Genomic DNA, 57,671 nt, shown 5'->3' on the forward strand with positions numbered 1-57,671 from the left:
CGCTATTTTTACCAACGGGGGATGAGGGCTATAAGTCAGATTCAGTCTAGCTCTTAGCCATCTTGTCACCCCCCCAGAAATTTCTCTCTTCTCTTCTCTTTCTCTGCGCCCTCTGCGCCCTCTGCGGTTAAAAAATCCAAATTAATTCCGCAACCCGTCGCAGAAATTGTTTTTTAGTTGGTTCACCATTCTTGTTGGGCTTCTGCTTCTGCTTGGATTAAATTTTGCCGTAGTTGCACCCAATTTATTTGATGAGATGGCAAATCTTCGATGAGATTTCCGCGCTGTAAATGCAGAATTCGCGTGCTAAATTGCTCGGCTAATTCTAATTGATGGTTTACCATTACAATTGTGGTTTGGCCGTTTGTTAGCTGTGTCAATACTTGCAAAAGGTGGGCGGCTTTTCCTGCGTCTAGGGCGGATGTTGGCTCGTCTAAAAGCAAGATTTTTGGTTGTAGGATGATGCCGCGGGCGATCGCCACGAGCTGTTTTTGGCCTGTGGAAAGCTGCAATTCGGTGCGATCGAGCCATTCTTGGGGTATGTGCAGTTGTTCGATCGCCCCGCTAATTCTCTCAGCAATGTTTGATGAAGTCACGCCCCGCAGCTTCAAAGGATAAGCCAATGCTTCTCGCACCGACATTCCCAAAAGCTTCGATTCTTGCAGGATGAGGGTGATTTGTTTGCGGAGTTCGATCGCAGGTATGTGGCGATATTCTGTATTTTCCAGATAAATCGAGCCGCTCGTGGGACTGCTGAGCCGGTTTAGCAACCGCAACAGCGTTGTTTTCCCCGCACCTGAAGGGCCAACAATTGCCACGCGAGATCCCTTGTGTACCTGAAACGATATATTTTCCAACAAGTAACTGGAGGCGATCGGTGTTTTCAAGCTTACACCGTCAATTCGCAGTTGAGGATTTGTTTCTGTATTATTTTCCGAATAATTAGGCATTGAATTCATTAAAAATCCCAAAAAGTTGCACATATTTCGATCCCCCTAAATCCCCCTTAAGAAGGGGGACTTTGATCGGAATCTTGTCCCCCCCTTATTAAGGGGGGTTAGGGGGGATCGGAATTCTATGCAACGACCTATAAAATTGGTATGAGTCGAGGACGATCGCAACTAAATTCATCCGTGTATCCCTGTCGTTATCCTTTTCCTTCTCAAACTTTTACAGCTTTTTCTAAAGGAAAACCCAGCTTTTCGCGCTGTTCCAAATAAAGCTGAGCAACTCGCCGCGCCAAGTTGCGAATTTTGGTAATATACCGAGTTCTTTCCGTTACCGAAATCACACCTCTAGCATCGAGTAAATTGAAAGTGTGAGAACATTTTAACACATAATCAAGACTAGGTAAAACCAATCCTTGTTTGGTCAATTGTTCGGCTTCTTGCTCGTACAATCCAAAGAGAGTAAACAGCAATTCGGGATTGGAAGCTTCAAAGTTATAAGTACACTGTTCTATTTCTCCTTGCAGGTGAACGTCGCCGTAACTTATGCCATCTTTCCACTGAATTTTCGTCATCGCATCGACTTCTTGGAGATACATTGCTAGGCGTTCCAGTCCGTAGGTAATTTCAATGGAGACGGGGCGACAGTCAATGCTACCGCACTGTTGAAAGTAGGTAAATTGGGTGATTTCCATGCCGTCGAGCCAGACTTCCCAGCCGACGCCCCAAGCTCCGAGGGTGGGCGATTCCCAGTTGTCTTCTACGAAGCGAATGTCGTGGTCTTCTGGGCTAATTCCTAATGCTCTGAGGGAGTCTAAATAGATATCTTGGATGTTGGGAGGAGAGGGTTTAATTAAAACTTGATATTGATAGTAATGTTGGAAGCGGTTGGGATTTTCGCCGTAGCGTCCGTCGGTGGGGCGGCGACAGGGTTCGATGTACGCGACTGACCAAGGTTCGGGGCCGATTGCTCTGAGAAAGGTGTGGGGATTCATGGTTCCTGCACCTTTTTCTGTGTCGTAGGATTGGGCGATCAGGCATCCTCGATCGCTCCAGAATTTGTTTAAGGTGGCAATGACTGATTGAAAGTTCACTGGTTTAAATATGGTTAGCGAGTGTCTAAGCTTATTTAAGCATACTCAAGGCACGGTTTATTCAAATAAACCCTGCCGAAATTAGATAAGAGATGCTGAACGTATCGCTGGATATTTAAGCTTTTTTTTCAGGTATATTGTATCGATCGAGTTATGGCGATCGATAATAGCAATGTTTTCTAGATCGATACTCGCATTGCGATCGGGCGCGTTGAGTCACTAACCGACGCAAAGTGGCGGATACATAACTCCTGCTGCTGTCTGTAAGCATGAGCTTTGGCTAAGCGCACCCAAGGTTCTAGGAGCAAGTATCGATCGAGTTCGACTCTGTGTTATCCTCAGAGGCAATAAAAGGAAAAGACCTGCAAATCAATCCGTGTTTACTTCGTCCCAATGGATCATCTATCTCAATTTTTATAGACTCCATATAATTACCCTGATACCCCAGAATTGCTAGAAATACCCGCACAACTAGGTTTGACAACTTGCGAAGTTCAAGAGCTACATCCACTCCACCAAATCCTTCATGAACAATCTTGTCTCTTATTGTTATGAACTCTAATTCTGGAAATAAGTCTTCATATGGCACACTATAAGTCTTAAACATTTCCTTGAGGCTAGTTCGTAAATTTCCTATCTGATTGTAGGAACCACTAGCAAAAGACTTTTCAACTTTAAGCGCAAAAATATTATATTTTTTAAGCTCATCTTGGTTATTAATACCTTGCGGGAAGTCCGATACAACCTTTAAAATCTGGTGTCTGATTTGTCGGTAAATATTCGTAGGAAGAAGGCTCTTACTAGCATTGCTCGAATGTTTTTTGTTTAAGGATTCTAAAACCGTACATAAAAGTAAGAAATTCACTGCAGCCATAGGGCTAACAAATGTATCAATGTACCAGCTTAAGGCTAAACCTACACCTTTATCGCTGAAGGTTTCCCATGTCAATTTTTTAGCACACTGCTGCATGAATTGATATAAATGAGGTGATTGTATAACAGCTATTCCCCTTGCTTCACTACGTAGTTTTCTCCCTGACCAGTATTCACTTTTTATCTGAAAATGCTCATACCTCACACCCTTGATGCTATATATTTTATCAACGCAATGCCCCGATGCAAGTGAAAGAAGTGATATGAGCCAAGCACAATAAGTCTCATAGGAATCTTGTTCATTTTCACGAATATTTCTGAGTGTCATCTCTGCGCTTAAGATACCACTTTTATTTGTGCTTTCTCTAGTTGAAACGGACTCAATACACATTTTAGCTTCAAGGTTTCCAATTTGAGCTGACAAATTCTGTATAACTTCTATATTTGCAAGACCATACACAATTTCTTGGGTTCCTCCCTCTTCTAAGGAATCTAAATTGTAATCAATGTCCAAGTCCCTAAGTCTAACTTGAGATTTACCCTCTTGGTCGATATTTTCAGAGTTGTCAAACCCAAGCGTGACTTGAAAGTTGACATCAGCAATAATCGCCTTTATTTTCCATCCCTCAAGTGTTGTGCCTTCAATCTCGTAATCACCCTCATATGGTTGTTGAACCATCTCTCTTTCAAGTCCATCTAGTTCCCAGAATTGCAGAATATCTAGTTGCTCTGTTGTCACATCTTTCAACTGATAAATGGGAGAAGATTCATAAAATCTTTTGTGACTAATATCTTGATTTACTTGCGAGTTCATTTCAAACAAAATATTGCCGTTTACATGGCAATATATATTAGCGTCATTAATTTGTATCGGCTGAGTATCTTCTTCGTGAAACTTCTTAAATATTCCTGAAAAAGTAAACTGCTTCTTAAGTTCCATACTGGGGTCTCTAGAGAGTAAATAATCCTGTTTAAATTATGAGGTTGATTCAGCAGGTTGTCTGCTTCAATACCACACAGCCTAACAATTCAAATGCAGCATAGCACAAATTAAGAAAAAGCGCTTCGATTGAGTGCTGCTGGATGCAATCATGCCATATCTAGATGGATATGAGGTGACGGCACAAGTGCGTCAGAATCAGAAGTTATCTTTTATGGCTATTGTGCTGATGATAGATTGCGATAGTCCCAGCTTAGTTTATAGGCTAGATTGTGGGGCAGATGATTTTATTTGCAAGCCAATTAAACGGAAATATCTGCTGGCGAAGATTCGGGCGTTGTTGCGGTTGAAGTCGGCGATTGAGGAACGCGATCGCCCTAGCCGCGCACGCTTGCGCGATCGCATTTACGAAGGTGCGGATACAATCACGAACGACATTACCATCCGCTTTCATCAACCCCTATAGCAATATCACAGTTTCAGCCGATTGATTTCCCCCATTACGATGGCGAAGATGCAAAGTAATTTCTGTATCGAGTCGCTTGAGGAAAAGCAGTAGTTTGCCCTCGCTAAACCGTTGAAACTCTCCGTTCATTAAATGAGATACTTCTGGCTGTGGAATGCCAAGAAGTTGACTAACTTCGCGTTGTTTTAAGTTCCGTTGTTTCAGGAGACGGATTACTTGAATCCCTATTTTGCCTCGCATAAAAAGTTCATCTGCATCCTTCAGACCGAGGTCAGCGAATACGTTGCCACTGCTTTCTTCAAAAATCGGTTCTTGTGTCATGGTTGTTCCTCTCTTGGCATGGTATAGTACCCATCTTCGATTCGCCTCGACAACTCATGAAAACAGACACCATTTTCTACAGCCTGTTTCAAGAATTTCCCAGCTTCTTCTTTGAACTGATCGATCGTTCCCCAGACGAAGCCGCCGCCTATGAATTCACCTCCCGCGAAATCAAACAACTCGCATTCCGCATCGACGGGTTATTTCTCCCCAAAACCGAAGAACCTGAAAAACCATTTTACTTGGCTGAAGTTCAGTTTCAACCCGATGCCGACTTGTACTACCGCATCTTTGGCGAACTCTTTCTCTACCTGCGACAATACAAACCCGTTAATCCTTGGCGCGTGGTTGTCATCTATCCCAATCGTCGGATCGAACACGAACAGATGCTGCAATTTCAGGAACTCTTAACCAGTCAGCGCGTCCAACGGATTTACCTTGATGAATTGCCAGAAGCCGCAGATCGATCGCTGGGAGTGAAAGTTGTTAAACTGGTAATCGAGCCAGCAGAGACAGCAGCAGAACAAGCACGGCAGTCGATCGCAATGGCCCGACAACAGATATCCGATCCTACCGTTCAACGCGATTTAATTAACCTCATCGAAACAATTATCGTCTACAAACTCCCCCTGAAAAGCCGCGAGGAAATTGCCGCCATGTTGAATTTAAGCGAACTCAGACAAACTCGATTTTACCAGGAAGTCAAGCAAGAAGGTTTAGAAGAAGGTTTAGAACAAGGACTCGAACAAGGACTCGAACAAGGTGAACGCCAAGCGAAGTTAGAAGCCATTCGTCGGATGATAGCGTTTGGAATGAATTTAGAGACGATCGCGCAATTATTAGATTTGTCTCTCGAATTTGTTCGCCAAACAATTAACAAAATCCAACGGGAATCGATGTCACTCCCCGAACAAAAGATCGACTCATTTATCGAACTATTAACTCAGCAGCGATCGCTCTTCGGGGCCGAACAATTAACCGAACTAGCCCAGTTAATTGAACCCTTATCCGATGAGATCGATGTCCTTTCAGAAGCGATTTCATCCTGGGCGGAAAATTACCCTTCAATTCAGGAAGCTCAAGCCAAACTGCTCGAACCACTACCGCCCGCTAAGGCATCAGAAAAAGCAGCAGTCAGCGGAGAAAGTAGCGAATCTCAACTCCGCGATCGCCTCAACAAACAAGCTCTCAAAAATGCCATTTTATTGTAGCGCGAGCTGCCATATTTCAACTGGTAAATAAACTGAGGCAGATATTGCTGTCTTGCGTCAGGTGTTGAGTGGAAGCGATCGCCAAATTGCCACTAAAAAACAGAATAGCCAGAACCCCGACTTCTTGAATAAGCCGGGGTTCTGACAGTGAAAAAGTTGAGATTACTTTCTAGTTTAGTCTGCAGGAGCCAGGGAAACTAACAGAGTGATGTTGTCAACGCCGATGACATAAACCGTGTCTCCCGGTGTGAGGGTGATTTGGCGATCGCAACGTGCGGGCCACCAGCTACCTTGGAAGCGGACGCGACCTGTTTGATTCGGGTAAATCGATTCATCGACGACTGCTTCTTCGTTGAAGTAGTTAAAATTGGTGTTGATGTAGTTATCCATTAAGAGATTGTTTTCTGTGCTGTAGGTGTGAGTAGAAAAAATAGAACCGAAAGCTTTTATTACGTTAAACATTTTGTTGACTCCTTTTGTGTTAAAATATATCGAAGTTTAATCGCCTATTTTGTGTTCTTTGAAAAGTAGCATTTCCTGGTTGGGATTGATTACCAGGTCGTTCATGCTCTGATTTAGTCTGCGGGAGCGAGGGAAACTAACAGAGTGATGTTGTCAACGCCGATGACATAAACCGTGTCTCCCGGTGTAAGTGTGATTTGGCGATCGCACCGTGCGGGCCACCAGCTACCTTGGAAGCGGACGCGACCTGTTTGATTCGGGTAAATCGATTCATCAACTACTGCTTCTTCGTTGAAGTAGTTAAAATTGGTGTTGACGTAATTTTTGATTAGCATATTGTTAGCTGTGCTGTATCCTTGGGTAGAGAAAATCGAGCCGAAAGCTTTTACTACGTTGAACATGATATTTACTCCTGTGGTGTTAAAATATATGGGGATGTGTAATTGTCTGTTTATGCTATTTGAGAGGCTGCATTTCCTCGGTTGAGATTGATTGATTGCCTTGATATTTCATTGTTCTTGCCTTCCGTGGTTTTATCAGGATAAAAGACAAAGAATTTTTGAAATGTTGAGGGGATTTGCGAAGCGGTTGCGGGAGTCTAAATCCAGTAATTCCGAGGTATTGAATTAAGGATTTCATGGTTGAGCAGTTGGTGGGATTTACCTTAAGGGTAGATGTGGTTAGCTACATTAGAGATTGGCTGATTCCGCATTACTACTGCTGTGAAGATGTTTTCTTTTTGGGTTTTATGTTTTGATTGGGTTGTGACTCACTTGCTTTACACTTACTAATTTGCCAGGAGTCGAATATCTTTGGGGCGATCGCCAGTCCACTTTCCGAGTCTGGTACTGGCACATGACACTGGCTAACCTGCAAACAACGATTTTGCAATGGTTTCTGCCTACATATCAGGCTGGTAGCTGTGCCAATTTAGCTAACTGGACTACCGCAAACAGTGAATTATGAACTTACGCAGTCTCGATCGCCCAATCCGGAATATCCATACATATCTAGTCCGTGACTTACGCACCAAACCCCTAAAAACCCAGTTTGTGACACCCTGTGCGCCATTAGGGGCCCGTAAGCGGATCTATGATATAAGCAAGTAAACTTGGCAACTCACCCACCCTCCCCATGCGATATTGATTTGTACCTACCTATTTAGGCATAGACCATAGGCGATCGAGACTGACGCAGATATCACGACGCGGTAGGAGTTTTTGATCGATGGAGGTCGATCGCACCCTGTTATCCAATTATTGAACAGGTCGAACTTAAAATCCATTCATAAATTCAGAATCTTAAATTCATAAAAGTCATAATTATAGACAACCTGCTTGATACTGCATAATTGTTACAGGAATTTTGAATAAAGTTTTAGCTAATTGAGACAAACCGAACTTGAATTTAAGCGACTGCGGCAATTCTTGTACGGAAACTTCTACGAAGCCAAAGCGAGTATAAAATGATGCGAGTCGCTTTCCCAAACATTCTAAATATAGCGGTTCTGTAGCTTGTTGAATTAAATATTTTGTGAGGTAGCTTCCCAAACCTCGATCGCGCCAATCTTTCGCCACCACCAAGCTGCCCAATTCTTGCGCGCCCGCAAAGTTCCGCAACTGTCCGCAAGCTGCCAATTTTTCCTCGCATTCGATGACCCAGAATTGCTCCCAGCGCAACTGAGTTGGATCGAGTCTTGCGCTCCACACTAACCTTCTAATTGATTTGATATCTTGAGCTGAGGCGGGGCGGATGGCGCATTCAGAGGGTAAGGAAAAAGAAGTTTCATTCATTATGATTCCATAAAATGATCTTTAGTAAATTTATTCTTATTTTCCGAGTCTAGTTCCAGAGGGTGTATTTAAGTATAACTGCTGTCACTGGAAATTATACCAGCTAGCCGCTTCAAAATGCGAAAAACTTCGTAAAGTTCATTTCCGGGATTCGCAATATCGAAAAGTTTAGAGACGGCATACTGCGGTGTGTCTCGTTTGGTCATTTTGATAAATCGAAAGCTGCTACCATTTGTCAGAAGCCCAAATGTTACTGGTTCTGGACTAGGGTCATTCAGCATATAAAATAGTAACTGAGGAAGCCCTGCTTCAACGGAATATTGAGAGCGTTTGGCTTCGATCGCAACTACCCAAAAAGATTTCAGCAATAGCAGGACATCGATGCTACCCCTGACAATTGTATCTTCATCTTCAATAGTCAGTTCTACTGATTTTTCTGCCTCTATGTGAAAGGGAGTCAAGTAGAAATCTGCTAAAAATAGCAAGGGAGCCAGTACCACCATTTTTACGGTATCTTCCAGCATCGCGTACTTGACACTGTTGATATAACCTGCTTTTACGTTGTCAAGCGCTCGCTTTTTGTCATCGCTAATTTCCGGTAAATCGTCAATCCACTCCCGGAAGAATTGCTCGTCTTCACAAAGTTGAAAATTAAATTTTGTTTCGACATCTAGCAGGGTCAGTGTTTTTGCTTGAATGCTTTGTGTCATAGTTTTATGTATTTATTTTTTAGTTGGTACGTATTGTAGCATATCAACTGTCGATCGCCTCCCACAAAACCTCCGCGCCAAACCTTACCGGATCGGTACAAGGCAATCCCGTTTCTGCTTGAACTTCTGCTATTGCTAACAGCGCATCTGCCTCATTTAAGTGATGAGTGTTGAGGGCGATCGCACTCACTTTTCCCCCTGCAAAAGCACCCGCAGCAGCAGCTAACATTTCGTACAAATCAACCACTTTTGATAACCGGGGAATCGATACGTGCGGGTGATTGCGAATGCTAGTTTGTCCGGCTCGGTGCGCTAACATTAAGTGAGTTGGCTGCGAACCCCGCAACAGTGGCAGAGTCGCCGTCGAACCCGGATGCAATAGCGAACCTTGCCCTTCTACGTGCAGAATATCGCATTCAGAACCCAATTTGATCGCCATTTGTTCGACAGCACCAGCGGCGAAATCAACTCGCACTGCATCCAAAGGAATGCCTTCATTTCCGATCATTAAACCAGTTTGTCCCGTTGCTAAAAATTTGGAACGCAAACCCCGCCGCAAGCAAGTGCGATTGAGTTCCAGACTGGTTGACATTTTGCCAACGCTCATATCTGTGCCGACGGTTAACACGCGGCGACAACTTAATTTAGCGGCGGCTGCAGAGGCGATGGCACCGACAGATTTCGGTTCCTGACGCACGTCCCAAATCCATTGATTTTCGGTTAAAGGAACTGTTATCAAAGGTGCAAGTTTCGCGTGCAAACCGTTGACAACTGACAAACCTGCTGCTACTGCTTGATTAATTTCTGGCACCCATTCCGCAGGCAAAACACCGCCGGAAGGAGCGATACCAATTAGCAGAATATTCGGCGCAAATTGCAGTGCTTCTGCAACGGAAGCAACTATCGGTACTTGTTGAGGAATGCCCGTTAATTCAGGTAAAGATTGTCCGGCACATTGGCTGTCTATTACTGCTACAATTTGTGCTTCGCTGTAGCGCAAAAATGCTAAACCTGTTTTGCCGGAAGAACCGAGAATACCCTCGTGCAGCAAGATTGCAACTTTGCCATTTTTGATCGGATAGTTTTTAGTCATTGGTTCACTTTTGATAGGCGGATTTTAGATTTTAGCTTCAATCTAAAATCTAAAATCTAAAATCGATTGGGTGTTAGCTGTGATTTGGGTTCAGGATAAGATCATTCGGATCTTCTCCCAATTCTCGCAATCTGGCCTCTAGTCGCGAGGCTCGCTGGCGTTCCTGTTCCGCTTGTTGTTGAGCGGCTTCGGCTTGTTGTTGAGCGGCTTCGGCTTGTTGTTGAGCGGCTTCGGCTTGTTGTTGAGCGGCTTCCTCCGGCAACAAAACTAAATTGCCAGATTCATCGAAAAAACGCACCCAAGTCGCTGTTTCTCGATCGACAATTCCTTCCCAAGTGCCCAACCAAAAACCTAACGTTTCGCACCACAGCCAACCCCGCTCGTTGGGCACTAACGGCTGATAGCGCAGGTTGGCATCTAAACGCCATCCTTGCAAAGAATTCGGCTCAAAAGGATCGAAAACAAAGTAATCAGGAGTTCTAAAAACCTGCTCGTAAATATCCTTTTTTTTCCCTGTATCCTGATTTGCCGTTGACGGTGACAGCAGTTCCACAATGACATCCGGGTAACGTCCGTTTTCTTCCCAAACTACCCAGCCTTGTCGAGAAGTATTGCTGTCTACACCCAACACAGCGAAAAAATCCGGGCCTCGGAAATCCTGATTCCGAATCTGTTTAGCGCTGTAATAAATAAACATATTGCCACCGACAAAAAAATCGTTCCGGTTAGCAAAACCTTGTTCTACGGAACGGATTAAAACGGTCATTGCTATACGGTGGCGGTTGCTTTCCATTTCTGCACCATCATCAAAAATTAAATCAGTCGGCGGTTTATGTTCTTCAAAAAAAAGTTTGGCTTCTCTATCAATTCCCTGTCCTATTGATTCTACTGGTATCATACTATCTCCAGATTTATCTTGAGCGATACTTCTATTCTACAATCTTCATTCGCTGCACTCCCAATCCCGATCGCCCGTTTGGCAACAAACACCCATTTTCGACGATCGCACCGGTGAAAGGATCGTCTAATAAATTTAAGTGACTGTCCAAATCCAAATAGTCAGCTAGCGGTGAAAGTTGTGCTGCTGCTGTATTTGCGATCGCGCTATCTGAATAGCAGCCGAACATTACTTGCAAATTGCAGGCTTTTGCGGTGTGAATCATCCGCATTGCTTCAGTCAATCCCCCTGACTTCATCATTTTGATATTAATGCCGTGGACGCAGTGCGCTAATTTGGGTATATCGGAACTATTAAAGCAACTTTCATCAGCAAAAATTGGCAGGGGCGATTTACGGTACAGTTCTGAGAATTCATCCATACCCGCGACGGGTGAAAGGGGCTGTTCTACATAATTTATCTGGTATTTTTCTAGCCAGTGACACATTTCGAGCGCACTGCTCAAACTCCAACCACCGTTAGCATCTACACTGATTTTAAGGTTAGCGGGTGCTTCCTTTAGCACTGCTATTAACATAACTTTGTCGGCTTCGATTCCTTCGGGATTGCCTAATTTGACCTTGACGGCGCGGTATTTGATGCTTGCTGGATCTGTCCCATCTTTACCAAACCAATCGCGCACTCTTTCTCTTGCACCAGACGGCGAATTAATGCCGATTGTGACCGAGGTGGGGACGATGCGCGATCGATCTAATCCCCACATTTTCCACAGCGGCAAGCCTGCTTTTTTCCCCAGCCAGTCGTGCATTGCCATGTCTATGCCGGCGCGGGCGGCTGAGGGTAAGTTGGCCTCTGTTAATACTTGTTCGATTTTTTGGCGATCGAACGGAGTAAACTTTTCTAGCAGCGGTGCGACTTCCTGCAATGCAGCTAGCAGAATTTCGGTACTTTGGGGCCGAGAACCTGTGGAAAACGGCGAAGCTTCTCCCCAGCCTTCGATGCCTTCGTGTGCTAATTTTACCCATAAATTCGTACTTTGGGCTGTTGTACCGCGGCTGATGGTAAGGGCAAACCGCTTGCGGACAGTGAAAGTTTCAATTTGAACGTGCATTGTCAGTGATTGGTAATTTTTTGTAGATAAAAATCCGAGGGGGCGGATTGCGCCGCTATTGCCATTTTTAACTTTTTACTTTATAGTTTGATTTTGCTTGTTCTAGTTTATCAAAAACTTGATGAAATTCATTATTTCTGTTTCGCCGAAGAGAGTTGCTTTCTCTCTCAGCATTTGGGTGCTCTTCTTTGCTGTTGCTGGTTGCATCGTACAAGTTCTGCGGTACGGTTTTAACTATAAAGAACGCTGGATTAGTTTGTTTAACTTAGACCAAGAAATAAATTATCCTTCGTGGTACTCGTCATTTACTTTGCTGTTTTGCGCGATTTTGCTAGGTATTATTGCTAGTGCTAAGAAGAAGCAGGGCGATCGGTATTTTGGACACTGGAAAGCGCTGGCGTTGATGTTTGTATTTTTTTCTTTAGATGAAATATTGAGTCTGCACGAAATATTAATTATTAACGACTTGCGAAAGGCACTGAATTTAGGGGGGATTTTTTACTTCATTTGGGTAATTCCTGGGGCGATTTTTGTTGGGGTTACTGCGCTGGCTTATCTCAAGTTTCTCCGGCACCTACCCCGGCAAACAAGGGACTTTTTCTTACTAGCAGGCAGTATATATGTGGGTGGAGCACTTGGCATGGAAATGGTTACTGGCTATTATGCAGATGCGGTAACTAAACGAAACTTGATATACGGTTTGATGGTTTGTGTTGAGGAAGTTTTGGAAATGGTAGGGGTAATCGTATTCATCTACGCCCTGCTGTCTTACATCGGTTCCCATCTTGAAGATATTGATGTGCGGTTGAAGATAGTGGATAATCCAGAGAGGTAAAACTGACGATTAACCAAGATTATTAACGAAATTGAAATCGCAGACTTTATGGCTATCTACTTCTACACCACTGCCAGCGAATACGGCTGTTTTTCTAATTTTTCCAGTCATGGATTCGAGTTAGACGGAGAATATTGGCCAACTACCGAGCATTATTTTCAAGCACAAAAGTTTCCCAAAACGGCTCATTGTGACCAAATTCGCCACGCAAAAACACCGAAAGATGCCGCAAAAATGGGACGTGATCGCTCTCGTCCCCTCCGTAAAGATTGGGAAAAAGTAAAAGATGATATCATGCGAAAAGCCGTACTCCGAAAATTTGAAACTCATGCCGAAATTAGAGAAATTTTACTCGCTACAGCGGATGAGGAAATAGTCGAAAATTCCCCTGTTGATTACTATTGGGGTTGCGGTAAAGATGGCAGCGGCAAAAATATGTTGGGCCAGATTTTAATGGAAGTAAGGGAAATATTGCGAAAACGCACGTCAGAGTAAAACAGAACTTAAATTTCCCAAACTAAAGCAGGACTTATTTAATCCTAAGTCCTGCAATGCTCGTCAGCGAGCATTTCCTCAATTTTCTTAAACACTGAACTCATAAATCGGCATGAGCAACTGTCAAAACTTGTGTCAATCTCGTCGGGCTGTTCTAGTAGAGGGTTTAGCCTCTCCTCAGAGACTGCGAAGCAGGGGAAACGGTAAAAACCCTGCACCACTTTTTTTGTTTTAACAACTACTCTTAACCGGAATTAACTTTTCTCGTCGCAAGTACAGCATTGTTAGCCCGTCGCCTCCCGGACACCGTTCCCCTAAGGTTGGCGATTCACAGGTAAAACAGCAAAACACCTGTTCTGGTTAAAGTTTGTTTTTTATTGATGCTGTATCTTTACTATTGTGTACGATTTGTGGAAAGTGTCAGCAGTGCTACAGAATTCTTTACATTTGTGATTTATTTGGATACAATAGCGCCACTCTGTCGCAGTTGGTGTTGAATTTTGTTAAATTCTTTCTGTTCTGCGCTTAGCAAACTATTGTCGATCGGCGATCGCATATCCCACTGCAATTCGGACAATAACAACAAACAGCCGGCCATAATTATTCCTGTGGTTAGATATTGCCAAGGTGCAACAAATGTTAATACAGGTATGCTAAATAAATGAGTTAGTCCAATCAGGAGAAAAGTGCGCGATCGCAAACCTAATCCCGTCAACAAATAGCCGATCGCGCTCAACCCCAACCACAAATCGCACAGATGCAGCAACAAACCTCCCCAACCGGCAAAAATACTGCAATCCGTCAGAACCAAACCAGTTATCATCAAAATCGCCCAAGAGTAAAGAATCCAGCTAACACGCTCGACTCTTACCCAAAACAAAGTCAAAACAGCCATTGCCGCAGTGCCAACTAAAGTCAAACTTGACCACAGAATCGCCTGAAAGCTCCAACTGATAGGGACAAACTGAGCCGTAAAAAAAATCCCCCCTGTCACCAAACCCCAAAGCAGAAAAGTTTGGTCGATGCGGGTATAAAATCCTGAGAAAAGAGTAATATTTCCAATTTGCCAGCGGAGTTGCAACAGGCCTTCGAGGTCTTGTACGTCGAGATGTTCCTGTTTGCTGCGGATTAGGGGTTCGGAGGCGTTGAAAAAGGTCATCCAGTGTTGGGGAAAGTATGAAGTTTTGTGTATTGTAACAAGTCTTAAAGCATATTTTTTATATTTTTTCTTGTTCCCGGGCTCTGCCTGGGGACGCAGATTTGGAGGCTCTGCCTCCCGCGAGTCTAAGACTTGCGAGGCAGAGCCTCTGGATATCGATTCCCACGCAGAGCCGGGGAACCAGGAAACCAGTGATTATTTGTGTTTTTTGTTCAGGGTTTTGGTCAACTGAGTAATCGAGTTGAGCAAAGTTTGGGAAAAGTAAGCCATCGCAAAAATCACGGCTACTGCAACTCCTCCGTACATCAGTAAAGGCATGAAACCTCCAGTTTCAGGCGGTGTTGCCGAATCAGTTGGAGCCGTAGAAACCAGAATGACTTGGTTGGTGCTAAAATCAGACATATAAACTCCTTGGTCTGTACAAAGACCATAAAAATGGGAACTCGACGAGCGTTTCTGGTGGCAGCCAGTCGCTCTGAAAAAAACAAGCGATCGAAAGCGTCTCTAGTAACAGCTAGGGGCGCTTGTTTGCTTGTTAAGGGCAGTCTAACACTGCTTTGAAAAATATACCACAAATATCCTGCCCAAACTAGGGCATATTTTTTTAAACATATGGTAAATTAAACGTATATGTTTTTATAACATATGGGGAATTAGACGTATAAATTCTAAAAGCCTTGTCTAACAAGCATTTTCTCCTTCCCTGCTCTGCCTGGGGACGCTGATCCGGCGACTCTGCCTCCTGTTTTCCTCCGCAACCGACGAGGCAGAGCCTCTAGATATAGGTTCCCAGGCACAGCGGGGGAACCAGTTAAACCCAATAGATATTATGAAAAATACATTTATCTCTCGATTTACTCCTAGCTTGATGTCACCAGAAACCCTGGAAGCTATCTTAGTACAGCGTCACGCACTGGCAGAACATTTAGTAGAGCTAATTCGGGTGAGTGCCCTAACAGATAACAAGCATTTTCAACTACTAATAGGGCCGCGGGGTATTGGCAAAACGCACTTGGTTTCCCTGATTTATCATCGCGTTGCTAAGATGGAAGATTTGCAGGATAAATTGCTAATTGCGTGGCTGCAGGAAGAGGAATGGGGGATTGCGTCTTTTTTGGATTTATTGCGGGGAATATTCCGGGCAATTGCTAAAGAATATCCGGCAGCATATCAAGCTGAGTTACATGATGATGTTGAAAAGCTTTATGATTTGTCGCCGGAGCAAGCTGAATTTAAGGCCGCAGAATTGCTGAGAGACTTTGTTGGCAAGCGGGTGCTGTTGTTGATTGTCGAAAATTTAGAGGACGTATTTAGCGGGTTGGGGGATTTCGGGCAGAAGCAGTTGAGGGCGTATATTCAAAATTATTCATTTTTGACAATTTTGGCAACATCACAAAGCTTGTTTGATGGAGTCAAGCTCTCTAATAATCCTTTTTATGGTTTTTTTGATTTACATGAATTAGATGAGTTTAAGCTCGATGATGCTGTAGCTTTATTAAATCATATTGCCAAGTTAGAAGGGAATAGTGAATTAGCATCTTTTATTCAAAGTCCAACAGGGCGCGATCGCATTAAAGTTGTGCATTACCTTTCTGGTGGCAGTCCTCGCGTCTATATTGTTTTTTCGGCTTTTCTGATGACTCCTGAATCGCTAGATAAATTGGTAGAACCGTTCATGGAAATGCTGGATAGCCTCACGCCGTACTATCAGGATAAGATGAAATATCTTTCAAATCAGCAGCGAAAGATAGTTGACTTTTTGTGCGAGCGAGGTGGTGCTGCACCAGTAAAAGAAATTGCTAAACGCTGTTTTATTTCGCAGCGAACTGTATCTAGCCAACTTAAAGATTTGCGAGATAAGGGTTATGTCAAAATTGAAGAAATTGGACGGGAATCGTGGTATGAATGGCGGGAACCCTTGATGCGTTTTTGTCTGGAGGTAAAGAAGCAGCGAAATCAACCGATTCCATTAATTGTGGATTTTATTCGGGTTTGGTATACGCGGAAAGAATTGCAGCAGCGATTGGGATTGAGGATGGCGGATGTTGATTTGGCGGAGAAAGAAAGTCATTTTATGTATCGGCAAGGTTTGCAACCGATTCCACCTGATGCTGTGATGGAACGAGAATATTATACGCGGGCGCTTGAGGCTATTGAGAGAAATGAGGAAGACCCGCGTCTGAAGGCTTATTTTGATGAAATTGAAAATTGTATCGAACAGAAAGACTATGTTTCTGCTTTAGCATATGCGGAAAAATTGGTAACAAGTCGCGGCGAGGCAAAGGATTGGGTACAAAAGGAACGCTGCTTAAATAAACTGGAACGCTACGATGAAGCTTTGGAATGTTTAGACAAAGCTATTGAAATTGACTCCAATTATGCGATGGCTTGGGCGAATCGAGGCGATGTACTCGACAACCTCAAACGCTATGATGAAGCCTTAGTATCCTACGATAGGGCGATCAAACTTGACGAGAATGATCCGTGGCATTGGGCTAAGCGAGGTTATCTACTCAACAACCTCAAACACTATGAAGAAGCCTTAAAATCCTTTGATATGGCGATCGAACTTGACGAGAATGATCCGTGGGCTTGGGTTCAGCGAGGGGATGTACTCGACAACCTCCAACGCTATGAGGAAGCCTTAGAATCCTGTGATATGGCGATCGAACTTGACGAGAATGATCCGTGGGCTTGGCTTCAGCGAGGGAATATACTCGACAACCTCCAACGCTATGAGGAAGCCTTAGAATCCTGTGATATGGCGATCGAACTTGATGCCAATTATAAGTGGGCTTGGGCTACCAGAAGTAATGTACTCAACTACCTCGAACGCTATGAAGAAGCCTTAGAATCTTACGATAGGGCGATAGAGCTTGATGCCAATGATTCGCCTGTTTGGGTGTTACGAGGCAATGTACTCAAAAACCTCAAACGCTATGAAGAAGCCTTAGAATCTTACGATCGGGCGATCAAACTTGATGCCAATGATCGGTGGGCTTGGGCTTTCCGAGGCATTGTACTCAACAACTTAAAACGCTACGATGAAGCTTTAGTATCTTTTGATCGCGCGATCGAACTTGACCCCAATGATAAGTGGAATTGGGTTCAGCGAGGTCATGTACTCGACGACCTCAAACGCTATGAAGAAGCCTTAGTATATTACGATCGGGCGATCGAACTTGATGTCAATTATCAGTTGGCTTGGGTTTTACGAGGCAATGTACTCAAAAACCTCCAACGCTATGAAGAAGCTTTAATATCTTGCGACAAAGCGATCGAACTTGGTGATCAATCTTCATATGCCTTGTTCAACCGCGCTATTGCCCTTCTGGGATTAAATCATTGGGATGCAGGTATCGGCGCGTTATACGACGCATTCCAACGCCTAGAACCAGGCGAGGAAGCTTATGCAGAAGATGCCGATTTAATTATCCGCAACTTGTTCATCAACACGCACGATATACCGATATCTCAAACTCGCATCACCAGCCTGATTGCAGTTTACAAAAAATACGAATATCTCTCAGTTTTAGGACAGGGAATTGTGGGAAACATCCCCCTGCTAATGTCAGAAATGGTCAGCGACAAAGCGGCACGCACTTGGTTAGAATTGTGGCAAAAACTAACCAGCAAGTACGCAGAATTCCCAATTCCCATCCGCCTGCTGAATGCGGCAGTCCGCTATAAGGAAACAAAGGGCGACAGACGAGTTTTGCTAGAACTTGCCATAGAAGAACGCAATTTATTAGAACCATTGGTGTCAACAAAACCCGAATAAGTAAAACAGGACTTACGCACTCCGACAAAGAAACCGGGTTTTTTACCTAATCTTCGAGTACGAACGAAGTATTTTCGTAAAAAAAACAGGTTTCTGGGCCCCGTGGGTAAGTCCTATAAAATAGGTATAAAATAGAAATTGATGATACTAGCAAAGGACTCATCCCCATGACCGCAACAATTCCAAATAAAACCTCAGCAGAAATCATCTACCCAGACAGCGACGGCAAACCCATGTCAGACAATACCAAACAGTTTGAACTAATTGTCACCATTCAAGGTGGAATAGATGCCTTATACAAAGACAACGAAAATGTCTTTGTAGCAGGTGATTTGCTGTGGTATCCCGTGGAAGGAGATAACAAAACTCGCCAAGCACCTGATACGATGGTAGTGTTTGGGAGGCCGAAAGGTTACAGAGGTTCCTACCAACAGTGGCTTGAAGATAATATCGCCCCGCAAGTTGTCTTTGAAATCCTCTCGCCTGGAAATCGAATCGGAGCACTGTTTAAGCTGTTTAATTTCTACCAGGATTATGGAGTCGAAGAATATTATGTCTACAGTCCAGAGGATAATGAATTAATAGGTTGGCTGCGTTCCGATGGAAAACTCAACTATATTGAATTAATGGATGGTTGGGTGAGTCCGCGTTTGCAGCTCCGTTTTCAAACTGCATCGGGAGACTTGGAAATTTATCGGCCTGATGGACAGAAGTTTTTGTCTTATGTGGAGTTGTCAAGACAACAGGAATCAGCACAGCGACAAATGGAACTAACACAGCAACAAATGGAACAAGAACGGCAAGATAAAGAGTTAGCACAGCAAAAAGCCGATCGCCTATCCGAGAAATTGCGAGAAATGGGCATCAATCCCGACGAAATTTGAACAAAAAAGACCGGGCGGTTAAAACCGGGTTATTTTCTTCCGTCCGCAGAGGCGGATATGGTTTGTATAGGCGCGATTTCAATCGCCGTCTTATCTTTGTTTTTATAGATGCGATTTCAATCGCCGTGATTTCTATTTTTTATTTTCAATCCTCAAACAACCTATAATAACTTGACCTATCAGCAAGCCGCCATGCAAAATCCCCGCCAAATAGCTTTTCTCGCACTCCGCGAAGTCCACCGCCGAGGTGCATTCGCAGATGCCGCACTCGATCGCGCTTTCAGCAATTCTCAACTCAACGACCTCGATCGGCGTTTAGTGACAGAATTAGTTTACGGTAGCGTCAGGAGAATGCGATCGATCGACTTTATCATCGACAAACTAGCCACAAAGAAATCCTCCCAACAACCGCCCGAACTCCGCACCATCCTACATTTAGGCTTATATCAACTCGAATATCTCAACCAGATTCCCCCCTCCGCCGCCGTCAACACCACCGTTCAACTAGCAAAAGAAAACGGATTTTCAGGACTCAGCAGTTTTGTCAACGGTTTGTTGCGCCAATACATCCGTTTAACAGATAACAACTTAAACCCATTAACAGTTACGAATTATAAATCAACCGTCGAACGCCTAGGAATTCTGCACAGCTTCCCCGAATGGCTGGTAAAATTGTGGATAGAACAAATAGGCGAAACCGAAACCGAACAACTCTGTGAATGGTTCAACCAATCCCCCACAATTGACCTGAGAATCAATCCTTTAAAAAGCTCGATCGCCCAAATCGAAACCGCCTTCAAATCCCACAACATCTCAACTAGCAGAATCCCACACTTGCCACAAGCATTAAGACTAAATGGCAGCATCGGCGCAATTCAAAACCTCCCCGGATACAGCGAAGGTTGGTGGACAATCCAAGACAGCAGCGCTCAATTAGTCACCCATTTACTAGGGCCCCAGCCAGGGGAAACCATCATCGACGCCTGCGCCGCGCCAGGGGGAAAAACCACCCACAGCGCCGAATTAATGCAGGATGAAGGCACTATTTATGCCTGCGACAAAACCGCCAGCAGACTCAAAAAACTTAAAGAAAACGCCGACAGACTCCAGATGAAATCCATTAAAATTCATACCGGAGACAGCCGCCATTTCCCAGAGTTTGTTAACCTCGCAGACAGAGTTTTACTAGACGCACCTTGTTCCGGCCTCGGAACCCTCCACCGCCGCGCCGACGCCCGCTGGCGACACACGCCCGAAAACATTCAAACACAATCCCAATTGCAATCGGAATTGCTAGCAAATGCAGCGACATTTGTCAAGCCCGGTGGCGTATTAGTGTATGCAACTTGCACAATTCATCCCTTGGAAAATGAAACAGTTATTCGATCGTTCTTAGACAGCAATCCTCACTGGCAAATCGAACCGCCAACAATTGATTTACCAGTACAGCCATCACCCGAAGGATGGGTGAAAGTGTGGCCGCACAGACATCACATGGACGGCTTTTTTATGGTGAGGCTAAAGCAATTGAAAAAGGAGTAAAGTCCTTACTCCAAACCGATAGTTTAATATCCCGGTTCTTGATAAGCTGGCTCTTCATAAGCCGGTTCTTGATAAGCTGGCTCTTCATAAGCCGGTTCTTGATAAGCTGGCTCTTGCGGTGGGTAATACTTCGGTTCAGGATTGGGATTGTAAGGTACGATCGCACCATCCTCATTCACAATCATCCCCCGAATAATCCTCTTAGGCTCCACCGGTTTAGCCTTAATACTGCCTTTGCGGCCCTCCAACTTCGGCAACTTAGGAAACTTCTCTACCGGCATTCCCTTAACAATTTGACTCATAAAATCGCGCCAATTGTAAGCCGCCGTACCGCTAGTTCCCCAGGTGGGATAATTGTCATCATTCCCTAGCCAAACCCCAGTCACCACCTGTGGAATGTAACCAATAAACCACAAATCCCGGACATTTTCCGAAGTACCGGTTTTGCCTGCTACAGCGCGATCGTTTAAAGCCGCAGGCCCCCCCGTACCGTCTTGCACAACACCCTCCAACATCCAAGTAGTAATCGCAGCACTATCCTTATCCAAAACCCGCTTCGGTTTAAAATTAGCCTGATAAATCACATCTCCCCGCTGATTAATCACCCGCTTAATTCCGTGGGCTTCAATAAAATTCCCTTGCGCGGCTAAAGTACCGTAAGCATTGGTTAACTCCAGCAAATTCACCTCCGAAGAACCCAAAGCCAGGGAATAAATCGGACTCAATTTCGACTTAATTCCCATATCGTTGGCTACTTTGATCGCCGGTTCAAAGCCCACATCCATCAACACCTTCACAGCTACGACATTCACCGAACGTGTCAAAGCATCCGAGATCGATCGCCAACCGCTAAATTTTTTGCCATAATTATTCGGTTGATAGCCGTCGATAATAATTGGTTCGTCTTCGTAACCGTCATAGGGAGAAAAACCAGCCGCCATCGCCGCAGCATAAACCAACCCTTTAAACGTCGATCCGGGCTGCCGCAAAGCCTGCGTAGCGCGATTAAATTCACTTTCCTTAAAATTTCCACCTCCTACCAGGGCCTTAACTTCCCCAGTCTTAGTGTCCATAGAAACTAAAGCAGCCTGTTCAAAACCCTGACGGCGGCCATCAACTTCGATCGCATCTTTAACCACCTTTTCTGCTATTTTCTGCCACTTCAAATCCACCGTCGTCTCAACAGTCAAACCGCCAGCTTCCAAAGCATCCTGAGAAACATAGCGCGGCAATTCCTTCCGAATGTAACTAGCAAAATAAGGTGCGACTACTTTAAATCGCTTCGGCGGACTTGGTTTAACTGCGATCGGTTCCGCCATCGCCGCCATCGCCTCAGCCTCTGTAATTACATTCGCTTGCTGCATTTGTTGCAGCACAAGATTGCGGCGTTTCTTAGCAATATCGGGATTAACCAAAGGCGAATATTCGCTCGGTGCCGGCGGCAAACCCGCCAAAGTTGCCATCTCTGCCAAAGTTAATTTATCGACTGTTTTGCTAAAGAAAACCAAAGCTGCATCTGCCACTCCGTAGGCATCCGAACCCAAATAAACCAGATTTAAATATCTTTCTAAAACTTGGTCTTTACTCAACTCCCGCTCTATTTTCTGAGCTAAAAGAGCCTCCCGAACCTTCCGCCTAATACTTCTTTCCTGATTAAGAAAAACAACGCGAGCCAATTGTTGCGTAATTGTACTGCCGCCCTGCACTAAATCTCTCGCTATCAAATTAGAAACAATCGATCGCACAATACCTTGATAATCCACCCCGCGATGTTGATAAAAACGGCGGTCTTCTATGGCAATAAAAGCTTGAACCAAGAGTTCGGGAATTTCTTTAAGTTTCAGTTTATCTCTAGTTGCAGGCCCCGACTGTAACAAAATAGTATTATCTGCTGCCTTAATTGTCAGCGTTCCGTCGCGGTTAAAGGCTGACAAATCGTTAACATCCGGCAAACCTTTGTCTAACGTGTACAAAATCCATAAACCGTAGATTAAAGCGCCCCCGCCGATACTGGCAACACCTAAACTTATCCAAAATCTAGGACGACGGGGGATACGTTTTTTAGTTTTTTCCTGCGGTGCGCTATTTTCCGGCAGTGTGCTAATTTCCTGCGGTGCGCTATTTTCCTGTAGTGCCGTATTTCTCTGCAGTTCGGTGTTCTGCGATGCGCTATTATCCCGCAATTCGCTACTATCCGATTTGTGGGGTGATGTAGTTCCCAGCAAACTTAATCCCGGCCGCAACAATTCTTTGCCCTTGGTTTGCAAGCTGGTAACTTGAGGTTCAATTTCCAACCAAGCAATTAAGCGCTTCAATCCTTCCCACTCGCGCTTGACTATTGGATATCGAGCGTATTCTGGCTCTAAATATTCTGACTCTAAATATTCTGACTCTAAATATTCTGACTCTTCTAGAGGTGCAGCCTCTTCTGATACCACATACTCGGATCGCTCATCCCTTGTCCGTGTATAAAATTCCGCCTCGGATTCCGGCGAGTTGAGCTTATTGCCCTTCGCATCCTTCGGCGGTTCTCGATCGGAATTACCGCTTATTGCGTTAGTGACTTTGCTCAATGTATCTTTGATATTTGAGAAAAATTCTGCCACGATCAGACCTTCAAACCTCATCAAGTCCGATTAAAAATTAAAAATAAAAAAAGCTAGCCTTTTTAAATTCTTAATTTTTAATTCGACATTTTTTCTTGAATAACACGCTGCCTTGAATTAGATTTTTTGAATTAAAAAGTTTTTAATTCACAACTCAAAATTCAAAACTTTTCTTAACGCTGCAGAGCTTGGTATTTTTTTGAGAAGTGAATTAGATTTTTTGAATTCAAAATTTTTTAACTCAAACCTCAAAACTCTGCTTAACTCGCATGACCCAGTGCCAAGGCTGCTACCAGCATACCCAAAACCAGGAAAGGCTGAGCACTTGCCTGATATTTAACATCATTTTCCAGGGGATTACGCAAAAAGTACATATCCTGAAAAGTAATTTGGGGAATTATCAGCAGCAGCAGAATGACAGCGTAAAGGTTTTGGTGGATGCTGATCAGGTAGCCTGCAATCCCAGCTTGAAAGATGTCGATCATCAAAACGCAAATCCAAGCTGCAGTGCTGATGCCAAACATCACTGGTAAAGATTTTAACCCTAATTGCCGATCGCCCTCAACACTTTTGAAATCATTGACGATCGCAATTCCCAGACCTGCCAAACTGTAAAACAGGGTCAAAATCATAATCGTGGGATCTAGTGTACCAAACAAAGCTTGACCCGCCCACCAAGGCAGGGCAATGTAGCTAGCACCTAGGGCATAATTTCCCAACCACCCATTCTGCTTAAGTTTCAGCGGGGGCGCAGAGTAGATATAAGCTAGAAACGCGCCGCCGAGAGTCAAAACAGTCATTATCGGGAATTCATGACCCGCCCACAAGTCTAGAGCATAAGCCACCCCAATGCCAGCCGCTAATAATACCAATATTTGCGTTACTACTTGGGGAATCGAGATGATACCGGAGGGAATCGGACGGTAGGGCTCGTTAATGGCGTCGATTTCGCGATCGTAAAAATCGTTCAAAGTTTGAGTGTACCCGGTCAACAACGGCCCTGACATCAACATACAAGCTGCTGCGATCAAGAAATTCTCTAGGTTCCAAACATAGTTTCCAGAAGACGCCGCCCCGCACACCACGCCCCAAATTAGGGGAATCCAGGTAATCGGTTTCATCAATTGCAAGCGAATCTTCCAGATGGAAGTTTCCCCGCTAGCGGCCCCTTTCATGCCCAACAGTTGCCGAGTTTTGGCAGTGCGGTTTTCGGTAGCAGCACTTTCCGGTGCAGCTTCTGGGGAGATTTGGGATGGAGGAGAGTCAGACATAATTTGATGTTAGCGGTACTGCTACTATTGTGTCGTTTTGCATTTCAATAATAATTCAGATAGCTTACCACTGATATTTAAGGCAGATTCTTGAAAACTTACCCGGGTTTGGAGTTGATGCTAGGGAAAAGTACGAGTTTCACAATATATTGAGATATCATTATTTTGTGTAAATGTCAAGAGGATAAATATTTTTTTTTATAATTTCGCTGATCCCGCCTGCTGGGGGAGATTTTTGCCAGCCAGTGCATTTAATGTCAATTCCCAGGAGGCGATCGAGTTTTTTGCCATAAGCTAATCCGCATTTAAATTGCATAGTAAAATAAATCTTTCCCTTTTTGGGGTGGGCATCCTGCCAGCCCTCAACATACAAATTAAATGCACAACAGCTTACTACCCTTGAATCATCTCATCTGGCAGAAACCAGCAGCAGAAAGTCAATATGTCTTCTATTTCTGCAATCAGATTTTCCCAATCAATGTTTGAATAATCGCGAACCCGCAACTTTTCCACAGTGGTTTCAATCGCTCTCAGGTAATCTGTATCATATAATTTTTGTCGGTCAACTTCTAATTTTGTTGTCATAAGCTGTTCGTGCTAACAACTGCAAATTAACAAATATGGCGATAGGAATCAAAAGGCAGTCCCGTCCGCCGCTTGACTTCTACAACTGATTTGTAAGCGCCTTTTCTCTGCCTTTCTCTAACTATTTTTTCCGCAACATATCTATCTAAACCGCTGGCGATTAACTCTTCGGGCGAAAGAATATTTAACCGTTTCCAAGTAAACTGCAATTCTTTTTGATAATTGTAGCTGAAGCAAATCATCGGGGCGATGCGTCTGACGTGACTTTCGGGAACTCCGGCTATTTCTGATAACTCTTCGGCGTGGGTAAAAATGTAGCCTTCGTTTTGCAGAGATTCAATATCGTTGGCGTAGACGATCGGCAAACCCAAGATTCTGACCATATCGTCTTTGGTACACTCGTTAATATCTATTTTGCCGCGCACGTTTGCCAATTCTTCGGCATTCGTCGCGCTTGCCGGAACCAGTAAACCTCTGGGTGCGGTTTTGATGAGATAGCGCTTTTTCAAACTAAAAGCAGTGACAATTTGAGCAATCCAAACGATCGTACCCAAATTAGTTGAAGAAGATACCGCGAGTGCTGCTAAAGTAATGCCAACACCCCATCCCATCCAACTACGAATATTTGACTTTTGGCCTGCATAGGCGATCGCCAATCCGCCGAAGTAGGGAATAAAAGCATACCACACCCATTTGGGAGTTTGACGCAGCCAGTATAAATCTTGAGACACTTTAATTTTATCCTTAAATAGCTGTGATCTCACACTTACTTATTTCCCTCCCACTTTTTTAATAGTGGGCTTCCTTCTTGTTCCTTCTGCCATCGGACTGACATCCGTTACATCCGTTACATAATCCGTTGCCGAACTTCTTTCTTAATTACAATTCTCGGAGCAGTTTTTGGCGTTTTTCTTCATATTCTTCGGCCGTAATTGCGCCCATATCGTAAAGTTTTTTCAATTCGCCGATCGCCCCTGTTACATCTTTTGCCGATCTGAGGACATACCCAGACGGCAACGTGCCACCATTGTACTGAACCTGAAAAGCTTGTTCCGACATCAGCAGCAGGCCGATAAAATCGAAAAATGCGAGCACGAACGGAATTAATGTCCAAGAAAATAGCAAGTATAATACCCCTGCTAAGCTATTGCCCAAATAAAATTTGTGAATTCCCAAAGGGCCTACAAAGAAAGCTAACACAACTGCTACGCTTTTATCTTTTACCATTTTTACTTTCCCCAGTTTTTTATTTTAACTTCCGCGATCGAATTTCAATGCACGACCTTGAACGATCGAGCTAAGTAATGGTACTAATTTTTACTCATTTATTTGGGTTTTTGCGAAACTTAGACATCGCAAAATACAGCAGAACAATACCGGCTTGAGCTTGTAGAATAACCAAGTAGCCTCTCAAGAAATAATTTAGTTCGCTGCCTGAATTGAGAGAAAATATTAAAATGCCCAAGGCTGCGTAGGGTGCGAAACGCATCCAACTCGGCGTTCCCTCTAAGTTGTGGCTGTTCAAATTGCTCATGGGTTTAAGCCTCATCCTAAATTAAAATTTAGCTATAAATTAGCCGGATTGTCAACTTCCGCTGGGTGCGATCGCCCGCGTGAGTCTCTCAATCATCAGCCGACAAGATATTACTTCCATGTTAAACCCTGTTTTTCCGCTAAAGTAAGGAACCGGGGCGGGTCTATCTGGATCTGTGGCTAATATTACAGATTAATGTGAACCCGCCCCTATGGGAGTTCCGGTTATTTTACCGGCCTAGATATCAGGGGCGCAGCGAACAGCCTACTGCTGTTTTTGGCAAGAGTCGATCGCCCGCACGAAAACTGTCAAAAAACTCGGTTAATTCACAATTATTAACAACCGCCGGAATTAACTCGCGCCGCCGCCCAAAAGAAACAGACTCAGGAGAGTACCGCTATTCCAAAGACTGTGGAGAAGCATAGGAGCAAGTAGATTGCGCGATCGCGTGTACACAAACCCCAAAACTGCACCCAAAGTCGCCAAAGGCAGAATCTCAGACACACTCAAGTGAGCCACAGCAAACAAGAAAGCAGAAGCTGCAATCGCCCCCGAAACAGGCAAATAGCGAGTCAGAGAAGGCAGTAGAAATCCCCGAAACACGATTTCCTCAAAAACCGGAGCGGCGATCGCAGCAGTGCCGAAAAACACCGCCAAAGCCACGTTGTCCCTACCTTCGAGAACGATCGGCAAAATCGGATTACTGCCACCTTGTCCCTGCCACAATTGCTGATTGATCAGCGACACCAAAACTACCAAAGGCAAAGCAACAAAATAGCCGCCAAAACCCCACAAAAACCAACTTCCCCGCCAATTAATCCGAAACCAACCTTCCGGCAAAGGCAAAAAAGACTTGACCGAAAAATACAGTACCGAAAGCCCCCCAGCCGACAGCAACAAATAAGTAGCAAAGATATAAAAAGCCTTCTCGCGCGGGTCAAAAGTAGCAGGATTGAGTTTTAAAACACCCAGAGAAACAGGCAGCAACAAATAGGGAATCAAGATTTGGCCGACAAAGAAAAAGCCGACCACCAGCACCTGCCAAACAATCTCACCATCCCAAGGCACATCCCAAGTCAAGCTCGCATTTCGCGCCAACAGCGGGCCGGAACCTGCTGTATCTAACTGCTGCCGCTGCAACAACCACTGCACGGTCAAACCAACCAACAAAACCGTGCCAATACAAAGTGCGATCGCCGGAACGCCCACTATAATTGCCAACTTTTCTACAGCTTGCTGGGCCGTTACTTGCTCTGCTGCTTGCAGCGCCGCCAGTTCTTTAGAACGTTCTTGCAGCTTGTAAAGTTGAGCGAGAGCGCGATAGCGAAACCAGCCATCCAAAGACTTTTGAATGCGCGGCTCGGCATCCGGCAGCAGTTGAGCCGGATTGCTCCAAATCCCCGTTAAAACTTGAGCAGTTACCACCGAAGAATCGTCATCACTTTTAGTTTTGTAGCGCTCAACTAAATTTGTCCAAGTTTGGAGAGCCGCCTCAGTTTTGCCACTGCTTGCCTGCAAAATTCCCAATCGCAAGTCAAGTTCGTTTAGCAGCACTGACTGTTGATTTATCGACTCTGACAAAGCCTTATTTTGAGCCTGATTCAGAGTATTATCAGCCGACTTGGAGGCGATGGTAGACTGAATTACTTTAACTTGTGATTGACTTGTTTCGAGAGTTTTGCGAGTCGAGTCTCGCGCTTCTTGATATTGCGTCAAAGCCGTATTTAAAGGATCTGCACCGACAATATTGTTGCGCGCCGAACTTAAATTAGCACTCTGATTATTTTCTCCTTGCCACTCCGAGGCGTGCAGCAGCAAATTTGTCTGGTAGAGTTCCAGCCTGCTTTGAATTTGCGGCTGATTCCAACTAGCAAGTAAAGATAAACCGACCACGGCGATCGCGATCGCCGTTAAAATACCTAAAATAACCCGCTTCAGTGTCATTACTGCTTTTCCGTCCCGCGCGAATCCGTGGCTAAATCTTTTCCGTCTTTAATCATAGGTCGTTGCAGACGAGAGTATCCCGACAACTGGTAAAATTTCACTGGCTCATCTTTTTGACTCTCCTCAACAAGACTTACGCCACAAATCCTCGCTCCGCCATGTATGCGTAAGGTGCGTACCATTGGTGTTAACTTAACGTCAAACCCAGTTATAGACTGATGTTGGACTATTAAGACCAGATCCCCCCTAGCCCCCCTTCATAAGGGGGGGGACAGGAGTCTTCTCAAAGTCCCCCAACAACCAGGGGGATTTAGGGGGATCTAGACTTTGCCTAAAAGCGACATTTATCAGGGGTTTCAGGCTTAAGTTGATACCAATGGGTGCACCGCGCCCCCGAAGCGCGGTAACAGGCTAAATCTAAAATCTAAAATCTAAAATCTAAAATCGAATGACTCGCATTATCTTAGTCCGTCACGGCAAAAGCACCTACAATCAAGAACGCCGCATCCAAGGCCGCCTCGATAAATCAATTTTGACAGAAGCAGGCCGCAGCGCCGCCCTGCAAGTAGGCGACACACTCAGCAGTATCGCCTTTGATGCCGCCTATACCAGTCCCTTGCAACGAGCCAAAGAAACAGCAGAAATCATCCTGTCGCGCTTGACAAATCCGCCACAACTCCACCCAACTGATAATTTGATGGAAATCGATTTGCCTCTGTGGGAAGGAATGCTGCGCCAAGATGCGATCGACAAATTCCCCGAAGCATATCAGCAGTGGCAAAGACAGCCCGACAAATTTTCCATGAAACTGCCATCTGCTGACGGAGAAATTGAACACTTTCCCGTATTGGCAATTTTTGCTAACGCCCGTCATTTTTGGCAAGAACTTTTATCGCGCCACCAGAGCGGCACAATTCTAGTAATAGGTCATAACGGAATCAACCGCGCTCTCATAGCTACAGCGTCAGAAATTAACCCGAATTACTACCAATCTATTCAGCAGTCAAATTGCGGCATTAGCGTCCTTAATTTTGGATATTCCCCTGTTACCACCGACGAGCCAGGAGAGCCAAAAAAGAAAGTTCCAGTTCAATTAGAATCCCTGAATTTAACTTCCCATACCGGGGAAATTTTTCCCAAACCGAGGGACGGACACCAAGGCCCGCGCTTGTTACTGGTGCGTCACGGCGAAACCGACTGGAATAAAGCCGGTAAATTTCAGGGACAAATTGACGTGCCTCTCAACGATAACGGTCGCGAACAATCCCGGCGGGCAGCAGAATTTCTCAAGGATGTAAAATTAGACTTTGCGATCAGTAGTTCCATGCTGCGCCCGAAAGAAACTGCGGAAATTATTCTCAAATATCACGGCGGTTTGCAACTGGAACTCCGCGATGAGCTAAGAGAAATCAGCCACGGACTTTGGGAAGGAAAGTTTGAATCAGAAATCGAACAATCCTATCCGGGTTTGTTACACGAATGGAAAACATCTCCTGAAACAGTCCAAATGCCCGAAGGAGAGAATTTGCAGCAAGTTTGGCAAAGGGCGATCGCATCTTGGCAAGAAATCGTACAATCTGTTTCTGGTACTGGAATTGTCGTTGCTCACGATGCCATTAACAAAGCAATTCTCTGCCACCTATTCGGTTTGGAACCCGAACATTTCTGGAAATTCAAACAAGGAAACGGAGCCGTTAGCGTGATTGATTATCCCCACGGCCCCGATGGTTTGCCAGTATTACAAGCGATGAATGTCACAACTCATTTGAGCGGCGGCGTTTTTGACAAAACAGCAGCCGGAGCACTGTAATTAGTAAAGTGCTGAGCGCGAACCCGTAGCGGAAGGAACGCCCACCGCTACGGGTTCGCGCCTGAAAAATGTTTGAATTTTGATAACAACCGCGCCCGACGCTTAGGAAGTTCTTAATTCCTGAAACTAATGCCGTGGATTGCTTCTTCCATCTTCCTTCTTCCTTCGTGTCCTTCGCGTCTTCGCGGTTCCTTCTTCCATCTTCCTTCTTCCATCTTCCTTCTTCCATCTTCCTTCTTCCTTCTGTTATATGAGCCGCGAACTGCTACAAAATGTACGAGTGCTAGATCCAGTTTCAGGGAGCGATCGCATCGCTGATATTCTGATTGCTGAAGGTAATATCAAAGCAGTTGAGGAAAAAATTGCTGAGTTTCCCGCTGACACAGAAGTGCGGGATTGCCAGGGACTGATTTTGGGGCCGGGGTTAACTGATATCTACAGCCACAGCGGAGAACCGGGTTTTGAGGATCGGGAAACCCTGGAATCTTTGATGCAGGCTGCGGCGGCTGGCGGTTTTACGCGGCTGGCGATTTTGCCGGATACCTCGCCACCTGTTGACAATTTGGCCGGTTTAGCTTTGTTGCAGCAACATATCCGCAATTTGTCGCCCGGGCTGCCCCGCTTGTATTTTTGGGGAGCGCTGACAGCGGGCGTTAAAGGGCAGCAGATGGCCGAGTTGGGCGAGCTGGCCTCCTGTGCAGTGGTGGGTTTTGCGGACGGTTCGCCGCTGTCTAATCCGGCTCTGGTGAGGCGTTTGCTGGAGTATATCAAGCCTTTGGGTAAGTCTGTTGCTTTGTGGCCGTGCGATCGAACTTTGGCAGGAAAGGGCGCGGCGCGGGAGGGTGCGGTGTCGGTGCGGTTGGGTTTACCAGGAATTCCGGCGAGTGCGGAAACTTCGGCTTTGGCGGCAATCCTGGAGTTGGTGGCATCTGCGGGCACTCCGGTACACATTATGCGCGTTTCTACAGCGCGCAGCGTGGAATTGATTCGAGATGCGAAGGCGCGGGGTTTGCCGGTGACTGCGAGTGTGACTTGGATGCACTTGCTGTTGAATGTCGCGGCTATTTCAGGAGACTCTAAAGCTTCGGGCGGAAAAAATGCTCTGACTGCTTCGTTGCCCTACGATCCGAATTTACGCCTAGAAGCGCCGTTGGGCAATCTCAGCGACCAATTAGCGCTGATTCAAGCTGTGAAAGATGGCGTAATTGATGCGATCGCGATCGACCACAACCCACATACTTATGAGGAGAAAACTGTGGCTTTTGCTGATAGTCCGCCCGGAGCGATCGGCTTGGAATTAGCTTTGCCTTTGCTATGGCACGGACTGGTAGAAACTGGCGATTTTTCGGCTTTGGAACTGTGGCGAGTTTTGAGTACCCGGCCGGCTGTTTGTCTCGGACAAACCCCCGCCACGGTGGCACCGGGAGTCTCTGCTGAGCTGATTCTGTTCGACCCGAAAATGAGTTGGACTGTTGACGGGCTAAGTCTGAAGTCGCGATCGGCAAATACGCCTTGGTTAGGACAGCAATTAGCGGGAAAAGTTGTACAAACCTGGATTTATTGACCCTTGGGATTGGGAGCGTTTAACGAACCGCGAAGTCGCGAAGGGCGCGAAGGAAGAGAAAGAAGATCAAGAAGAAGATAGGTAATTTGGTACGTGGAAGCTTTGGATAAAGCCGGGTAAATATATGATTGCTGTTGTTCCTTCGTGGAAGTCCCCACCGCAAAACCTGACATGGGATCTGGGCGAAATTCATGTTTGGCGCGTCTCTCTGGCTCAAACAGAATCTTGCTTGCAGAGTTTACAACAGACTCTCTCTAGAGACGAGCGGACAAAAGCCGAGGGTTTTCACTTTCCCAAAGGTCGATCGCAATTTATTGTGAGTCGTGGCGCGCTGAGAGCGATTCTGAGTCGCTATCTTAACATAAATCCTCACCTTTTGCGCTTTGACTACAATCCCTACGGCAAACCCTCTCTCATCGCTGCCCAAGGTGGAAATACCCTGCGTTTCAATTTGTCTCACTCAGGGAACATGGCTCTAATTGCGATTACCAAAGATCGAGATATTGGTGTCGATATAGAAAGCATAAATCCCAACTTTCCTTGCCTGGAAATTGCTGAAAAGTTTTTTTCATCCTTAGAAAATTCTGTGTTGCTTTCGCTCCCCGAACATCTCCAACCCAGAGCTTTTTTCACCTGCTGGACTCGCAAAGAAGCATACATTAAAGCAGTCGGCAAAGGACTTTCTATTCCTCTGAATCAGTTTGATGTCACCCTCGCACCCGGAGAACCGGCCGCGCTGTTAAATGTTGAAGAAAACCCCGAAGAAGCATCGAGATGGTCTTTAATTGAATTAATTCCCAGTTCAGATATGGTGGCGGCTGTTGCGGTTCCAGGAGATTGCTCTAAACTTCATTGTTGGCAGTGGACGGGGGAGTTTTGATTTATACTGAGATGTTGCAGCATTCTCAATAAGCTTTTTATGAACAGGCAAGATGCCTGTTCCACAAGAAAATTCACTCTTTGTGGAACAGGCATCTTGCCTGTTGCTGACGCAAGATGCCTGTTCCACAAGAAAATTCACTCTTTGTGGAACAGGCATCTTGCCTGTTCTTGAAAATGGTGCAATATGTGAGTTTATACCGATCGCGAGCGAGTAAAAGAGAACGGCAACAGTCGCTGGAATACCTCTACTGGTTGTACCTCCAAGCTATTGTATTGCACACCCTCCATAGACAAATAAGGACACAACATTTTTGTGTCCTTATTTGTCTATTCGACTGCAATTTGCCACCCTACAACTGATTTAAAAATTTAACCAAATCGATACCCAAACCCGCGTACCGTAATGATATATTCCGGTTGGGCCGGATCTATTTCCAACTTTTCGCGCAGCCAGCGGATGTGAACGTCAACTGTTTTGCTGTCTCCGATAAAATCTTGGCCCCAAATTTTTTCCAGCAACTGATCACGAGACCAAACTCGCCGGGGATAACTCATAAATAGTTCTAGTAAGCGAAACTGTTTAGGAGAAAATTTCACTTCCAGACCACGAACCAACACGCGGCACTCTTCAGGATACAGAGTTATGCTCTTATATTGCAGCATCATCGGTTGTCGCAACTGACCGAGGCGCTGGCGCCGCATCAGCGCCCGACAGCGAGCGATAAACTCCCGCATCCCAAAAGGCTTGGTCAGATAATCATCCGATCCGGCTTCGAGGTAAAAAGCGCAATTGTTGGCACTTCCTCTAGCACCGATAATCAAAATAGGGACGGGATTTCCTTGATGCCGTAACATTCGACACAGATCCAAACCGTTAATTGAATCCATAATTAACAGGTTGAAGGCAAATTCACCGTGGTATGACGAAGAAGCCTGTACAGAAGGCAGAGCGTTGCGCCCGTCGCTAGTAACCACCACCTCATAGCCCTGTTCTTTAAGGGCTAAAGCTAGCATTTCCCGCAACAGATCTTCACCTTCCAATAACAAGATACGGCCGGCTTGTCCAACAGCCAACCTTGAAGGACTTTCGCTTAATTCAGCAGAAGACATAAATATCAGTGGGAGTGATGTTTGTATGTGGCTAGCGCGAGGTACCTTCTTCAGTAGCTGAGGTACTCTCGCGCTGCGATCGCTTGTACGATCGCCATTTGTTTGATCGCTTAGAATCTTTCGCCAGCCCATCCCACAGACACGCGCTCGACTTTTGCTACTTGCTCGTGTAAGGAATACAGCCGTAGAGCAGTTGCCGGAACCGCGCTGTCTGCCTGCGTCCAGGCCACAGAAGTCTGGTCATTTTTCGGGGTCGGTGTTAATTTCATAAAACATTGCCCGCTGTTAATTGACCACGTAACACCCAATCTAGAGGGATATGCTTGTTATACTACTCTTAAAAGGTTATTAAAAGGTAAAGTTTTGGCCATCAAGTGGTTAAATTATTAACGTTAAGTAATATAACGGTAAAGTTGCGATCGCACTTTAAGAGCTTTTTTTAAGAATACAATAATAAGTTGCTCCAAATTCCTTATTCTTCCCGTGCCGGCTACGATCGACCATAGCAAGTAAAAATTCTGTAGACTGCCTATCATGTTGCTGCATTTGAGTACCTGGCCCGAGGTAGAAGCTTATCTCGAAAGCTCGCGAGGCATAATTATCCCGATCGGCTCTACCGAACAGCACGGGCCCACCGGCTTGATCGGAACTGACGCCATTGCTGCCCAGGCGATCGCCCGCGGTGTCGGCGAAGCTGCCAATGCCTTAATCGGCCCGACAATTAATGTAGGGATGGCTTTGCACCACACCAGTTTTCCCGGCACAATCAGCCTCCGACCGCAGACGCTGATACTCGTAATCAGGGACTATATCACATCTTTGGCAAAAGCGGGATTTGAGAAATATTTCTTCATTAACGGTCATGGCGGCAACATTGCCACCATGAAAGCAGCATTTTCCGAGACATACGCCCATTTGTCGGACTTGAATTTACCGAATGCCGAAAGAATCCAGTGTCAAATCGGCAACTGGTTTATGTGCGGTTCAGTCTACAAACTAGCAAAAGAATTATATGGAAACCAAGAAGGTTCCCACGCCACCCCCAGCGAAATCGCCTTAACCCAGTACCTTTATCCAGAAGCAATCAAGCAAGCTCCGCTTTCGGAAGAAGTCGCTTCCGGGCACAAAATTTTCGGTGCTGCTGACTTCCGCCGCCGATTTCCCGACGGGAGAATGGGTTCAAATCCGGGCTTAGCAACCCCGGAACAAGGTCAGCAGTTTTACGAATTAGCAGTCAAAGAATTGACTAATAATTATTTGGAGTTTTTAAGTTCCGATTAACGTTTTTTCTTCTCGTTACCAAGAAACTCCTGGTAACGAGTAAAAATCTCAAACTCTTCTATATTTTACGCTTATGAGTGAGTCAGCGACATGATATTTAATATCAATTTCGCCAGCACCGGGATGATATCAAACCCGCGCTTCATCGTCGGGCGTAAAGTCGAATCAAGCTCGCAACAAATAATTCGCGCAATTTTCACTTTTTTGACTCGCAGTTAACAGTCAACAGTCAACAGTCAACAATCACGGACGGTGCAACCGGAATCGATATCATCTTTCTAAGAAAGGCTATATCTCCCGATTAACTATCGGGAGAATATCAAAACTATTCCACAATCCAAGGAGTTAAACAAGGTGTCCAAGCACTCAATTCTTCTTCCTTGAACCAAAGGCTAATTTCCGCACGGGCAGTCTCGACAGCATCAGAACCGTGAATCAGATTACGGCCGACATTCACGGCAAAATCTCCCCGAATTGTCGCCGGTTCTGCATTCAGAGGATTTGTTGCGCCAATGATTTTTCTCGCCGATGCCACAACCCCGTCGCCTTCCCAAACCATCGCCACTACAGGGCCTGAAGTGATAAAGTTTACCAATCCAGCAAAGAATGGTTTTTCTTTGTGAACATCATAATGTTGTTCCGCTAGTTCGCGACTCGCCGTCATTAGCTTCATACCAACTAGCTTAAAGCCCTTGGCTTCAAAACGACCGATAATTTCGCCGATGAGTCCGCGCTGTACGCCGTCGGGCTTAATCGCTAAAAAAGTCCGTTCCAAGATTAACTCCTATAATTGTGTTAACTGATCCAAAAGATAGAGTAACTCAGAACGCACCTAAAGGCAATTCTGAGAATGAGAAATTGTTATTTTGAGGCTGATGGCTGCAGGAAGAAGGAAGAAGGAATAACAAGAGGGAAGAGGAAAGAGGGAAGAAGCAATAAAACCAAGGGTTAAAGAAAACGGGTTTCTACGATAAATTTTTGTTTAGCAGCGATGAATCTCCGAAGAAACCCGGTTTCGAGACTCCTATGCGTGTAGGACTGATTTGCAGGCAGCATCCCGATTTGGTAAAAAGCATTTTTTAGCAGTGCCAGCAGAATGAGCACTTGCCTATATAAGTTAATCAGCCTTTAAATTATCTGTCAATAAATAATCAAATTTTTGTGGGGTGGCTTTGAGCAACGCCCGAAATATGCAATTTAAACGTAGAAAAGTTTATCTCTAGCGAACAAGATGATCGAACTTCGGGCATAATATGATACAAGTCAATCGATTTTAGATTTTACATTTTAGCATTGAAGCATTGACCCCACGGATAAATTCGGGGGCTGGCTTATCGGATACAGGTTTTTTATTTTTCCAGGGATGAATCCGGGGGCTTGTATCATGTATGCTTTCGGTCACAATTTGCTGTGACTGCAAACACTCTTACCTATGATCTCAAATACAAATATGTATGATAATAAACACAATTATTTAGGCTCAAAAATATAGATAATTAACAGAGGTATGAAGATGATCTTGACAGCAACTATTCAGGCGAAAAAAGTATGAAAGCCATTGTAGCATTCATTGAACCCAAAAAGCAAGAGTTTGCCAAATTGCCATTGTTTGACTTTCTAGCCAATAAACAAATTCACGCGAATCAACGACTAATTTTTGCACCTGTACTCGCTCCTTTGGCTGTGGGATTGAGCGATTTAAATAAATATGTATTGCGAGAATCTTCTAGTAATAGCCAAGTTCAGGAACTAATTAATAAATATACTTATAAAAAAAACTATTACTGGCACGACTATCTAGAATACCTAGAGGAGCTGGGCTTAAACCAATTAATGAGTTACGGCGATTTCAGGCTGCTGTGGGGTGAAGAAACTAAAAAAACTCGATCGCTATGTTCAGTGCTGGAACGCTACGCTTGGAAAGCTTCTCCCATTCAAAAACTGGTGTTAGTGGAAGTCCTCGAAGGAACGGCAAAAGTTTTTTTTGAGGCGGCGCTTGCAGTGGTAATGGAATTACAGCAAATTACCCAAAAAGAATATGTTGATTTTGGAGGAGGTTATGGGGGTTTAGAAAATTATTACCTTTTAAACACGCCAGAGATGTTGGAAGTTTTAGCAGAGATTAAACTTACGAATGCGGAATGCCAAGCAGCTTTAGAATTAGCACAAAATGTATTTGAACTGTTTACAGAAGCGATGAACGAGCTGTTCCGACACAGCCAAACAAATTCTTGCAAGACTGTGCTGCAAATATCCTCAATTTCTGCCTTTGCTCATTGCCCGATCGACTGTCTCGATATTTATTAGTTTAAACAATTACTAAATTATCTCGGTGTACCGCCGTTTCTACGCCTGCATAGCCTAAAATCTCGGCAATTTTCTCTGATTTGCAGCCCTGGATTTGTCTCAATTCTAAACTGCTATAATTCACAAGTCCTCTAGCAATTTGCTTACCGGCTGCATCGCACAACTGCACGGAATCATCAGCTTGAAATTCTCCTTCTACTTGAGCAATACCCGCAGCTAAAAGCGATTTTCCGCCGTGGGAAATTGCCTTGACAGCACCCGCATCTAAATATAGTTTCCCTGCCGGAATTAGCACGTTAGCTATCCAGTGTTTGCGAGCGTTTACAGGGCGCGGTTGAGGCTCGAATTGAGTACCGATCGACTCTCCGTTAAGTATTTTCTCGATATTACCAGGAAAGCAGCCGTCAGTGATGACAGTCCGTACTCCCGATGCAGTTGCTATTCTGGCTGCTTCAATTTTTGTCACCATTCCACCGGTTCCCCAACCGCTGCGGGAATCTCCTGTTTGCACCTGAAATTCTGTGAGCTGTGCCATACTTTGGACTAGGACGATCGGCTGCGCGTCGGGATTGCTGCGCGGATCGGCGGAATACAGCCGATCGACATCTGTGAGCACAAACAACCAATCTGCTTCTACCAAACTCGCTACTAGCGCCGAAAGCGTATCGTTATCGCCAAATTTGAGTTCGTCTACCGCTACTGTATCGTTTTCATTGACGATCGGAATCACGCCCAACCTCAGCAGTTGCCCAAAAGTATTGCAAGCGTTAACATAACCGTTACGCTGCACTAAATCGCCTCTAGTGAGCAATACTTGAGCGATCGGCTGTTGCAGAGTAGTAAACAAGTCATCGTACACCCGCATCAGTCGCCCTTGGCCCACAGCCGCCACAGCCTGTTTCATAGCAATGTTTCGCGGGCGTTCCGTCAAACCCAAGCGCGCGCAGCCAACCCCAACTGCACCCGAAGAAACCAAAACTACTCGATGACCTTGCTGCCGCAAATCAGCTAAAATTTCGACCAATGCAGCAATAGTTGAAAGAGCTAAGTTTCCTGTAGTCGATCGAGTCAGAGTCGAAGTTCCAATTTTAACAACAATAGTTTTAGTCATTGGTTTGTTGACTGTTGACTGTTGACTGTTGACTGTTGACTGTTGACTGTTGTCTGTTGACTGTTGACTGTTGACTGTTGACTGTTGTCTGTTGTCTGTTGCCATTAGTTACCAATTCCCAATTCCTAATTACTAATTCCCCATGCCCCATGCCCCATGCCCCATGCCCATTTTTAATCTTTAATTTTCAGAGAAGCCCCCAAAGCTTGAGAAACCCAAACTTCAAAAGAGCGCACCGGATACTTGCGAAGCGCATACCCAGCATCAACCATTGGTTCCACTAAAATAGTGAACATACCCAAACGATTGCCTGCCAAAACATCAGTAAAAAGTCGATCGCCCACCATCGCCACCTGTTCCACCGGCAAATTCATCGCCGTCACTGCTGTTCGCAACTTGCGACGGGAAGGCTTAGCCGCACCCGTGATGTAAGGTAGATTCAAAGAATCAGCAATTCGACCGATCCGATTTTGACTTAAATTATTGCTCGCCAACCATAGCGATACCACCGGTTTAATTTCTTGTACCCACAAGCTGAGTTCAGGAGAAGCATTCATTGCCGTAATGGGAACGAGTGTTTCGTCCACATCCAACACTAATCCTTTAATCTGATGTTTCTCCAGAATATCAGCGGTTAACTTCATGACTGAATCGCCTAGAACTAAGTCAGGCTGTAGTAATTTACCCCAAGTCATAATGATTTTAGATTTTAGATTTTAGATTTTAGATTGAGAAATAAGAAATTGGGAGTTAAAGATTGAAAAAGTAAAAAATCAAAAGTGAATAATTATGGCTTTTCCTTTGTTACTTTTGACTTTTTACTTTTTTATTAGTCATTGCCAATCTATGGATTCGATCGCAACTGCTGGTCAACTTTAGCAATCGCAGCATCGTGTTCCGCCTGTGTGCGGCTAAAAATGTGAGTGCCGTCGTATCGAGCCATAAAATACAGGTATTCTGTCTTTTCCGGAGTCAGAGTCGCTTCCAGACTTGCGATTCCCGGAGATGCGATCGGAGTTGGGGGTAGTCCTGGATTTATATAAGTATTGTAAGGAGAAGGCGTTTCTACTTGCTTAAAAGTCAGAGGCTTTTCCTTAGTTTGCCTGATGCCGAGAGCGTATTCAACTGTCGGGTCAGAGCCCAACGTCATACCCTTATTCAGACGGTTGTTGAATACTCCAGAAATGCGGTTCCGCTCGGAAGCAACCACAGCCTCTTTTTCTACAATACTAGCCAGCGTCACCCACTCTTTCAAATCCAGCTTAGTATTCTTCTGATTTTTTTGATATATCGGCAAAGCCAACTGCTCGAAGCGACCGAGCATTTGCTTGATGACAGCTTCCGGGCTAATTGCATCGCCGTCTAGCTGATAAGTATCCGGGTACAAAAACCCTTCCAAGTGAGGCAATCCGCTCGGTAGCCAAGGGTACTGAGCGTAGGGAACTTGACTCGCCACCGCCATAAAATCCTTAGCCGGAAAAAAACCTTGCGCTTCAAAATAAGCGCTCATTTGTTGCAGCGACCACCCTTCTGGAATAGTGAAACTCTGCTGTGCGACTTCGCCCTTCCAAATTTTGTCAGCAACTGCACTCAGAGGCTGAGTCGGCGAAAGTTGGTAAGTTCCTGCTTTAAAACCTCCCTCGCGGTTTTGCAGAGTCAGCCAGCGGGCCCACATATTCCATGCCGAGCTCGATCGAATCAACCCCGCGGCCTCTAAATCCCGGCCGATTTTTTGACTGGGAGTACCCTCCGGGATTTGGATAGAAACAGCATCCTCCTCTGTCGTGGAAGTTGACGTTTCAGCTATTTTAGGCGGCGCCGAAGCCCAGCTCCACCAAGCCCAGCCCTGCCAAGCGCAAACTCCCCAGATGGCCGGCAGCAACGCCAGATAAAACAACCATTTAGAGACTTGCGGAGTACCTTTTCGGCTCTCGCGCGTGCTGCCTTTTGTCATTTGTTCTTTATTCATAGTCCGTTGTCCTGGATAAGCGGCGGTTAACTAGCGACTAATGACTGATGACCTGCGATTGATGACCGAAAAGTTACGAATACAAGCCCTGTAAAAGACCCAATTCACGCGGCCCAATTCAAAAGCCCGATCGCGAAGGTAGAAGCGGCCACCTCGAAAAAGTTCGATCGGGCGAGCAGTTTACTTTTTTATAAAATAGTAAAAAATTCTGCTTTTTGCCATCAGGCCTTTTGCCTGCAATTAATATCTAATCAAGCTCATCAAAGAACTGGTCTTCCAGCATAGGTAACATCGGTTCCAGCCTTTGGAACTCTTCTTCCGAAAGCAATTCTGGCTTGCCGTCATCATTCATTCTAGCCAAGATAAAGAACGGGTCTAGAGGCGTATAAATCGCATATTCCTGTTCTTCGTGGTAGAAACTGGTCAGCCACATCAGCTCCTCGAACTCCGACTCCTCATCTGGATCGACATCGGATGCCATATCCTCTTCGGGAAATTCGGGCAATTCGCCAACCACAGTCAGCGTCACCGCTGTGCGTCGGAGCGTCAAGTTCTGCTCTTGCAGGACAACTTTAGCTGTCTCAAAAATTTTGTCAATTTCGGTCTCGTCTTCTACAGGAATTGCTGCTTCGTCGGTATCGTCTCCCTGCCAGGTAAAAATTTCTACGGGTGAGTCAATCGGAAGCAGCAAAGCGTATTCTTGACCTTCTAGGTTCATAGAATATTCTATGTTGCAAGTCAGCGATCGCCCAACTTCATCCGTCAGGGTGACGGACTCTTCGTTGGAATTGCCATTCTCTTTTTTGCGGTATGGGGATGAGGACATCGCGTGTATCTTAGTTTTCCGTCAATAATTCAGTAACGTTGGCTTGACAATTGGGAATTTTCGTGGCGATATTCTGGCTAAGTGGGCGATCGCCAGTCCACAAGCTTAAACCGCGAGACTCGCGGCCTTTTCCACAGGCGAGGAGTGCAGCGTTTAAATCTCAGTCGAGTCAGCAAGCGACACTGAGGACAAATCACGATTTTGTGCTTCTTCACTACCGAGGGTACAGCAGAATTTTCTCCAGTTTGTCAAGGGTTACAGGTGTGCGTAGCAAACTTGCACAACCAGGATATCACGCCTCTGTTACAAGCTATCAAGGATTGGGAAGGGCGGAGATATTTTGCCTCCGCTCGTCTAGCCACTGCTGCAAAATCAGGGCCGCTGCTTTGCGATCGATCGCACCCTTATTTTGCGACACCGAAATCCCTGAAGCTTTCATCAATTCCTCTGCCTCAACCGAAGTCAGGCGCTCGTCCACGTATTCTAGGGGGAGCTCTAAAGCTGTGGCGATGCGATTCGCATATTTCTGCACCTGTCGGGCTTGAGCGCCCAATTCTCCGCTCAGGGAGTAGGGCAAGCCTGCAACCAAAATTTGCACTCTCCGCTCTCGCACGAGTTCTCGGAGATAAGCTACGTCTCGATCGAAGGACGATCGTACCAGTGTTGTAATGCCCGTAGCTATTAAACCGGTGCCGTCACACCCGGCGATGCCGACTCGTTTGAGGCCGATATCTAATCCCAGTGCTGAAATCCATAATTTATTGTTGGACATTATCAATCAAGCAATTTTAGATTTTAGATTTTAGATTTTAGATTTACTGTTTTTTGGCGGAAATAATTTTATTTTACGAACCGCGAAGACGCGAAGTGCGCGAAGGAAGTAGAGAAGAAAGTAAGAAGAAAATAGGTAATCTTAAGTTGATATCAATCAAAAGCAGAAGGGATATTTTGGGATTAGGGAAGAAAAAAGGAATTTTTTGGATAATTAATTCTATTTTTTTCTGCCTTCTACCTTTTACCTTCTGCTTTTAACTATTAAGTATTAACTTTTATCTTGGGAGCCTTCGTCTAGAGGCAACTCCGGCAATTTTAGAGGCAAAATGCTGCTGATATCTGTTGCCGATGATTCGGAATTTTGGAAGTTCAAGGGGTTAACTTGATTCGTTTGGCTGTTTCCTGAGTCAGCCAACAGCGGTTTAATCTCAGACGACGCGGGCCCTGCTGCTGCTTCCCCAGCCATCGGGCCGAGCCAGGACATCCGGCCTGGTACGGGTTTGCGAGTTGGCTGGAAGCTTTGCAGCATTTCTGATAGCTGGAGTCCTTCGAGAGAGACTAACTTGGACTCGCGCAATTTGTGCCACACCGATCGAGACATCAGCAAACTGTGTTCCACGCGCACTGCTCCAAATTGCTCTAAATAAGCTTCCCGTTCCGGCTGATAGTCAGCGGAAGCCAGTTGCAGGCTTTGAACCGGGAAATCTTGAACAAGGCGCGCCATCTGGGACAGCAGTTCTGGGTAAAGCCAAGTGTAGGCCGGGTGTACAGTCAACTGGGCGACGTGGGGTTGCTGGCCGTTGCGGGATAGCTGCACCTGAAAATAGCCGATCGCGGCTTTGCGCTGCGGTTCAAAGACGTAGCCGCTGACTACCTCGGTTTTGCCCAGCCACTGTCTGACACCTTCGACTAAAGCGCCGAAAAAACTGGTTTTGAAATCTTGAATGTGCCGATCGAATACTTGGCGCACCAGGGGCGGCATAGACGCGGTATCCAGTTGGTATAGCAACTGAGCGTCGGCGTTGCTGACGGGCAGCAGGTTGGGCAAATCTGGCGTCGAGGAAGCCATTTCTTGCAGGCGTTCTGGGGCGATCGTCCAGTAAGTCATCTGGGCCAAAGGCTGAAACCCGTTCTGCCTATACAAAGCCAAGGAAGTTTTGTCGCCGACATTCACTTCCAACAGCCACGTCCGCGCCTCCCAGACTGCCTCAAAGCAGTACCGCAGCAGCATGGAACCAATTCCTTTGCTGCGGGCTTCCGGGTCTACTCCTATGCGATCGATCCGCCAAGTGCTGCGGGTGCGGTTGAAAGGAGAAATCTGAATTATGCCCTTAACAGTCCCCTCTTCTTCGGCAACGTGGGCACGGAACAGGGACTGACAAGGGTTGGGAAACAAGCTAAAAATCTTTAGTAGTCCGTACCAGCGGCGAATCTGCTGCAACTTTCTACCTAGTACCACGTCGCAGCTTCCGCCCTTGCTGTTTTCTGGCTCTTCGGCTGTTTCCGCGCACAGTTGTTCCATCACCTCGATGTCGCGATACTGAAACGGGCGAATCACAACCTGGTTTTGGTTTTGGGAGGGAAATGAAGTCATAGCATAAAAGTGGAGAATGGAAATTTAAAAATAAAAATTCAGAAAGGGGAAGAGTTAGAGAAGTTTTGAGTTTTGAATGAGTAAATTTTGAGTTCAAAACTTATAACTTTTGATTCTTCTCCCTTTCTTGCTCGATCGAAAATTAAAAATTGCAAATCATCTTTGGGAATTTTTAATTTTCTGTTTTCAACTCAAGATTTTTGTGGCAGAGGTCGAATTACAACGACTGGTGTGCGCTCGTCAGCATTCCCGGCGGGGTTGCTTCGCAAGGCTTGCTCTAAGAATGTTACCGATAAATCGGAGGTCGCTGCTAATATCTTAACTGCTTTCAAGTCATTAGCGTCTACGATCGCCGCCGCAAGTCCGGTTTCTCGTTGAATTTCTTCTACAACTTGCTGGGGATTGTCCGGGCCTAGGACAATAAATTGGTCGAAGGGAGGCAAAGTCCCGGTAACGTCGTCAATCAGTCTGGCTTGTTCCCCTGCAAGTTGGTAAAAGACTCCCGGTTTACCGAATATTTTAGCCACAGCGCCGATCGCAAATGCTGCGACTACGCGCCAAGGGCCTACTACATCAACCAACGTCTGCATCCCGCAAGCCGTGGCCAAACTCGACATCGGCAAGAAAAACAAGCACACTCGCTTTGCCGCCCATCCTGGTTTGACTTCGCTGGGATGGCGATAGCGTCCCTGCATCAAAGCCAAGGGAGTCTCTGCGAGGGCGACAATATCGCCTTTCTGGGCGCGCGGCAGCACGTACCGCTTGACAATTTCGACGGGATTGTCCAATTCCGTCAGGATGTGGGTGCGAATCGGCAAAACTTCGGCAACTCCGACATTTCGGGCATTAGGTACTGTCTCCGAGTTGGGAAATTGCAGGGGAACTACTACGTTACGGACTTTGGGGATGCGGCCGCCCGGGCCGTAGGTGACGAAATGTACTTGCACCCAAGCCGACTGCAATTTGGTTAAATCTTGCCCTTGAATGTCTACAGAAACTTTAATTTTCGTGTTTTTTTGGGCTTTAACAATATAGCCGAACCAGTAATCGTCTGCTCTGGCTGCTGCGTCTTTGTGGCAAGGAATCACCTTTGTCTGGGAAGTAACGCCATCCAAACTTCCGTCTGACAGCAGTTTCACCTGTGCCCGCACTTCCGGCAACATAATCTCAAACCGCTGTGTCAGGTTGCGGAACTCCATTTCCCCGACTAAAAGATAGCGGTTGGGTTCCGAGATGGCTAAGTGCCATTCTCCGGCTGTTAGTTCTAATTTATTTGCACTTCCAGTCCGGCGATAGTTCAACTCTAGGCCCAATCCGCCCAATGCTAGCAGCGAACCGGCTGCTGCGATTCCTGTTGCTAAAGTCTCAATCACTCAAATCACCGCCAATAATATTTTGTGTTTACTGTAGTCGATATCGGGTACTTTGAGCGCTGATCCGGTAGTAATTGGATTGTGCTGAGTTTGTTGGGGGCGATCGAGCTTAGCCCAATTACACGTAAGTGCGATCGCCTCTGGTGGCTAAAGCGGGCAAGTTGCTGTTCAAAGAGCTCTCCTCGTGAGTTAGATCACTCCAAAATCTGGCCTTGCTTAATCAGGGCATGAAAAAAATCAGTTGAAAATCCCGAATCTTTGTGGATACTGGTTTCTCTGACTTGCATATTTAACCTTTCCTAGCGTAAATCAGCAACGTCCACAAAACAAATTACTTAATTCAATAATTTAATAGTTTATTTGGTTTTACAACTCTATACAATATCGCTTTTAAGCGTTAAATTATAAAGTGGAAATTCACATTAGTTTAGAATGTTTATTAATTTTAATCGGTTAACAAGTCGGGATAAAGGAGTTATTTTAAGATTGCTAAGCTAAGACTGTTCCCTATGTGCGATCGCGTGCCTTCACCTTATTCAAGGTCGAAGGAACAGCGAGTCCCTAGCGCGGTAGCGGTAAGTATTTTTGAGAATCTACTTCTTAAGTAACAGTCAAAATCTAGTTCTTAGGCAGTAGATTTTGTGAGAAGTATATAGTTAGCCTAGTAAATGTAACAGTAATACCCAAGGATATCTATGACTGATAACAAGCCGCCTTTTAACCAGCCTGAAGCCAATCGTGACTTCCAAGAAAAGAATGTTGACAATAGCGAAAACCAGCAGCTTCAGGCTCAGACTAACGAAAATGCAGAATCAACGGAAGATCAATCATCAGGTTCAGGCCTTGGTGCGAGGATAGCGGGAGCAGCAGTCGGTGGTATACTAGGTGCTCGCTCTGGAGGCATTATTGGTGCTGTAGCAGGCTCAGTTGCTGGCGCTATGATTGGTAAAGGTACTGCTGATACTGTTAACCGTGCTGTAGATAATTTAGGGGATGCAGCACACAGCGTAGCAGACGGTATTACACACACTGTAGAAGAGCTAGGGACAGTAGTAAAGGAAACTGCTGAGGAAGTTAAACCATCTATCAAAGCTACAGCAGAAGCAGTCAAGGAGACTGTTGAGGAAACCAAGCCTTCGATTAAAAGTATAGCCGAATCTGTCGATCAGACAGTTAAGGAAGCGAAGCCTTCTGTAGTAGATGCAGTCAAGAGCGCATCCGAGGAAGTCAAACCTACAATTAGAGAAGTAAAAGATTCTGTCAAGCAGACAGTCGAAGGTGTCAAGCCTTCTCTACAAAGTGCAGCGGACTCTATTAAGAGCACTGCCGATGAAATTAAGCCTTCTGCCAAAGCTGTAGCTCAGGAAATTGAGGGGGCAACTAAGGATCTGAGATCGACTGTAAAAGATACAGCGAAAGCAGTTGAGCCATCTATAAAAAGTGCAGCCGAATCGCTTAAGTCATCTGGTAAGAGTGCAGCGGAATCAATGAAGTCATCTGCTCAAAGCGCCGCTGAATCCGCTAAAGGTGCAGCGCAGGATGTTAAGTCATCTGCCCAAAATGCTGCCGAATCTGCTAAAGGTGCAGCGCAGGATGTTAAGCAGGATGTTAAGCAGGATGTTAAGTCATCTGCCCAAAATGCAACTCCATCTCATCAAGGTGCAGGGCATGATTTTAAATCATCTGCCCAAAATGCAGCCGAATCTGCTAAACCTCCAGTGCCTGATTTTAGGTCCTCTGCCCAAAATGCAACCCCATCTCCTCAAGGTGCAGCGCATGATTTAAAATCATCTGCCCAAAATGCAGCCGAATCTGCTAAACGTGCAGCGCACGATGTTAAGTCATCTGCCCAATATCTAGCCGAATCCGACGCGGAGGGAAATAAGGATAGCGATATTCACATCTCCGGCAATCCTGAACTCAAGGACAAAGTGGTCATTCATGACAAGAGAATCATTAAGGACTAGGTAAAGTAAGGACTTAACTCTAGCTTGTTAAAGCTAGGGCTAAGAGAGTTTAACAGAGAGTGGATCTGAGAAAAGAGTCCACTCTTTTCTGTGTATGAGAAATGCGATCGCCTACGGTTTAACAGAGAGTCTATTTATTGAGGAACTCTCCCCCTGAAGAAGGAGAGATTCCGTTTCTAGACTACTGGCAGAAGTGGTTAAAACGGCTAAAGTTTTTTGTAGAAAAAGCTGCTTGATAAATCGAGAAATAGTTAGGGTCAAGCTGATGTGGCCAGTTCAACCCCAAACTATTTAATATCCAAATTGTAAAGTCACAGAAGCTTCTACTTGCTGTTCGCCTCCCACCACAGGCGTTGTAGCATTAGCAGCAGCAGCGCGATCTGCAGCAAACTGCCGGTACATAGGAGGCGGCGCGATCGCACCGTTGACTTGAATGCCCAGAATGTCTCCCCGCTTGAGGTTGAGGGCGCTCAACACTGCATCCGCTTGCGATTGAGCATCTTGAGTTGCTTTGCGGAGTGCTTGTTTTCGAGCTTGTTCGATCGCACTTTCGGCGGCGGCAAAACTCACGCCGTCGATGCGTGTGGCTCCGGCATTCACCGCATCGTCAAGCAAAGTGCCGGCAGATGCAGTATTAATCCGAAAACTGACGGTATTGGTCGCCGTATAGCCTGTCAAGCGCTGTTGGTTGTTGTCGAAGTTATAAATGGGATTGAGGGTGATGCCGGCAGTTTCGAGTTTTTCGACTTGGCGCGATCGCAGCAACTGTACCACAGCGGACGATCGTCTCGCCGCTTCCTGCTGCACCTCGGCAGCCGTTTTCCCCTGCACCTCAACCCCCAGCCGCACTTGCGTTTGAGTTGTAGGAATCGCTTCCACACCCCGGCCAGTCACAGTCAGCGTTCTGATCCGCTGTTCCCCGGCCACCGCCGGATCTAATCTCACGAAACTGACGAGAGTTAAGGTTAAACACAACGCTGTTAGCAGACTACGGAAATTAATGCGATCGCCACGTTGCAAATTTGAACTCATAAACTTGATTCTCCTCACATACAACAGATGCTATACTTTACCTTCCCACTGAAATTGCTAAATATCCGGGTTGTTACATTTTTAGCAACTAAAAAAATAGTCAGTAATTCTGAAGAAATTGTGAGTTATTATAATGTCCGCAGGACGCTCCACTCAAAAATTGGTGTTCTGGGCAAAATAAGAGGTTTGGCAACGATAAATATAGAAACCCACCCAGTTTATGACACTCGGACGCAACTACTATTTCCTTTTAAATAAAATATAAAAATGATAAAATTGTTAAAAAATGCAATCGTTAAAACAAGTTGCCCGCCGACTCAAAAAAGAGACTTACGCGGTTTATTTAGCCAGTACAGACCAGAGAGTACCTTGGTACGCCAGAATTTTAGCAGGGCTTACGGTGGCCTACGCTTTTAGCCCGATCGACTTAATTCCTGACTTCATACCAGTTCTCGGCTACTTGGACGATTTGATAATTGTACCCTTGGGAATTTGGCTGGTACTGAAGATGATTCCGCCACAGGTTTTAGCCGAGTGTCGGGAAAAAGCAGCCGCAGAAATAGAGCGAGGAAAACCGATAAATCGGGCTGCCGCTGTTGTGATTATTGCCATTTGGATTGGCTTGGGAATATTAGCAGCAATTTGGCTGACACGGATATTTAAACGTTAAAAAAAATTATCTATCTATTTATAGTGTAGGGTGCGCGCCGAGCACCTTACCTTAAACAACTCGCGTGACCCAAAAATATTTAAAGTTCAAAAAATCACCTATCTAGTTATAATATAGGGTGCGCCTAGCGCACCTTACGTTAAAAAAACTCGCAGTATCGCATACCAAGTATTATTTACCGCTTAAAAAATTAAACTAACTTTCTAGCTATGACTCAAACCACTGATTTCCTCAGCCACCTCAACCCATCTCAGCGCCAAGCAGTCGCCCATTATAACGGGCCGCTGTTAGTAGTAGCGGGCGCTGGTTCCGGCAAAACCCGAGCTCTAACTTACCGAGTTGCTAACTTAGTTCGCACGCATCGAGTTGATCCAGAAAATATTCTGGCGGTGACATTTACAAATAAAGCCGCCAGGGAGATGAAAGAAAGAATTGAGAAATTGCTGGCAACTCAGCAAGCTGAAGCCGAATATGGCAAACCTTTGGTAGACTTAGCCCCGGAGGTGCAGACGAAATTGCGATCGCAAATTTACCAAAGAATTACCAAACATATTTGGATGGGGACTTTTCACTCTTTGTGCGGTCGCATTCTCCGCTACGATATTGAAAAATATCAAGACGAAAAAGGTCGCCAGTGGAAGAAAAACTTTTCGATTTTTGATGAGTCAGATGCTCAAAGTCTCGTCAAACAAATTGTCACCAAAATACTGAACCTCGACGACAAGAAATTTGACCCGCGAAAAGTCCGCTATGTCATAAGCAACGCTAAAAATAAAGGGTTGTCGCCTCAAGAATACCACGCAGCAGAACCGGATTATCGAGGTCGTGTGATTGCCGATGTTTACAGTCGCTACCAAGACGCTTTAGCAGCCAACAATGCCCTAGATTTTGACGATTTAATCCTTGTTCCCGTTAAACTTTTGAGCCAAAACGAGGAAGTATTAAGTTACTGGCATAAAAAGTTTTGTCATATTTTAGTTGACGAATACCAAGATACCAACCGCACTCAATACGATTTGATTCGGATGTTGGTGACAAATAACGCCGACCCGAAAAGCTTCGATAAATGGCAAAACCGCTCGATTTTTGTCGTGGGCGATGTCGATCAATCAATTTACAGCTTTCGGATGGCCGATTATACCATATTGCTGGAATTTCAAGAGGATTTCGGAGATGGTTTGTCGGACGAGAAAACTCGGACAATGGTAAAATTAGAGGAAAATTATCGATCGCGCGAAAACATCCTGCAAGTGGCGAACCACTTGATCGAACACAATACCGAACGCATCGAGAAAATTCTGCGCCCGACTCGCGAACCGGGAGCTCCGATTGTTGTCTGGCGCGCCGACAACGAATTAGATGAAGCGGAATTTGTAGCAGGTCAAATTCATTCCTTGAAGCGCCAAAATTCCGAATACGAAAACGGCAGTAACTTTGCGATTCTCTACCGCACGAATGCTCAATCTCGCTCCTTTGAAGAAGCGTTAATGCGTTTAGACATTCCTTACAATATTGTCGGCGGCCTGAAGTTTTACGATCGCAAAGAAATCAAAGATATCCTAGCATACCTGCGGACGCTTGCCAATCCCGACGATAGCGTCAGCCTCAAACGCATCATCAATACTCCCCGCCGCGGCATTGGCGATACCACATTTTCCAAAGTCGAAGACGCTGCAACTCAATTGGGCATTCCGTTGTGGGAAATCCTCAGCGATGAATCTTCTGTCAATACTCTCGCAGGGCGATCGGCAAAAGCTATTATTAAGTTTGCCGAAATGATTGGTCGTTGGCAATCGCAAGTTGAAACTCTGCCGGCTTCGCAAATTGTCCAAGGAATTATCCAAGATTCAGGCTACATTGAAGATTTGAAAAATCAAGGAACCGAGGAAGCAGAAAATCGCATAGAAAACGTCAGAGAATTGTACAATGCAGTGCTGCAATTTGAAGAACAAAACGAAGAACCGACGCTGACATCATTTTTAGCAAAAGCATCTTTAGCATCCGATTTAGATGACTTGCAGGAAGAAGATTCCCGCGTGTCGCTGATGACGCTGCACTCAGCAAAAGGGTTAGAATTTCCCGTAGTATTTCTAGTGGGAATGGAACAGGGTTTATTTCCCAATTTCCGCAGTTTGGACGACCCGAAAGCGATCGAAGAAGAACGCCGTTTGTGCTACGTCGGCATCACTCGCGCCCAGGAATTGCTATTTCTCACCCACACTCGCGAACGCCGCCTCTGGGGAGGTTTCCGGGAACACTGCACCCCTTCGCTATTCTTAGGAGAATTGCCGACACATTTGCTGGCTGGAAGTGCGAAGAAAACTAAAGCGGGAAAAACGGCTGCCTCGAAAGGAAAAACTAATAATTCAGCCGCTAATTCTGCGAGTTCTCAAGCGGGAAACAATGGACAATCGGCGGATTGGAAAACGGGCGATAAAGTTTTTCATCATGCTTTTGGAGTTGGAGAAATTACCCACGTTTTGGGAGAAGGTGACAAAACTAATCTGGCAATTAAGTTTACGGGTTTGGGCAGAAAAATCATCGATCCGAGAACAGCTAAGTTGCAGCGAGTGTAATAGAAAAGCTGAAATAAAAACAACATCAGATTTTATGCCTTACAGTCAATTTACAACGATCGGCAAAGTTAAAAAAGCCTTCAATCTCACAGCAGTCGAAGGAATCAGATTTCTGCCGGAAATCGAGCCGATCGCACCTACGACTGTTTTGCAAACCCTGCTAGAGACAAATTTGCCTTGGGCGATCGCTACTAGCACAGAAAAAGCCCGTTCTGAAGCTATTATCAACCCTGTATTGCTGGAAGTTCGCAATATTTTGAACCAACAAATCAGCGTGTTTTCGGGTGAAGAATTTAATGTCGATGCTGCTGTTGGACTTACAGGAGTTTGCGATTTTCTCATCAGCCGTTCCCCCGAACAATTAGAAGTTGAGGCCCCAGCAATTGTGATGGTAGAAGCTAAAAAAGGAGATTTGAAAGTAGGTTTGGGTCAATGTATTGCTGAAATGGTGGCGGCCCAGAGGTTTAATGAAGCGAAAGGGATCTCGATATCAGCCATCTACGGTAGCGTTTCCAGCGGCACAGCTTGGCGGTTTCTCAAGCTGGAAGGGCAAATAGTGACGATCGATCTTACCGATTATCCACTACCTCCCGTAGATAAAATATTGGGATTTTTAGTCTGGATGGTGCGCCAAAATTAGCATATATCAAATCTGCATTCAAAATCCGCGATCGGAGTCGGCGGTTAAAACCCCTACTAAACAAACGAAGTCCCAGGAGAGGGGGACTCAAAAGAAATGATTCAAGACTCTTCCGCAGGGAATCGCCCCTCGATCGATCTTATCTCACATCTTGCACCATTCTCGCTTAACAGGCAAGATGCCTGTCCCACAAGAAAATTCACTCTTTGTGGAACAGGCATCTTGCCTGTTCATAAAAGACTTATTAACAATAATGCAACATCTCATATCTTATTCGACTACCTGAGATTCCACACGCCTGTATTTACCCGCCAAACGTTCTCGACGCTGGCGGCGGTTGTCAGCTTCAAATATGGCGATTAATTCATCCAGGTTTAGAGTCAAAGCGTCCAACTGTTGGCAGACTTCACGCATCTTTTCAACGTGTCGCTTTCTGGTTTCAGCGTCGGGGATTCTAGGTTGTTGATTCATGACAAATTCCAATCCATTTTGATTTCTCGGATAGTTGCTTCTGGGAGCATCTCATATTTGTAAAAACACTTCTTCTGGCTCCTTCCTTCTTCCTCTTTCCTTCTTCCTCTTTCCTCCTGCCTCCTGCCTCCTGCCTCAAAACTCCAATTTCTAGCTTGGCTGCAAAAGTGAGATGCTCCCGTTGCTTCTGAGGCATCGACAGCCGCCTCTGTTTGTTCTATCGTTCTATACAGAAAGTTTAACGTATCCGCAGTCGCAGCGGGTTGAGATTCTGCTACCTGCTGCAAAAGCCTGTACAAACGATTGTAAGGGTTTCTCAACCTTTCCTTAACATTATCCAGGGATTCTAGTTCGGGGAGTGTCGCTTCTGTCTCGCCAAACTGCTGCATTAAAATGTATTCTGTGGCGGTTGTTTCGTTGAGGATTTCCACTAGCCGCCGCTGCAATGTGAAAATTGTGTTCAGGATGTCATCAGGTAGCTTTGCTATTGTCCTTAATTATTAGGGATAACAAGTTAACACAATATATCAGAATGTTTGCTTCCTCTCATTTTGGTTTTAATCGACTGCGATATTAGTCCAAATTTACCACCTTTAAATTTGCATTCCATGGTTCGCCAATAACGCACTTCCATAAGCAGCCGCAGTATGAATAGGCGTTTCAACAGGCACTTTCAAATAACGCTTTCTAATCGCACTCCAAGCCGCATTTTTTGCACCACCGCCAGCAGTATAAACTTTTGTCAAAGGAGTTGCACCCAATTCTTGCAATAATTGATATCCCCGCGCTTCAATCCGCGCTATGCTTTCTAGCAAACCGTGCAGAAATTCCACTGAATTAGTTGGGCGCGGTTCGAGTCTTGGCGGCAAGTTCGGGTCGTTAATCGGAAAGCGATCGCCATTTTTCAACAATGGATAATAATCCAGCAAACTCTCTTGTTCTGGCTCAATTTGTGTGCTATAATTATCCAACTCAACATCAGTAAAAAAGTGTCGCAACACCGCACCCCCGGTATTAGAAGCACCTCCAACTAACCACAAATCGCCTAATTTATGACTGTAAATTCCGTATCTAGAATCATCTACGCGGGTATGACTTAACAGTTTGACTGCTAGTGTAGAACCGAGAGAAGTTACTGCTTCCCCCGGTAAATTGACACCGCTTGCTAAAAATGCGGCAATGCTATCGGTTGTGCCAGCACAAACCATACAATCGCGGGGAAAACCGAAGCGATCGCCCACTTGAACTCTCACTTCTCCCACAGGCGTACCCGGTGCGACAACTTGTGGCAATTCAGGAGTTGCAGCGCCCGCAATTCCCTGTGTCAGCCAATTCGGATAGCACAAAGTATCAACATCGAAACCGAGTTTCAAAGCATTGTGATAGTCGCTAATTCCCAATTTTCCGTGCAGCAGAAATGCCAGCCAGTCAGCTTGATGCAGGAAATAAAGCTTCTCAACCACAGGCAAGATGCCTGTTCCACAAAGACTGACAGGCAAGATGCCTGTTCCACAAAGACTGAATTGTGTTGTGGGGTGGGCTTCTAGCCCGCCCTCCTGCCACCACAGAAGTTTTGCCAGACTGGATGTAGCGCTTAATACTGTGTGGTGGGCAGGGGCGATCGCCCGCAACTTCTCTGTCACCGCTGCACCGCGCCCATCATTGTATAAAATGGGTTCGCATACTGGTATACCGTCGGTATTGCACAGCATGACAGTGGAAGATGTGCCGTCAAGGGCGATCGCCCTTACCTGGTTGCGGATTGTTGGGGGAATTTGCTCGATCAAATCCCACAGCGCATTTTGCCACACCGAGGGCAATTCAGGCTGTTGTTGCCCGTTGTTGGCAAAAGTATATTCTGTCTCACAATGTATTGTACCCTGGGAGTCTATGACAGTTGATCGCGCGCCCGTGGTGCCGAAATCTATTCCCAAATAAAGATTCATTTGCCACTCCCGCGAATTTTTCTATTTTGAGTAAACCAAAAAGTTTATTTGCATTAAGGCTAAGACCAACTGTCACAAATGGGGGTTACAGTTTAGGTATGTAGTTGCGCTTCAGCGCTCTTTCCTAAGATAAGAGCGCTGAAGCGCAACTACATACCTTTGTCGGCCTTGCTGAATTTAGGGTATGAAAAGCTAAATATGCAAGTCATAGAAACCTGTATCCATAAAGCTTCTGGATTTTAAACTTATTTTTTTATACCCGATTAAGTAACACCCAAAAGCAGTTATATCCCAGAGTTATTGAAGAATTTGGGATCTAACTGCCATAAAAATTAATGAAACAAACTAAACTTTTTTCAAGTAACACAAAGCCCTTCGATTAACCTAAAACCTCAGTTTGTAGTAGCGCTTTACGTAATGCCGTTACTGCTTCTTCTGTTTCTATCAACCTATGGAGAGCAAGCGCAATATCATCTTCAACCTTCAGCAGTTTAGCTGCTTTTTTTACAGCTTTTTGCTCTTCAAGTGAGTAATTGTCATCTGCACGAGCCATTTGAATTGCATGATACAACAATGACCTTGATTTTGACCAAGTAGAAACATCAACTGTAATCTTGGTGAGCAGGCTTTCTAAATCAGCATTTTTGTATTCAAATGTTTTGTATTTTTCTATTACTTCTTCAGGAGCGCCAGCCATGCGCTGATGATTTAGTAACCAATTAAGTTCGGCTTCTGAAACCTCTCCATCAGCTCCAGCAATAGCGAGCAGTGCATATCCATAGCTAAGGTATGCTTCAAGGGGAATTTCGGAAATACCCAAGTTGTTTTTCAGAAATTGTGAAGCAGGTAGTGCGTCTTTAATATTCGTCATCAGTTACCCCTTTAATTTTTGTGAGAATTTATTGTGGTCAGAGAAGTGTTGGTTTATAAAGGTAAACCGTTGGGATACGTCGCTGCTAGACGTTTTTCACGGATTTGTGATTTACAACAATTTTAAGTATTGCACATATAAGTGTTATTTAAATATTTAAAAAATATTTATACCAAATCCGGGTTAGCTACCCCCTCTATGATGCTACCGTGTACACACAAGTTGCTCGCTGACCCATATTGTAGAAACCCTGTTTCCTAGCACCTGGATTTCTCGTTTTGCCGAATCAATAACTTAAAATTTATGAAAATAAGCTTCCTTTCTGAGATTCATGCGAGACTTTGGTTTCAGGAATTGTGTGGAAAGATTTCGGACTTGTGTATACAGGGTAGCTTCTTAAGGATGCGAGGGGGATTGGGACTCGGCGATCGACCAGAGATACAATTGTTTTCAGGCGATTGTTGACACCTATGGGCTGACCCCCGTGTCCCTACTTTCATCCCTTAAACTTTTGTCCCGCACTCAGGACAAAACTTATTGGTCGAAACATTCTTCGCGCAGCAACTGGGACAATAAACCAACTCCGCAGAGTGCAACTTGCTACGCGATCGGGCAAACCAACCAAGGGCTGAAATCGCTATAGATTACAGCTTACAGCTCTCGATGCGAGAGAAGAGAGAACCAGACAACCAACCCCAACCACCCCAACACCCCAACAACCCAACCCAATCCTTCTCCCCCCCACGCAAACACACGCGCACACGACGGGAGGTGCCCCCGTGGTGCTTCTAGATTAAAGGTTAAATCATCGTACTCCAACCAACCTTTCCTCCCCTTTCTCCTCTTTCTCCAACCCACACGATCGCCTAGCTTGCATTCAGTGTCATAATCAACTTTACCGCCTATTTCTAACCAGATTTTTTTCTGGACACTAAAGCCGAAACGACCCTGACTATATTTTACCCACAACTGGTCGATCGTCCGCAAATCATCGCCAGGAAAATTCTCGATCGAGTTCGTATCGAACCAACCTTCCTTCTCCCGTCTCGCAGCTTTTAACATCACCTTGAATGTTTCCCTATCCGCCTCTTTCCACTCCCCTGCTGCCAATAAATCCCGCAGACAAGTGTAGTCAACACCCTGCGCTGATTTAAGCGAGTCTGGTGGCGGTGCCTGTGGAGGTGTTTGAGCTGATAATTGAGGTGATTGAGAAGCAAGATCCTGCAAAACTTCAGTAGCAGATTGATAACGTTTTTTAATAGCAGGTTGTATCATTTTATCTAAAATCTGACCCAGTTCCGAACTGACAGATGTTTTTAAGTGTTCTCGCCACACCCACTCAAACTCGCTATCATCGAATAAATCAATCGGTTTAACCTGAGTTAACAGAGACAGACAAGTGACACCCAGACTATAAATATCACTCGCATGAATAGCTTTACCGTTGGCTTGTTCGGGTGCCGTATATCCAGCCGTCCCGATTCTCGTTCCCGTTAGCCCTAGAGCCGTTTGTGTCGCATATTTCGCGGCTCCAAAGTCAACTAAAACCATTTGCTCATCTGGCCGAAGAATAATATTTTCTGGCTTGATATCCCGGTGAATAACTTGGCGAGAGTGAATGAACTCGAATACTGGCAGTAAATTATTAAGCAAATTGCGAAGCTGTGTTTCGCTAAAATATCCCTTAGATTCTAGTGCTTCGGCTAAATTTTCACCGTCGATGAATTCTTGGACTAAATACTGCCGTCCATCTTGACTAAAATATGCTAATAAGTCGGGAATTTGAGAATGTTTACCCAACTGTTCTAGGCGGACTGCTTCAAGCTCAAATAACTCTGCAGCTTTCTGGATACTAGAAGTGCCTTGAAGTTGGGGGTAAAATTGTTTAATAACGCAGGGAGGTTTTGAGGGTTTATACTCGTCAATAGCTAGAAAAGTGCGCCCAAATCCCCCTTGTCCAATAATTTTTTTGGCTCCGTAGCGATCGCCCAATAGCAGTTTATTCCCACATTTTTGACAGAATTTTGTATAGCCATACGGGTTTTGGAATAGGCAATCAGGGTTTAGACACTGGCTCATAAAATATGCTTAGAGATTACAGATTAAAGCTCTCAATGCGATGCCAGCGGACATGGTTTTAAATGTGAAACAGCAGATCCGGGTAAGGACATGGCATTGCCGATATGTGTCAACTTAAGTCTGAAACCTGTGTATCTCTCGCTTTTATCCGAGGCCAGATCCCCCTAAATCCCCCTTAAGAAGGGGGACTTTGATCTGACTCTTGTCCCCCCCTTCTTAAGGGGGGCTAGGGGGGATCTGGCCTCGACGATAAACAGCAGTCT

At 45.2% G+C, this 57,671-nt stretch carries 53 protein-coding genes; 16 read left to right on the forward strand and 37 right to left on the reverse strand.

Annotated features, from left to right (window positions below; all coding sequences use genetic code 11):
* Positions 1-182 precede the first annotated feature (182 nt).
* The 3 genes from QUA83_RS11100 to QUA83_RS11110 all read right to left on the reverse strand — a co-directional run bounded on the left by QUA83_RS11100 (position 183) and on the right by QUA83_RS11110 (position 3,854).
* Positions 183-950, reverse strand: coding sequence for an ATP-binding cassette domain-containing protein (locus QUA83_RS11100; protein WP_333293289.1), 768 nt, complete (start codon positions 948-950; stop codon positions 183-185).
* Between the two features lie 212 nt (positions 951-1,162).
* Complete coding sequence (gene glyQ, locus QUA83_RS11105; RefSeq protein ID WP_333293227.1) at positions 1,163-2,041, reverse strand: glycine--tRNA ligase subunit alpha; 879 nt, start codon at positions 2,039-2,041, stop codon at positions 1,163-1,165.
* A gap of 298 nt (positions 2,042-2,339) precedes the next feature.
* Complete coding sequence (locus QUA83_RS11110) at positions 2,340-3,854, reverse strand: hypothetical protein (RefSeq protein ID WP_333293228.1); 1,515 nt, start codon at positions 3,852-3,854, stop codon at positions 2,340-2,342.
* A 133-nt stretch (positions 3,855-3,987) separates the two neighbouring features.
* Between QUA83_RS11110 and QUA83_RS11115 the strand changes: the two genes are divergently transcribed.
* Positions 3,988-4,320, forward strand: a complete 333-nt coding sequence (locus QUA83_RS11115) for a response regulator (protein WP_333293229.1) — start codon at positions 3,988-3,990, stop codon at positions 4,318-4,320.
* Here the strand turns inward: QUA83_RS11115 and QUA83_RS11120 are convergent.
* A complete protein-coding gene (locus QUA83_RS11120; RefSeq protein WP_333293230.1) occupies positions 4,315-4,641 on the reverse strand; it encodes an XRE family transcriptional regulator in 327 nt (108 codons plus the stop codon). The two genes, QUA83_RS11115 and QUA83_RS11120, sit on opposite strands and share 6 nt — an antisense overlap.
* A 56-nt stretch (positions 4,642-4,697) precedes the next feature.
* Between QUA83_RS11120 and QUA83_RS11125 the strand changes: the two genes are divergently transcribed.
* Positions 4,698-5,852 (forward strand): Rpn family recombination-promoting nuclease/putative transposase, encoded by a 1,155-nt coding sequence (locus QUA83_RS11125; protein WP_333293231.1) that lies wholly within the window; start codon positions 4,698-4,700, stop codon positions 5,850-5,852.
* Positions 5,853-6,026: 174 nt separating this feature from the next.
* Here QUA83_RS11125 and QUA83_RS11130 read toward each other — a convergent pair whose 3' ends face one another.
* From QUA83_RS11130 to QUA83_RS11160, 7 genes are all read right to left on the reverse strand, one after another.
* Positions 6,027-6,314 (reverse strand): NfeD family protein, encoded by a 288-nt coding sequence (locus QUA83_RS11130; RefSeq protein WP_333293232.1) that lies wholly within the window; start codon positions 6,312-6,314, stop codon positions 6,027-6,029.
* A gap of 113 nt (positions 6,315-6,427) precedes the next feature.
* Complete coding sequence (locus QUA83_RS11135; protein ID WP_333101688.1) at positions 6,428-6,715, reverse strand: NfeD family protein; 288 nt, start codon at positions 6,713-6,715, stop codon at positions 6,428-6,430.
* Positions 6,716-7,636: 921 nt separating this feature from the next.
* The gene (locus tag QUA83_RS11140) at positions 7,637-8,107 is read right to left on the reverse strand and encodes a GNAT family N-acetyltransferase (RefSeq protein WP_333293233.1); all 471 of its coding nucleotides are present in this window, start codon (positions 8,105-8,107) and stop codon (positions 7,637-7,639) included.
* A gap of 68 nt (positions 8,108-8,175) precedes the next feature.
* A complete protein-coding gene (locus QUA83_RS11145) occupies positions 8,176-8,817 on the reverse strand; it encodes a type I restriction endonuclease (protein ID WP_333172710.1) in 642 nt (213 codons plus the stop codon).
* Between the two features lie 43 nt (positions 8,818-8,860).
* Positions 8,861-9,910, reverse strand: coding sequence for a DUF1611 domain-containing protein (locus tag QUA83_RS11150; RefSeq protein ID WP_333293234.1), 1,050 nt, complete (start codon positions 9,908-9,910; stop codon positions 8,861-8,863).
* A gap of 73 nt (positions 9,911-9,983) precedes the next feature.
* Positions 9,984-10,808 (reverse strand): Uma2 family endonuclease, encoded by an 825-nt coding sequence (locus QUA83_RS11155; protein ID WP_333293235.1) that lies wholly within the window; start codon positions 10,806-10,808, stop codon positions 9,984-9,986.
* A 31-nt stretch (positions 10,809-10,839) separates the two neighbouring features.
* Positions 10,840-11,919: a dipeptide epimerase gene (locus tag QUA83_RS11160; RefSeq protein ID WP_333293236.1), complete on the reverse strand. Its 1,080-nt coding sequence runs from the start codon at positions 11,917-11,919 to the stop codon at positions 10,840-10,842.
* Positions 11,920-12,040: 121 nt separating this feature from the next.
* Between QUA83_RS11160 and QUA83_RS11165 the strand changes: the two genes are divergently transcribed.
* Positions 12,041-12,754: a hypothetical protein gene (locus tag QUA83_RS11165; protein WP_333293237.1), complete on the forward strand. Its 714-nt coding sequence runs from the start codon at positions 12,041-12,043 to the stop codon at positions 12,752-12,754.
* Positions 12,755-12,802: 48 nt separating this feature from the next.
* The gene (locus tag QUA83_RS11170) at positions 12,803-13,249 is read left to right on the forward strand and encodes an NADAR family protein (protein ID WP_333214803.1); all 447 of its coding nucleotides are present in this window, start codon (positions 12,803-12,805) and stop codon (positions 13,247-13,249) included.
* 454 nt (positions 13,250-13,703) lie between these two features.
* Here QUA83_RS11170 and QUA83_RS11175 read toward each other — a convergent pair whose 3' ends face one another.
* The gene (locus QUA83_RS11175; protein WP_333293238.1) at positions 13,704-14,408 is read right to left on the reverse strand and encodes a hypothetical protein; all 705 of its coding nucleotides are present in this window, start codon (positions 14,406-14,408) and stop codon (positions 13,704-13,706) included.
* Positions 14,409-14,603: 195 nt separating this feature from the next.
* A complete protein-coding gene (locus QUA83_RS11180) occupies positions 14,604-14,810 on the reverse strand; it encodes a hypothetical protein (RefSeq protein WP_333032811.1) in 207 nt (68 codons plus the stop codon).
* A 427-nt stretch (positions 14,811-15,237) separates the two neighbouring features.
* On the opposite strand from QUA83_RS11180, the gene QUA83_RS11185 reads away from it, so the two are divergent.
* From QUA83_RS11185 to QUA83_RS11195, 3 genes are all read left to right on the forward strand, one after another.
* Positions 15,238-18,189: a tetratricopeptide repeat protein gene (locus QUA83_RS11185; protein ID WP_333293239.1), complete on the forward strand. Its 2,952-nt coding sequence runs from the start codon at positions 15,238-15,240 to the stop codon at positions 18,187-18,189.
* Between the two features lie 167 nt (positions 18,190-18,356).
* The gene (locus QUA83_RS11190) at positions 18,357-19,073 is read left to right on the forward strand and encodes a Uma2 family endonuclease (RefSeq protein WP_333293240.1); all 717 of its coding nucleotides are present in this window, start codon (positions 18,357-18,359) and stop codon (positions 19,071-19,073) included.
* Between the two features lie 192 nt (positions 19,074-19,265).
* Entirely contained in the window at positions 19,266-20,615 is a 1,350-nt protein-coding gene (locus QUA83_RS11195; protein ID WP_333293241.1) for a 16S rRNA (cytosine(967)-C(5))-methyltransferase, read from the forward strand.
* Between the two features lie 23 nt (positions 20,616-20,638).
* Here the strand turns inward: QUA83_RS11195 and QUA83_RS11200 are convergent, their stop codons facing one another.
* The 8 genes from QUA83_RS11200 to QUA83_RS11235 form a co-directional block, all read right to left on the reverse strand.
* Positions 20,639-23,242, reverse strand: a complete 2,604-nt coding sequence (locus tag QUA83_RS11200; protein ID WP_333293242.1) for a penicillin-binding protein 1A — start codon at positions 23,240-23,242, stop codon at positions 20,639-20,641.
* Between the two features lie 239 nt (positions 23,243-23,481).
* Positions 23,482-24,492, reverse strand: coding sequence for a chlorophyll synthase ChlG (gene chlG / locus QUA83_RS11205; RefSeq protein WP_333293243.1), 1,011 nt, complete (start codon positions 24,490-24,492; stop codon positions 23,482-23,484).
* Positions 24,493-24,652: 160 nt separating this feature from the next.
* On the reverse strand, positions 24,653-24,808 hold the full coding sequence (locus QUA83_RS11210; RefSeq protein ID WP_333293244.1) for a hypothetical protein: 156 nt from the start codon (positions 24,806-24,808) through the stop codon (positions 24,653-24,655).
* A 77-nt stretch (positions 24,809-24,885) separates the two neighbouring features.
* Positions 24,886-25,077 (reverse strand): DUF29 family protein, encoded by a 192-nt coding sequence (locus QUA83_RS11215; RefSeq protein WP_333293245.1) that lies wholly within the window; start codon positions 25,075-25,077, stop codon positions 24,886-24,888.
* 26 nt (positions 25,078-25,103) lie between these two features.
* Complete coding sequence (locus tag QUA83_RS11220) at positions 25,104-25,841, reverse strand: helix-hairpin-helix domain-containing protein (RefSeq protein ID WP_333293246.1); 738 nt, start codon at positions 25,839-25,841, stop codon at positions 25,104-25,106.
* A 115-nt stretch (positions 25,842-25,956) separates the two neighbouring features.
* Complete coding sequence (locus QUA83_RS11225; protein ID WP_333293247.1) at positions 25,957-26,304, reverse strand: NINE protein; 348 nt, start codon at positions 26,302-26,304, stop codon at positions 25,957-25,959.
* 94 nt (positions 26,305-26,398) lie between these two features.
* Positions 26,399-26,611 carry a hypothetical protein gene (locus tag QUA83_RS11230; protein ID WP_333293248.1) on the reverse strand — a complete coding sequence of 71 codons (213 nt, stop codon included), beginning with the start codon at positions 26,609-26,611 and terminating at the stop codon, positions 26,399-26,401.
* Positions 26,612-26,962: 351 nt separating this feature from the next.
* A complete protein-coding gene (locus QUA83_RS11235) occupies positions 26,963-28,555 on the reverse strand; it encodes a CPBP family glutamic-type intramembrane protease (protein ID WP_333293249.1) in 1,593 nt (530 codons plus the stop codon).
* Positions 28,556-29,003: 448 nt separating this feature from the next.
* On the opposite strand from QUA83_RS11235, the gene QUA83_RS11240 reads away from it, so the two are divergent.
* From QUA83_RS11240 to QUA83_RS11250, 3 genes are all read left to right on the forward strand, one after another.
* A complete protein-coding gene (locus QUA83_RS11240; RefSeq protein WP_333293250.1) occupies positions 29,004-30,365 on the forward strand; it encodes a histidine phosphatase family protein in 1,362 nt (453 codons plus the stop codon).
* 250 nt (positions 30,366-30,615) lie between these two features.
* Positions 30,616-31,929, forward strand: a complete 1,314-nt coding sequence (locus QUA83_RS11245; protein WP_333293251.1) for a dihydroorotase — start codon at positions 30,616-30,618, stop codon at positions 31,927-31,929.
* Between the two features lie 124 nt (positions 31,930-32,053).
* Positions 32,054-32,809, forward strand: coding sequence for a 4'-phosphopantetheinyl transferase superfamily protein (locus QUA83_RS11250; RefSeq protein ID WP_333293252.1), 756 nt, complete (start codon positions 32,054-32,056; stop codon positions 32,807-32,809).
* Between the two features lie 371 nt (positions 32,810-33,180).
* Here the strand turns inward: QUA83_RS11250 and QUA83_RS11255 are convergent, their stop codons facing one another.
* Both QUA83_RS11255 and QUA83_RS11260 read right to left on the reverse strand, forming a co-directional pair.
* The gene (locus QUA83_RS11255) at positions 33,181-33,921 is read right to left on the reverse strand and encodes a response regulator transcription factor (protein ID WP_333293253.1); all 741 of its coding nucleotides are present in this window, start codon (positions 33,919-33,921) and stop codon (positions 33,181-33,183) included.
* Positions 33,922-34,031: 110 nt separating this feature from the next.
* Positions 34,032-34,190, reverse strand: coding sequence for a hypothetical protein (locus QUA83_RS11260; RefSeq protein ID WP_333252955.1), 159 nt, complete (start codon positions 34,188-34,190; stop codon positions 34,032-34,034).
* A gap of 265 nt (positions 34,191-34,455) precedes the next feature.
* Between QUA83_RS11260 and QUA83_RS11265 the strand changes: the two genes are divergently transcribed.
* Positions 34,456-35,202: a creatininase family protein gene (locus QUA83_RS11265; RefSeq protein ID WP_333293254.1), complete on the forward strand. Its 747-nt coding sequence runs from the start codon at positions 34,456-34,458 to the stop codon at positions 35,200-35,202.
* 325 nt (positions 35,203-35,527) lie between these two features.
* Here QUA83_RS11265 and ndk read toward each other — a convergent pair whose 3' ends face one another.
* Positions 35,528-35,977: a nucleoside-diphosphate kinase gene (gene ndk, locus QUA83_RS11270; protein WP_333293256.1), complete on the reverse strand. Its 450-nt coding sequence runs from the start codon at positions 35,975-35,977 to the stop codon at positions 35,528-35,530.
* Between the two features lie 773 nt (positions 35,978-36,750).
* Here ndk and QUA83_RS11275 point away from each other — a divergent pair.
* A complete protein-coding gene (locus QUA83_RS11275) occupies positions 36,751-37,509 on the forward strand; it encodes a hypothetical protein (RefSeq protein ID WP_333293257.1) in 759 nt (252 codons plus the stop codon).
* Between the two features lies 1 nt (position 37,510).
* Here QUA83_RS11275 and proB read toward each other — a convergent pair whose 3' ends face one another.
* The 7 genes from proB to QUA83_RS11310 form a co-directional block, all read right to left on the reverse strand.
* Positions 37,511-38,620 carry a glutamate 5-kinase gene (gene proB, locus QUA83_RS11280; protein ID WP_333293290.1) on the reverse strand — a complete coding sequence of 370 codons (1,110 nt, stop codon included), beginning with the start codon at positions 38,618-38,620 and terminating at the stop codon, positions 37,511-37,513.
* Between the two features lie 173 nt (positions 38,621-38,793).
* Positions 38,794-39,315 carry a YqeG family HAD IIIA-type phosphatase gene (locus tag QUA83_RS11285; RefSeq protein WP_333293258.1) on the reverse strand — a complete coding sequence of 174 codons (522 nt, stop codon included), beginning with the start codon at positions 39,313-39,315 and terminating at the stop codon, positions 38,794-38,796.
* 149 nt (positions 39,316-39,464) lie between these two features.
* A complete protein-coding gene (gene mltG / locus QUA83_RS11290; protein ID WP_333293259.1) occupies positions 39,465-40,589 on the reverse strand; it encodes an endolytic transglycosylase MltG in 1,125 nt (374 codons plus the stop codon).
* A gap of 247 nt (positions 40,590-40,836) precedes the next feature.
* On the reverse strand, positions 40,837-41,415 hold the full coding sequence (locus tag QUA83_RS11295) for a DUF3727 domain-containing protein (RefSeq protein WP_333293260.1): 579 nt from the start codon (positions 41,413-41,415) through the stop codon (positions 40,837-40,839).
* A 313-nt stretch (positions 41,416-41,728) separates the two neighbouring features.
* Entirely contained in the window at positions 41,729-42,187 is a 459-nt protein-coding gene (gene ruvX, locus QUA83_RS11300; RefSeq protein ID WP_333293261.1) for a Holliday junction resolvase RuvX, read from the reverse strand.
* A 270-nt stretch (positions 42,188-42,457) separates the two neighbouring features.
* The gene (locus tag QUA83_RS11305) at positions 42,458-43,783 is read right to left on the reverse strand and encodes a GNAT family N-acetyltransferase (protein ID WP_333293262.1); all 1,326 of its coding nucleotides are present in this window, start codon (positions 43,781-43,783) and stop codon (positions 42,458-42,460) included.
* A gap of 191 nt (positions 43,784-43,974) precedes the next feature.
* Entirely contained in the window at positions 43,975-45,156 is a 1,182-nt protein-coding gene (locus QUA83_RS11310) for a F420-0:Gamma-glutamyl ligase (RefSeq protein WP_333293263.1), read from the reverse strand.
* A gap of 695 nt (positions 45,157-45,851) precedes the next feature.
* Here QUA83_RS11310 and QUA83_RS11315 point away from each other — a divergent pair.
* The gene (locus tag QUA83_RS11315) at positions 45,852-47,123 is read left to right on the forward strand and encodes a hypothetical protein (protein ID WP_333293264.1); all 1,272 of its coding nucleotides are present in this window, start codon (positions 45,852-45,854) and stop codon (positions 47,121-47,123) included.
* 291 nt (positions 47,124-47,414) lie between these two features.
* On the opposite strand, the gene QUA83_RS11320 is transcribed toward QUA83_RS11315, so the two are convergent.
* The gene (locus QUA83_RS11320; protein WP_333293265.1) at positions 47,415-48,155 is read right to left on the reverse strand and encodes an SIMPL domain-containing protein; all 741 of its coding nucleotides are present in this window, start codon (positions 48,153-48,155) and stop codon (positions 47,415-47,417) included.
* A 286-nt stretch (positions 48,156-48,441) separates the two neighbouring features.
* Here QUA83_RS11320 and QUA83_RS11325 point away from each other — a divergent pair, with 286 nt between their 5' ends.
* The 3 genes from QUA83_RS11325 to QUA83_RS11335 all read left to right on the forward strand — a co-directional run bounded on the left by QUA83_RS11325 (position 48,442) and on the right by QUA83_RS11335 (position 52,041).
* Positions 48,442-48,825, forward strand: coding sequence for a YkvA family protein (locus tag QUA83_RS11325; protein WP_333293266.1), 384 nt, complete (start codon positions 48,442-48,444; stop codon positions 48,823-48,825).
* A 209-nt stretch (positions 48,826-49,034) separates the two neighbouring features.
* Entirely contained in the window at positions 49,035-51,401 is a 2,367-nt protein-coding gene (pcrA, locus tag QUA83_RS11330) for a DNA helicase PcrA (RefSeq protein WP_333293267.1), read from the forward strand.
* A gap of 34 nt (positions 51,402-51,435) precedes the next feature.
* On the forward strand, positions 51,436-52,041 hold the full coding sequence (locus tag QUA83_RS11335; protein WP_333293268.1) for a hypothetical protein: 606 nt from the start codon (positions 51,436-51,438) through the stop codon (positions 52,039-52,041).
* Positions 52,042-52,311: 270 nt separating this feature from the next.
* On the opposite strand, the gene QUA83_RS11340 is transcribed toward QUA83_RS11335, so the two are convergent.
* From QUA83_RS11340 to QUA83_RS11360, 5 genes are all read right to left on the reverse strand, one after another.
* The gene (locus tag QUA83_RS11340; RefSeq protein WP_015174854.1) at positions 52,312-52,512 is read right to left on the reverse strand and encodes a hypothetical protein; all 201 of its coding nucleotides are present in this window, start codon (positions 52,510-52,512) and stop codon (positions 52,312-52,314) included.
* Positions 52,509-52,943, reverse strand: a complete 435-nt coding sequence (locus QUA83_RS11345) for a hypothetical protein (protein WP_333293269.1) — start codon at positions 52,941-52,943, stop codon at positions 52,509-52,511. Before QUA83_RS11345 ends, QUA83_RS11340 begins: the two co-directional genes overlap by 4 nt.
* Before the next feature lie 162 nt (positions 52,944-53,105).
* Positions 53,106-54,458 (reverse strand): FGGY-family carbohydrate kinase, encoded by a 1,353-nt coding sequence (locus tag QUA83_RS11350; RefSeq protein ID WP_333293270.1) that lies wholly within the window; start codon positions 54,456-54,458, stop codon positions 53,106-53,108.
* A 379-nt stretch (positions 54,459-54,837) separates the two neighbouring features.
* Positions 54,838-55,329, reverse strand: a complete 492-nt coding sequence (locus QUA83_RS11355; protein WP_333293271.1) for a TerB family tellurite resistance protein — start codon at positions 55,327-55,329, stop codon at positions 54,838-54,840.
* A 651-nt stretch (positions 55,330-55,980) separates the two neighbouring features.
* Positions 55,981-57,408, reverse strand: a complete 1,428-nt coding sequence (locus tag QUA83_RS11360) for a serine/threonine-protein kinase (RefSeq protein WP_333293272.1) — start codon at positions 57,406-57,408, stop codon at positions 55,981-55,983.
* Positions 57,409-57,671 lie beyond the last annotated feature (263 nt).

Origin of the sequence: Microcoleus sp. K1-B1 (assembly GCF_036704705.1) — a bacterium.
GTDB lineage: Bacteria > Cyanobacteriota > Cyanobacteriia > Cyanobacteriales > Microcoleaceae > Microcoleus.

Excerpts from the sequence above, each read along its gene's own strand:
- QUA83_RS11185 (WP_333293239.1), top strand. The coding sequence starts at position 15,238 with ATGAAAAATACATTTATCTCTCGATTTACTCCTAGCTTGATGTCACCA.
- QUA83_RS11245 (WP_333293251.1), top strand. The coding sequence starts at position 30,616 with ATGAGCCGCGAACTGCTACAAAATGTACGAGTGCTAGATCCAGTTTCA.
- QUA83_RS11360 (WP_333293272.1), bottom strand. The coding sequence starts at position 57,408 with ATGAGCCAGTGTCTAAACCCTGATTGCCTATTCCAAAACCCGTATGGC.
- QUA83_RS11285 (WP_333293258.1), bottom strand. The coding sequence starts at position 39,315 with ATGACTTGGGGTAAATTACTACAGCCTGACTTAGTTCTAGGCGATTCA.
- QUA83_RS11175 (WP_333293238.1), bottom strand. The coding sequence starts at position 14,408 with ATGACCTTTTTCAACGCCTCCGAACCCCTAATCCGCAGCAAACAGGAA.
- QUA83_RS11305 (WP_333293262.1), bottom strand. The coding sequence starts at position 43,783 with ATGACTTCATTTCCCTCCCAAAACCAAAACCAGGTTGTGATTCGCCCG.
- QUA83_RS11320 (WP_333293265.1), bottom strand. The coding sequence starts at position 48,155 with ATGAGTTCAAATTTGCAACGTGGCGATCGCATTAATTTCCGTAGTCTG.
- mltG (WP_333293259.1), bottom strand. The coding sequence starts at position 40,589 with ATGAATAAAGAACAAATGACAAAAGGCAGCACGCGCGAGAGCCGAAAA.
- QUA83_RS11275 (WP_333293257.1), top strand. The coding sequence starts at position 36,751 with ATGAAAGCCATTGTAGCATTCATTGAACCCAAAAAGCAAGAGTTTGCC.
- QUA83_RS11140 (WP_333293233.1), bottom strand. The coding sequence starts at position 8,107 with ATGAATGAAACTTCTTTTTCCTTACCCTCTGAATGCGCCATCCGCCCC.
- QUA83_RS11135 (WP_333101688.1), bottom strand. The coding sequence starts at position 6,715 with ATGTTCAACGTAGTAAAAGCTTTCGGCTCGATTTTCTCTACCCAAGGA.
- QUA83_RS11170 (WP_333214803.1), top strand. The coding sequence starts at position 12,803 with ATGGCTATCTACTTCTACACCACTGCCAGCGAATACGGCTGTTTTTCT.
- QUA83_RS11165 (WP_333293237.1), top strand. The coding sequence starts at position 12,041 with ATGAAATTCATTATTTCTGTTTCGCCGAAGAGAGTTGCTTTCTCTCTC.
- QUA83_RS11265 (WP_333293254.1), top strand. The coding sequence starts at position 34,456 with ATGTTGCTGCATTTGAGTACCTGGCCCGAGGTAGAAGCTTATCTCGAA.
- QUA83_RS11180 (WP_333032811.1), bottom strand. The coding sequence starts at position 14,810 with ATGTCTGATTTTAGCACCAACCAAGTCATTCTGGTTTCTACGGCTCCA.
- chlG (WP_333293243.1), bottom strand. The coding sequence starts at position 24,492 with ATGTCTGACTCTCCTCCATCCCAAATCTCCCCAGAAGCTGCACCGGAA.
- pcrA (WP_333293267.1), top strand. The coding sequence starts at position 49,035 with ATGACTCAAACCACTGATTTCCTCAGCCACCTCAACCCATCTCAGCGC.
- QUA83_RS11315 (WP_333293264.1), top strand. The coding sequence starts at position 45,852 with ATGACTGATAACAAGCCGCCTTTTAACCAGCCTGAAGCCAATCGTGAC.
- QUA83_RS11340 (WP_015174854.1), bottom strand. The coding sequence starts at position 52,512 with ATGAATCAACAACCTAGAATCCCCGACGCTGAAACCAGAAAGCGACAC.
- QUA83_RS11190 (WP_333293240.1), top strand. The coding sequence starts at position 18,357 with ATGACCGCAACAATTCCAAATAAAACCTCAGCAGAAATCATCTACCCA.
- QUA83_RS11295 (WP_333293260.1), bottom strand. The coding sequence starts at position 41,415 with ATGTCCTCATCCCCATACCGCAAAAAAGAGAATGGCAATTCCAACGAA.
- QUA83_RS11260 (WP_333252955.1), bottom strand. The coding sequence starts at position 34,190 with ATGAAATTAACACCGACCCCGAAAAATGACCAGACTTCTGTGGCCTGG.
- proB (WP_333293290.1), bottom strand. The coding sequence starts at position 38,620 with ATGACTAAAACTATTGTTGTTAAAATTGGAACTTCGACTCTGACTCGA.
- QUA83_RS11240 (WP_333293250.1), top strand. The coding sequence starts at position 29,004 with ATGACTCGCATTATCTTAGTCCGTCACGGCAAAAGCACCTACAATCAA.
- QUA83_RS11250 (WP_333293252.1), top strand. The coding sequence starts at position 32,054 with ATGATTGCTGTTGTTCCTTCGTGGAAGTCCCCACCGCAAAACCTGACA.
- QUA83_RS11125 (WP_333293231.1), top strand. The coding sequence starts at position 4,698 with ATGAAAACAGACACCATTTTCTACAGCCTGTTTCAAGAATTTCCCAGC.
- QUA83_RS11160 (WP_333293236.1), bottom strand. The coding sequence starts at position 11,919 with ATGCACGTTCAAATTGAAACTTTCACTGTCCGCAAGCGGTTTGCCCTT.
- QUA83_RS11155 (WP_333293235.1), bottom strand. The coding sequence starts at position 10,808 with ATGATACCAGTAGAATCAATAGGACAGGGAATTGATAGAGAAGCCAAA.
- ruvX (WP_333293261.1), bottom strand. The coding sequence starts at position 42,187 with ATGTCCAACAATAAATTATGGATTTCAGCACTGGGATTAGATATCGGC.
- QUA83_RS11130 (WP_333293232.1), bottom strand. The coding sequence starts at position 6,314 with ATGTTTAACGTAATAAAAGCTTTCGGTTCTATTTTTTCTACTCACACC.
- QUA83_RS11145 (WP_333172710.1), bottom strand. The coding sequence starts at position 8,817 with ATGACACAAAGCATTCAAGCAAAAACACTGACCCTGCTAGATGTCGAA.
- QUA83_RS11225 (WP_333293247.1), bottom strand. The coding sequence starts at position 26,304 with ATGGTAAAAGATAAAAGCGTAGCAGTTGTGTTAGCTTTCTTTGTAGGC.
- QUA83_RS11230 (WP_333293248.1), bottom strand. The coding sequence starts at position 26,611 with ATGAGCAATTTGAACAGCCACAACTTAGAGGGAACGCCGAGTTGGATG.
- QUA83_RS11335 (WP_333293268.1), top strand. The coding sequence starts at position 51,436 with ATGCCTTACAGTCAATTTACAACGATCGGCAAAGTTAAAAAAGCCTTC.
- QUA83_RS11210 (WP_333293244.1), bottom strand. The coding sequence starts at position 24,808 with ATGCAATTTAAATGCGGATTAGCTTATGGCAAAAAACTCGATCGCCTC.
- QUA83_RS11200 (WP_333293242.1), bottom strand. The coding sequence starts at position 23,242 with ATGAGGTTTGAAGGTCTGATCGTGGCAGAATTTTTCTCAAATATCAAA.
- QUA83_RS11100 (WP_333293289.1), bottom strand. The coding sequence starts at position 950 with ATGCCTAATTATTCGGAAAATAATACAGAAACAAATCCTCAACTGCGA.
- QUA83_RS11325 (WP_333293266.1), top strand. The coding sequence starts at position 48,442 with ATGCAATCGTTAAAACAAGTTGCCCGCCGACTCAAAAAAGAGACTTAC.
- QUA83_RS11195 (WP_333293241.1), top strand. The coding sequence starts at position 19,266 with ATGCAAAATCCCCGCCAAATAGCTTTTCTCGCACTCCGCGAAGTCCAC.
- QUA83_RS11150 (WP_333293234.1), bottom strand. The coding sequence starts at position 9,910 with ATGACTAAAAACTATCCGATCAAAAATGGCAAAGTTGCAATCTTGCTG.
- QUA83_RS11350 (WP_333293270.1), bottom strand. The coding sequence starts at position 54,458 with ATGAATCTTTATTTGGGAATAGATTTCGGCACCACGGGCGCGCGATCA.
- QUA83_RS11120 (WP_333293230.1), bottom strand. The coding sequence starts at position 4,641 with ATGACACAAGAACCGATTTTTGAAGAAAGCAGTGGCAACGTATTCGCT.
- QUA83_RS11255 (WP_333293253.1), bottom strand. The coding sequence starts at position 33,921 with ATGTCTTCTGCTGAATTAAGCGAAAGTCCTTCAAGGTTGGCTGTTGGA.
- QUA83_RS11235 (WP_333293249.1), bottom strand. The coding sequence starts at position 28,555 with ATGACACTGAAGCGGGTTATTTTAGGTATTTTAACGGCGATCGCGATC.
- QUA83_RS11110 (WP_333293228.1), bottom strand. The coding sequence starts at position 3,854 with ATGGAACTTAAGAAGCAGTTTACTTTTTCAGGAATATTTAAGAAGTTT.
- QUA83_RS11215 (WP_333293245.1), bottom strand. The coding sequence starts at position 25,077 with ATGACAACAAAATTAGAAGTTGACCGACAAAAATTATATGATACAGAT.
- QUA83_RS11355 (WP_333293271.1), bottom strand. The coding sequence starts at position 55,329 with ATGACGAATATTAAAGACGCACTACCTGCTTCACAATTTCTGAAAAAC.